The organism is Sphingosinicella humi (assembly GCF_003129465.1).
In the GTDB taxonomy this organism is placed as follows: Bacteria; Pseudomonadota; Alphaproteobacteria; order Sphingomonadales; family Sphingomonadaceae; genus Allosphingosinicella; species Allosphingosinicella humi.
On record NZ_QFFF01000002.1, the window covers coordinates 112788 to 169023 of the forward strand.

A 56236-nucleotide genomic window follows, 5' to 3' on the forward strand; every position below is an offset into this window, starting at 1 on the left:
CGACAAGGCTTTCTCAAGCGTGGAGATGCTGAGGCCGGCCTCATCTGCCAGCCATTGTCGAGATCGGCGCAGCCGGGCCAATTCCTCGCGCACCAGGGCGGCGATATCTTCGCTCGAGCGGTTGTCGAGGTGGCCATGCATGGACGCCGATCATATCATCAGTCGCGGGACGCTTCCTCACATTTCCGCACGAATGATCACGCAAGCGGACAAAGCCATACGCCGCGCCACCGCTGCGGACGAAGATTGCGGCTCTTTATCGTGGCGGGAATCGGGTCGCGAGATCAAAAGCCCGGCAACAGATCGGGGAGCAACCCATGTTCCGCATCGCCTCATTGCTGCCGCGGCCGCCAATCCTGGTCGGCCTGGTCATGCTCTGCCTTTACGCGTCGGTCCCGTCGTCGGCCGATGCGATGGCGCCTGCCATGGGCGTCGCGGCCGTCGCCTGGACGGATCTGGATCCGTCGCTCGCGCCGCTGGCGATATTGGCCGCGGCGCTCGGCAGCACCGGACTGGCCTTGCGCCTCCGCCAGCGCCGATCGAGCTGAGCCTAGTCCGTTCGGGAGCCGCCGAGCGGCGGGCTCGATCCCGCTGCGACCTGTCGCTTGCCGTCGATGACGATCGGCGAGGCGACGCCCGGTACGCCGTCCAGCTCCAGCTTCAGGCCGCGCGCGATCACCTGAGGGTCGTCGAAGACCTGGGCGACGGTGTTGATCGGCCCCGCCGGCACACCCGCCGCGGCCAAGGCGGAGAGCAGCTCGTCGCGGTGGCGCTGGAGCAGGGCAGGGGCGAGGGCGGCGGCGAGCGCCTCGCGATTGCGCACGCGATCGGCATTGGTGAGGAAGCGCGGGTCCTCGCCCAGCGCGGTCAGGCCCAACAGGTCGCAGAGCTTGCGAAACTGGCCGCCATTGCCGACGGCGATGATGACATGGCCGTCGGCGACGGCGAAGGTCTGGTAGGGCGCGATATTGGGATGGGCATTGCCGAGCCGGCGCGGCGGCTCGCCCGAGACCAGATAGTTCATCGCCTGGTTGGCGAGCACCGCCACCTGGGTGTCGAGGAGGGCCATGTCGATATGGCACCCCTTGCCGGTCGCCTCGCGGCCCCTGAGCGCCGCCAGGATCGCCGTCGAGGCATAGACGCCGGTAAAGATGTCCGCGAAGGCGACGCCGATCTTCTGCGGCTCGCCCTCCGGGTCGCCGGTCAGGTCCATGATCCCGCCCATGCCCTGGATCATGAAGTCGTAGCCGGCCCGCGGGGCGTAGGGGCCGTCCTGGCCGAAGCCGGTAATCGAACAGTAGATGAGGCGCGAGTTGATGGCGGAGAGGCTGGCATGATCGAGGCCGTATTTGGCGAGGCCGCCGACCTTGAAATTCTCGATCAGGATATCCGCATCCCGTGCCAGGACGCGGACCTGCTCCTGCCCCTCGGGCGTCTCGAAGTCGATCGCCACCGAGCGCTTGCCCCGGTTGCAGCTATGGAAATAGGCGGCGCTGCCGTCCTTCTCGACGAAGGGCGGCCCCCAGCCTCGCGTATCGTCGCCGACGCCGGGCCGCTCGACCTTCACCACCTCGGCGCCGAGATCGGCCAGCAACTGCCCCGCCCAGGGCCCGGCCAGTATGCGGGCCAGCTCGACAACCCTGATGCCTGCCAGCGGCTTATCCATGCCCGTCCCCGTCATTGCGAGCGCAGCGAAGCAATCCAGTGACTGGATCGCCGCGTCGCTGCGCTCCTCGCGATGACGAGACCCGAAATCAAAACGCCGCGATCCCGGTGATGGCGCGGCCGAGGATCAGGCCGTGGACGTCGTGCGTCCCCTCATAGGTGTTGACCGTCTCCAGGTTCGCGGCGTGGCGCATCACCTGGAATTCGGCTGAGATGCCGTTGCCGCCGTGCATGTCGCGGGCGGTGCGGGCGATATCGAGCGCCTTGCCGCAATTGTTGCGCTTGATGAGGCTGATCGTCTCGGGGATGAGCTCGCCTTCGTCCATCCGCCGGCCGACCCGAAGCGCCGCCTGGAGGCCGAGGGTGATCTCGGTCACCATATTGGCAAGCTTCAGCTGGACGAGCTGAGTGGCGGCGAGCGGCCGCCCGAACTGCTTCCGCTCGAGCGTGTAGGACCGGGCGGCATGATAGCAGGCCTCGGCCGCGCCCATCGAACCCCAGGCGATGCCGTAGCGGGCGCGATTGAGGCAGCCGAACGGGCCTTTGAGCCCTTCGACATCGGGAAGAAGATTCTCCTCCGGCACCTCGACCTCGTCCATGACGATCTCGCCGGTGATCGAGGCGCGCAAGCTGAGCTTCTCCCTCACCTTGGGCGCCGACAGGCCTTTCATGCCCTTCTCCAGCACGAAGCCCTTGATCTTGCCGTCATGGGCGTCGGACTTGGCCCAGACGACGAAGACGTCGGCGATCGGCGAATTGGTGATCCACATCTTGGCGCCGGAAAGACGATAGCCGCCGTCCACCTTCTTCGCCCGCGTGCGCATGGCTCCGGGGTCGGAGCCGGCATCGGGCTCGGTGAGGCCGAAGCAGCCGACCCATTCGCCGGTCGCGAGCTTGGGCAGATATTTCCGCTTCTGCGCCTCCGTGCCATAGGCATTGATCGGGTGCATGACGAGGCTGGACTGAACCGACATGGCCGAGCGGTAGCCCGAATCCACCCGCTCCACCTCGCGCGCCACCAGGCCGTAGCTCACATAATTGAGGCCGGCGCCGCCATATTCGGTCGGAATGGTCGCGCCGAGCAGGCCGAGCGCGCCCATCTCGGTCATGATAGCGCGGTCGAAATCTTCCTCCAGATAGGCGTGCTTCACCCGCGGCTGCAGCTTCTCCTGCGCATAGCCCCGCGCGGTATCGCGGACGAGCCGCTCCTCATCGCTCAGCTGATCGTCGAGGGCAAAAGCGTCCGCCCAGTCGAAGGGTGCAATTCTGGTCATGCTCGATCACTTTCCCGCTGTCGCACACGCGCCGGATTTCGCGCGGCGGTTCTCGCGATGCAGCTACTGGCGCGGGCGCCGCGGATCAAGCCGCTCGTGGCTCACTCACTCGGTCGAGCCGGCCTGTTCCGCGTCCCCGAAGTCGAACCCGACCCTCTCGTCGACAGGGCGGCGGTTCTTGGCGGCTTCGAGCAGTGTCTCCGCCGCAGCAACCGATTGGGGATGATGCACGCTGGCAGCGATCGGCGTCAGCACCGCTCGCGCAGCGTCATACTCCTCGCGAAGCAGCAGGATCTGTCCCGCTTGAATCCCGATCTCCGCCACCTGCGGCGCGAGGCTGCGGGCGAGCAGGAGAATGTTCGTCGTATTCTCCGAAAGATAATCTGGCTCAACTGACAGTGCTTCGGCATAGCGATACAAGGTCGGGAAATGGTTGGGGTCGACCTTGTGTGCCTTCACGAACCAACCTTTTGCCTCGGCGAAATAGGCCGCGCGCGCCGCTTCGTCTGCACGACCGGCGGTCAAGTAGCGCATGCCTTTCAGATAGAGCAGCTCGGCGTCGTCCGGGCTGGCTTGCAGCAGCTCACCCAGAAGGCGATCGGCGGCGGCGGCGTTGCCATAGAGCGCCTCGGCCTGGGCAAGGACCCTCCTGGCGAACGGATCTTCCTTCCCTCGCGCTTCGCGCCGGGTCCTTTCCAGCACCGCCTTGCGGGCCTTTTCGGGCACACCGACCCTCATTACCGCCTGCAGCAGCATCAGCTCGTCGGACGAGGTCGGGAGCGTGGTGATAACCGGATCCGCGACCGCATGGCCGCGAGGCGCGCGAGTATAGGCGATGCCGTCGCGGGCATAGGCGCGAATGCGCGCATCCAAGTCCGATGCCGGCATGCCGAAGGCGGACTGGAAGGCGGTCCTGGGTTCCTCTCCCGCGCTCAGTGCCGAAAGGTATGCGCGCGTTGCCGCCGCGCGGGCGGGGTCGCTCATCAGATAATGAACGAGGATCCAGCTCTGAGCGTAAAAGCGGGCGGAATCGCCCCATTGCGGCTTCCGATCTCCGCCGAACAGGACGTGTTCATAGGGTATCCAGCGCGACTTGTCAGACAGCCAGAGCGAGCGGTTGTCGTTGTAGCGACCGAATTCGAGTATGTCGGATCGGAAGTCCGCCGTCGCGACATATTCGGCGAAGCCTTCCACATACCAGGCGGGATAGCCCGCCGGAAAATATTGCAACATGAAGTGATGGGCATATTCGTGAAACAGCGTGTCGTTCGGCCCATAGCGGCCTACGTTGGTGCGCTGGTTTACGAACGCCCCGATACCATCGGGCGACGCCAGGTAGAAGCCGCCCACCCCATAGGACACGTCCCTAACGAGCCGCAGCCGATCGTGATTGTAAACAAGATAGACGGGCAGCTTGTTGGGCGGGGACGCCGCGTCGACGCCGGTCAGCAGCCGCAGCAGCCGATCGAATTCCTCGAGAACAATAGCCTGCTCGCGGAGGCGGCCCTCCTCAATTTCGCCGTATAGGATGAAATGATCCGTCTCTGCGCGCCGCCATGCCGCGTCCGCCGGCCCACTGGCCAAAAGCAGAACGGCCGACGCCATGCCGAGAATAGCGCGTTGAAATGCTGCCATCTTCCCCCTCCGCAGCCTTTATCCGGACTTTAGCCGGAGCGCGGAACGAAGCAAGCTGGCGGATGGGGTGGGATTCGAACCCACGGTGGGCGTGAACCCACGGCGGTTTTCAAGACCGCTGCCTTAAACCACTCGGCCACCCATCCTTGTCGACGACGCCTTAGGCGCCCAGCGCCATTTCGTGCAAGCGGCGCGAAGGAACCCGTGCGCGGCGCGGGCGCTTATGGCAATAGGCCGAGCGAGAAGGGGAGTGTTCATGCGTTTCGTTCACCAGATGATGGCTATGTTGCTCGCGGCTTTCCCGCCATGGAACTCGGGAGGCGCCGCCGCGATGGCGCAGACCGGCGGGCTCAACCAGGCCGGATTCGAAATGTATCTGCCGCAGCTCCGCGCGCAGGCTCTGGCCGCCGGGGTCACTCCCTCCACCATCGATCGCGTCTTTCCGACCTTGCAGTTCAGCTCCCGCACCATCGAACTGGATCGGGGTCAGCCTGGCGGCAGCGCGGGCAATCCCGCCATCCCGCCCTTCGCGCCCTATCGCGCCCGCCACGTGACGCCGAGCCTCATCAGCCGCGGCGAGGCACGCTATGCCTCCAATATCGGCCAGCTGAACGCGATCGGACGCCGCTACGGCGTCGAGCCCTCGGTGCTCGTCGCTATCTGGGGCCATGAGACCAGCTATGGCGCCGTCACCGGCGATTTCGACCTTTTGAACTCGCTCGCCAGCCTCGCTTATGAGGGCCGCCGCCGCGACCTCTTCTCGGAGGAATTCGTCGCCGCCCTGAAGATGGTCGACCGCGGCGTGCAGCGCAGCCAGCTCAAGGGCAGTTGGGCCGGCGCCACGGGCTATCCGCAATTCCTTCCTTCCGTCTATCTTCGCCTCGCGGTCGACGGCGACGGCGACGGAGACGCCGACATCTGGAACAGCCAGGCCGACGCGCTCGCGTCCATCGCCAACTATCTCAGCAATGCCGGCTGGAAGCCCAACGTTACCTGGGGCGTGCCGGTCAGCGTTCCGGCGGGGCTCGACCGGGCAGCGCTCGGCACGCGTCTCGTCGCGCCCCGTTGCCCACGCGTCCATGAGCGGCACAGCCGGTGGAAGACGATCGGCGAATGGCGGCGCCTGGGCATCGTCGCCCAGAATGGCCGCTGGCCCGCCGACCATGAGTTTGCGAGCCTGCTGGAGCCCGACGGCCCGGGACAGACCGCCTATCTGCTCACCAACAACTACCGCACTATCCTCGACTATAACTGCTCGAATTTCTACGCGCTGTCGGTCGGGATCCTTGCCGATGAAATCGCGCGCTGAGCACTGGCGAAGGCCGGAACGAGGCGTTAAGACTCGGGCCATGACCGCAAGCGGGTGCGGGTCCCGATACAAAGGAACGGTTCTTAAACATGAAGCCTAAGGCGCTGCTTTTCGGATTTTTCGCGACTGCTCTTACCTTGCCGGCCATCGCCGCCGCGCCGCCGTTCGAGACCGCCGCCCCGGTCGCCTTCATGAAGGACCTGTCCTCGGGCGCCATCCTCTACGCCAAGAATCCCGATCAGCGCATCCCGCCCGCTTCGATGGCCAAGATGATGACGACGCATCTCGCCTTCCGGCTCATCAGCGAAGGCGAGCTTTCGCTGGACAAGATGTGCACGGTCCGGCCGGAAACCTGGCGTCAATGGCATGGGCCCCAGGCCGGCTCCACCATGTTCCTGTCGCCCGGTCAGGAGGTCAGCGTCCGCAATCTCCTTCACGGCATCGTCACCGTGTCGGGCAACGACGCCAGCGTCGTCCTTGCCGAATGCATCGCCGGCACCGAGCCCGCCTTCGCGGCGCGGATGAACGCCGAAGCCAAGCGGCTCGGCATGAAGAACAGCAATTTCGGCAATTCCAACGGCTGGCCGGACGAGGGCGTGACCTACACGACCGCGCGCGACCTCGCTATACTCGCCCAGGCGTCGGTCGAGGAGACGCCGAAGCTCTACAAGGAGTTCTACGACCAGGCATCCTTCACCTGGGGCGAGACGATGAGCGGCAAACCCATCACCCAGCCCAACCGCAATCCGCTGCTCGGCAAGGTCGCGGGGGCGGATGGCCTCAAGACCGGTCACACCGAGGCCGCGGGCTATGGCTTCACCGGCTCGGCCGTGCAGAACGGCCGGCGTCTCATCATGGTCGTCGCGGGTCTCGACAGCAGTGGCCAGCGCATCGACGAGAGCACCAAGTTCATGAACTGGGGCTTCCGCGCCTGGCAGGCCCAGCCGCTCCTCGCCAAGGGCGAAAAGATTGCCGAGGCGAAGGTGCAACTCGGCGACAAGAATGTGGTGGGCCTCGTCGCGCCCCGCGACATCGCGGTAACGATCCCGGCCGCGACGCCCAAGAGCAACATCAGCGTCAAGGTGGTCTATGACGGCCCCGTCAAGGCGCCGATCAAGGCCGGCCAGCATATCGCCAACCTCGTCGTCACCACCGGCGACACCGAGCCGCAGACGATGCCGCTAGTCGCTGCGGAAGAGGTGGGCGAGGCGGGCTTCTTCGACCGGATCATGGCCGGCTTCAGCCACATTATCGGCTGAGGTGGCCGGACGGTTCATAAGCCTCGAAGGCGGGGAGGGGGTCGGCAAGTCGACCCAGATCAAGCGGCTGGCCGAAGCGCTGCGCGCCCGCGGCCATGAAGTTGTGGAGACGCGCGAGCCGGGCGGCAGTCCGGGCGCAGAGGCGATCCGCAAGCTGCTGCTGGAGGGGGAGGCGGAGCGCTGGACGGCCGAGACCGAGACTCTGCTCTTCGCCGCTGCGCGCGCCGACCATGTCGCCCGCACCATCCGGCCAGCGCTCGCTCGCGGAGCCTGGGTGCTGACCGATCGTTTCCTCGACAGCTCGCTCGCCTATCAGGGCGGCGCCGGCGGAGTAGGGGAGGCGGCGATCCGCCAGCTTCACGCCATCGGCAGCGGCGGGCTGCTGCCGGACCGGACATTGCTCCTTCGCCTCCCTGCCGAATCCGCCGCCGCGCGCGCCTCGACCCGCGACGGCGGCGCCGGCGACCGCATCGGCGGTCGGGATGCCTCCTATCACGCAAGGGTCGCGGCGGCCTTCGAAGCGCTCGCCGCCCAGGAGCCGGAACGTTTCCGCCCCGTGGACGCGAGCGGCCCGGCCGGCGACGTCACCGAGCGCATCTTGGCGGCGCTCGCCGACCTTCTGTGACCCCGCTGTTCGGCCATGACGCCGCCGTGGCGGCCTTTCGCGACGGAATGGCCAGCGGGCGGCTGCACCATGCCTGGCTGATCACCGGCCCTGTCGGCGTCGGCAAGGCCCTGTTCGCGGAAAAGGCGGCGCTGAGGGTGCTGGCGGAGGGGGCGGGGCCGCCGGTCAGCGCGCCGGGACTGGACGTGCCGGACGAGCATCCGATCGCCAAGCTGGTCGAGGCCGGAAGCCATCCGGACCTGATGCGCCTGGAGCGGCTGGCCAAGGCGAGCGGCGACGGATTGGCCCGCAGCATCACCATCGATCAGGTAAGGGGGCTGCAGCGTCTCTTCTCCACCACGCCTTCGCTCTCGCCCTGGCGGGCGGTCATCATCGATTCGGTCGACGATCTCGAACGCGGCGGCGCCAACGCCCTGCTCAAGAATCTCGAGGAGCCGCCACCCAACAGCCTTTTCCTGCTGGTCAGCCATGCCCCGGAACGGCTGCTGCCGACGATCCGCTCGCGTTGCCGTCAGCTGCGTCTCAACGCGCTTGACGATGCCGCCATGACGTCAGCCTTGCAGGCGGCGCTTCCGGACGCCGACGCCGCGGAGATCGCCGCCCTGCGCGAAATCGGGGAGGGTTCACCGGGGCGCGCCATCGCCTATCGCGGCCTCGACATCGGCGCGCTCGACAAGGCCATGCGCGAGATCGCCGCCCAGGGCGATCCCACCAACGCCCGGCGGAGCGCGCTCGCCCACAGCCTTTCGCTGAAGGCGGCCCAGCCCCGCTATGAGGCGTTTCTCGCCCGCGCCCCGTCGCTCATCGCAGAATCGGCGAAGTTGCGGCGGGGCGCGGCGCTCGCCGAGGCGCTCCGACTGTGGGAAAGGGCGTCTGCCCTCGCCGGCAGCGCGACGCGCCTCTCGCTCGATCCCCAGAGCGTCGTCTTCGAGCTGGCCGGAATGCTCGCGGCGCTTGCACCCGAAAAAGCCCGGCTCTGACCGTCATCCGGGCAAAAGCCGGGATCCAGGAACGCGCTACGAGCAGCATAGGCGATCAAATCATCGCTTCACCTGATTTCACCGGTGTTCTTGGGCCCGGCTTTCGCCGGGATGACGGGAAGGGGGCTTGAACGGCGGCCCCATAATGCGCCAGAGCCGGGGCGATGACCCAGCCCTTCTATATCACCACCGCCATCAACTATCCCAACGGACGCCCGCACATCGGCCATGCCTATGAGGCGATCGCGACCGACGTCGTTGCCCGCTTCCAGCGCCAGCGTGGGCGCGACGTCTTCTTCATGACCGGCACCGACGAGCATGGCCTGAAGATGGCCCAGACGGCGCGGGAGAAGGGCGTCACGCCGGCGGCGCTTGCCGAAGAGATGACGTCCTATTTCAAGGCGATGGACGAGCGTCTCAACATCTCCTGCGACCGCTTCATCCGCACCACCGAGCCCGACCATCACCGCGCCAGCCAGGCCCTGTGGCAGGCGATGGTCGACGCGGGCGACGTTTATCTCGGCCGCTACGAAGGCTGGTACTCGGTCCGCGACGAAGCCTATTATGACGAGAAGGAGCTGGTCACCGCGGAGACCGGCGAAAAGCTTTCCCCCCAGGGAACGCTCGTCGAATGGACGGTCGAGGAGAGCTGGTTCTTCCGCCTCTCCAAATATCAGGAGCCGCTGCTCCGCCATTATCGCGACAATCCGGGCTTCATCCGCCCGGAGACGCGCCGCAACGAAGTGATGCGCTTCGTCGAAGGCGGACTGTCGGACCTCTCCATTTCGCGCACCAGCTTCGATTGGGGGGTCAAGGTCCCCGGCGACGAGCGGCATGTGATGTATGTCTGGGTGGACGCCCTCACCAATTATCTGACCGGCCTCGGCTATCCCGAGCACACAGAAGCCTTCAAGCGTTTCTGGCCCGCCGATATCCACGTCATCGGCAAGGACATCGTCCGCTTCCACGCCGTCTACTGGCCCGCCTTTCTGATGTCGGCGGGTCTGCCCCTGCCCAAACAGGTGTTCGGCCATGGATTCCTCCTCCACCGCGGCGAGAAGATGTCGAAGTCGGTCGGCAACGTCGTCGATCCGCTCGATCTCGTGGAAGCCTTCGGCGTCGACCAACTCCGCTATTTCCTGCTACGCGAGATAACCTTCGGCCAGGATGGCAGCTACAGCGCCGAGGCGATCGTCAACCGAGTCAATGCCGATCTCGCGAACAGCTTCGGCAATCTCGCGCAGAGAACTTTGTCTTTCATTGCAAAGAATTGCGATGGTGTGTTACCGCTCGATGGAAAGAGCGATGCTGCCGACGCGGCGTTGCTCGCCCAAGTAAGGGAAGTGGTGAGCCGTGACATGCCCGCCCATTTCGAAGCGCTGGAACTGAGCCAAGGCATCGAAGGATGGCTGAAGGCCGTCTTCGCCTGCAATCAATATATCGATGCCCAGGCGCCCTGGACGCTCCGCAAGACCGATCCGGAGCGGATGACGGCCGTGCTGGCGACGCTCTACCGCGCGATCCGGGATCTCGCCATCGCGATCCGGCCGGTCATCCCTGACTCGGCCGACAATTTGCTCGATCAGATGGGCGTGCCGGAAGCGGAGCGGGACTATGCGGCGCTGGAGGACGGCGGCAGCTACGAGCGGCTGGCCGGTTCCGGCTTCAAGCTGGAGACGCCCAGGCCCATATTCCCCCGGCTGGAGATGCCGGCGGACGGCTGATCCTCTATGGAAGCTGAGCGATGTTCATCGATAGCCACTGCCACCTGAACTACAAAGGCCTGGTCGAGGACCAGCAGGGTGTGCTGGAGCGCGCGCGGGCGGCGGGCGTCGAGACGATGCTCAACATCTCCACCCGTGCGTCCGAATGGGACGAGGTGATCGGCCTGGCCGAGCGGGAAGGGGACGTCTGGGCCTCGGTAGGCATCCACCCCCACGAGGCGGATGTTCATCCCGACATCGAGACCGCGACGCTGGTCGAGCGCGCCCGGCATCCGCGGGTCGTCGGCATCGGCGAGAGCGGCCTCGACTTCTACTACGACCATTCCGACCGCGACCGGCAGCGCGAGAGCTTCCGCGCCCATATCGCTGCTGCGCGGGAAAGCGGCCTTCCCCTCATCGTCCATACCCGCGACGCCGAGGAAGACACCCACGCCATCCTCGCCGACGAGATGGGGAAGGGGGCCTTCACCGGCGTCATCCACTGCTTCACCGCCAGCGCAGACTTCGCCCGCAAGGCGCTGGATCTGGAGCTCTATATTTCCATCTCGGGCATCGTGACCTTCAAGAACGCCAAGGATCTCCAGGAAACGGCGAAGGGGCTGCCGCTCGACAAGCTGCTGATCGAGACGGACTCGCCCTTTCTCGCGCCTGTCCCGCACCGGGGAAAGCCGTGTGAGCCGGCCTATGTCGCCGACACGGCTCGCTTTCTGGCGGACCTGCGCGGAGAAACCATCGAGCAGTTGTCGGCCGCTACCAGCGCCAATTTCCGCACGCTGTTCGCCAAGGCGGCGGCGTGAAGCTCCGAATCCTCGGCTGCGGCACTTCCTCAGGCGTTCCCAGGATCGGCAATGATTGGGGCCGCTGCGACCCCAGGGAACCGAAGAACCGCCGCCGACGCGTCTCTATTCTGATCGAGCGGGCGGAAACGCGCATCCTCGTCGACACGAGCCCGGATCTGCGCGAACAACTGCTCGACGCCGACGTCGCCGATCTCGATGCGGTGATCTGGACCCACGATCATGCCGATCATTGTCACGGCATCGACGATCTGCGGCAGGTCTTCCATGCGCGAGGCGCGCCCATTCCCGGCTATGCCCGCGCCGATACGCTGGCGACGCTCGAAAACCGCTTCGGCTATGCGCTTGAAGGCAATGATGGTTATCCCTCGGTCGTCGATGCTGCGCTGCTTCCGGACGCGTTAGCGATCGGCGCCATACAAGTGCGGGTCGTGGACCAGCCGCACGGGTCGATCTCATCGGCAGGACTCCGCTTCGACGCCGGCGGGAGGTCGATTGGATATTCTACGGACTTCAATGTCTTAACCGGCGACATGGCCACGCTGTTCAAAGGCGTCGACGTGTGGATCGTCGATGCACTCCGCCGCCATCCGCACCCGACCCACCCGCATCTCCAGCAGGCGCTCGACTGGATCGATGCGGTTCAGCCGGGCCGCGCCATATTGACGCATATGGACAACAGCATGGACTATGCCGAGCTGATGGCGGAACTCCCGCAGGGTGTGGAGCCGGGCTATGACGGGCTCGAGGCGGAATTGTGAACGACGGAGATCAAGCCGCTAATTTCATTTATCTTCTGGGTGTGCTGGTACTTGTCGGCAGCGCCCTCATGGTGCGGCGCATCCCGATCCGACAGGGTCTCAAGATGGGCCTCGCATGGGTCCTCATCTTCCTGGCCATCTTCGTCGTCTTCGCGCTGCGGAGCGACTTCGCCGCTTTAGGCGACCGCCTCATGCAGTCGGCGCAGGGGCCGGCGACGCCGGTGCAGCAAGGCGAGACGCTGCGTGTCCGCCAGGCCATGGACGGCCATTTCTGGGTCGACGCCGAACTCAATGGCGAGACGGTCCGCTTCCTGGTCGACAGCGGCGCCACCACCACGAGCCTGTCCACGGCGACCGCGCGGCGAGCCGGCATCGAGCCCAGCGGCGGCTTTCCCGCCATCGTCCAGACCGCCAACGGCACCGTCGCCGTTCAGCGCGGCCGCGCCGATCGGATCCAGGTAGGCTCGATCGTCCGCGAAGGTCTGGCCGTCCACATCTCGGACGGCTTCGGCGACACCAATGTCCTCGGCATGAATTTCCTCTCGTCGCTTTCCGGCTGGGGCGTCGAGGACGGCTGGCTGATCTTGCGGCCATGAGCCGGGGGAGCGAAAGCCCATCTCCTTGGCTCTATCTGTATTTTACATAATGTATATTATCGGACTTAAAGATGACCCAGACTGAAGGGGCCCCACACGCCTCCCTCGACGATCTCGTCGCCGTCATGCGCCGGCTTCGCGACCCGGAGACCGGATGCGAATGGGACCGCGTCCAGACGTTCGAGACGATCGCTCCCTATACGATCGAGGAAGCCTATGAAGTCGCCGATGCGATCCGCCGTAGCGACATGGCGGACCTCAAGGACGAGCTTGGGGATCTCCAGCTCCAGGTCGTCTATCACGCCCGCATCGCCGAGGAACTCGGCGCCTTCGACATCGATGACGTCATGGCGTCGATCACCGCCAAGATGATCCGCCGCCACCCGCACATCTTCGGCGATCAGGCGGAAAGCCCCGGCTGGGAAGCCTTGAAGGCCGAGGAACGCGGCCGGCACGAGGACAAGAGCGCGCTCGCCCATGTCGCCCAGGCGTTGCCGGCGCTGAAGCGCGCCGACAAGCTTCAGAAGCGCGCCGCCCGCGTCGGCTTCGACTGGCCGGATGCCAGCGGCCCGCGCGCGAAGATCATCGAGGAGCTGGCGGAGATCGACGCCGCGACCTCAGACGAAGAACGCGCGGCGGAGGTGGGCGACCTTCTATTTTCCGTGGTCAATTATGCCCGGCATCTCGGCGTCGATCCCGAGACCGCCTTGCGCGAGGCCGCGAACCGCTTCGAAACGCGCTTCCGGAAAGTGGAAGAGATATCGGACAAGCCCTTGTCCGACATGGATATCGATGGGCTCGAAGCGCTCTGGCAGACGGCGAAGCGCGCGCTTTGATCAAACTGCGTCATTGCGAACGAAGCGAAGCAATCCAGCCCTGCGCAGACTGGATGGCTTCGTCGCCATGCTCCTCGCAATGATGGCAGGCTCTACAGCAGCGCCCGATGTTGCGCGCGGAAGCGTGCCCAGGCGGCATCGGAAATCCGCACTTCTAACTCCGTCTCAAGTCCTTCCGCACGCTGCTTGAGCACTTCGCCATTGGCGTGAAGCCAGGCAATGGCGTTGCCCGCCGATACGGGAAGGGTGACGCTATGGACGTGGGTTCCCTCGCGCAGACGGTCGGCGGCGCAGCGGACGAGGGCGTCCACCCCTTCCCCGCTGAGCGCCGAAAGGGTGACGACGTCCTCCTTCCGTGCTGCCTCCGCGCGCACGCGCTCAGCCTCCTCCTCGGCAAGGGCATCGATCTTGTTCCAGGCTTCGATCAGGGGCGCACTCCCCTCTCCTGCCGCACCGATCTCCTCCAGCACCCGCTCGACATCGACCCGCTGCGCTTCCGTGTCTGGATGGGAAATGTCACGGACGTGGATGATGAGGTCGGCCGAGACGACCTCCTCGAGCGTGGCCCGGAAAGCGGCGACGAGCTGGGTTGGCAGGTCGGAGATGAAGCCGACCGTATCCGAGAGGATGGCCTTTTCGATCCCCGGCATCGCCACCTCGCGCATGGTCGGATCGAGCGTGGCGAACAGCAGGTTTTCGGCCATGACGTCGGCGCGAGTCAGCCGGTTGAACAGGGTCGATTTGCCGGCATTGGTGTAGCCGACCAGCGCGATCACCGGCCACGGCGCCTTCTGCCGCCGCGCCCGGTGGAGCGCGCGGGTGCGGGTCACCTGGTCCAGATCCTTCCGGATTTTGGCCATGCGGTCGCGGATCATGCGCCTATCGGCTTCGATCTGGGTTTCACCGGGTCCGCCGAGGAAGCCGAAGCCGCCGCGCTGGCGCTCGAGATGGGTCCAGGACCGGACCAGGCGGCCCGCCTGATAGTCGAGATGGGCGAGCTCGACCTGGAGCCGTCCCTCGGCCGTGGCGGCACGCTCGCCGAAGATCTCGAGGATGAGGCCGGTGCGGTCGATCACCTTGGCCTTGGTCGCGCCTTCCAGATTCTTCTGCTGGATCGGCGTCACCGCCGCGTCGACGATGATCAGCTCCGCCTCGGCCTGCTCGGCGGCGTCGGCGATGGCCTGCACCTGGCCGGACCCGAACAGGGTGCCGGGCTTGGGCGCGCGCACCTTGAAGGCGAGCTTCTCGGCGACGACGACCCCGATGGCCTCGGCAAGGCCGGCGGCCTCCTCCAGGCGCGCGTCGGTGTCGCGCCCGCCACCGTCGCTCCCCAGCTGGGGAAGCGCGATGACGGCGCGTGCGCCGCGGGCTAGGTCGTCAGTATCGCGATCGAAAACGCTCAGGCGCCGGTCTCCTCCTCGTCAGCCTCTACAAAGCTCACGGGGTTCTCCGGTTGCACGGTCGAGATGGCATGTTTGTAGACGAGCTGCGACTGGCCCTCGCGCTGGAGCAGCATGCAGAACAGGTCGAAGGCCGCGATCTCGCCTTGGAGCATGACGCCGTTCACCAGGAACATGGTAACCGGCTCGCCCGAGCGGCGGACGGCGCCCAAAAAGACTTCCTGGAGGAGCGTCGGCTTCTTCTTCTCCATCTGCTCGGCAAAGGCGCGCTCGATGTCCGCGAGGTCGATCGGGTGCGACGGCATGATCGTCGAGATGGCATGCTTGTAGATGAGCTGCGCCTGCCCGTCGCGGCGGAGCAACACCGAGAAGTTATCGAACCAGGTGATGATGCCCTGGAGCTTCACGCCCTTGACCAGGAACATGGTGACCGGCGTCTTGGACCGCCTGAGGCTGTTCAGAAACATGTCCTGGAGGTTGTTGACCTTTTCGGCCATCGCCCGCTCTCCTTATTGGCATGCAAGCCGCACGCATGGCCGCAGCACCCCTAGTTAGAGGTGCGGCTCTGCTCTTCAATAGCATGGCCGCGAGAATCCCGCCATCGGCGCTATTCGCCGCCCTCGCCCCTGTCGCCGATGCCGAGCGCCTTCAATTTGCGGTGCAGTGCCGAGCGCTCCATGCCGATGAAGCTCGCCGTTCTCGAGATATTCCCCGAGAAGCGGCGGATCTGGACCCTCAGATACTCGCGCTCGAACGTCTCGCGCGCTTCCCGGAGCGGCGTGCCCATGATCGCCTTCACCGCCTCGCCCGGCGCCAGCGACGCCTGCTCGTTCAGGATCTCGGGCGGCAGCATGTCGATCTCGATGCAGCCGACCCGTGAACCGGGGGCGAGGATGATGGTGCGCTCGATGACGTTGCGCAGCTGGCGAACGTTGCCCGGCCAGTCATAGGCCTGGAGCGCGGCGATGGCATCGTCGGAAAGGCTCGGCGTCGCCAACCGCTGCTCGGCGGCATAGCGGGCGACGAAATGGGCGACGAGCTCGGGTATGTCCTCGCGCCGTTCCGATAGCGCCGGCAGGTGCACGGGAACGACGTTCAGCCGATAGAAGAGGTCCTCCCGGAAGCGGCCCTCGGCGATCTCGTCGGAAAGCTGGCGCGCCGTCGAAGAGACGACCCGCATGTCGACCTTCACCATGCGCTGCCCGCCGACGCGGGTGAAGCTCTGGTCGGTGAGGACGCGGAGGATCTTGGCCTGGGCCGGCATCGGCATGTCGGCGATCTCGTCGAGGAACAAGGTGCCGCCATGGGCCTGCTCCAGAAGGCCGGGCCGGGCCAGCTCGCCGCCCTCCTCGACGCCGAACAGCTCCTCCTCCACCCGTTCGGGCGTCATCCGCGCCGCGCTGACGACGATGAAGGGCGCGTTGGCCCGCGGGCTCCAATTGTGGAGCAGCCGTGCCGCCACTTCCTTGCCGACGCCGGCGGGGCCGGTGATCAGCACCCGGCTCCCGGTCCCCGCCACACGCTTCAGGGTAGCGCGCACCGAATTGATGGCGACGCTCGAGCCTGTGAGCTCCGTCTCCTGGCCGATCTGCGCGCGGAGCGTCTCGTTTTCGCGGCGAAGCCGCTCGGTCTCGGTGGCGCGCTCGACGAGGTGGAGAAGATGCCCGGCCTCAAACGGCTTTTCGATGAAGTCGACGGCACCTTGGCGAATGGCGGCCACGGCGGTGTCGAGATTGCCATGCCCGGAGATCATCAGCACCGGCAGGGTCGGGTCGCGCCGCTTGATCTCGTCGAGCAGCTGCAACCCGTCGAGCTTGGAACCCTGCAGCCAGACGTCGAGCAGCACCAGCGAGGGTCGCCGGTCGGCGAGAGCGGCCAGCGCCTCCGTGCTGTTGCCGGCGGTACGCGTCTCATAGCCTTCGTCCTCGAGCACTCCCGAGACGAGTTCGCGGATGTCCTGTTCGTCGTCGACGACGAGAATGTCTAACGCCATGTCCTCAACCGTTCACTGCCGTGTCTTCCGTGTGGATAGTGCCCCCTCCCCCTAGCCGAGCCAGCGTCTCGGCATCGAAGACCAGTCGCACCAGCGTGCCGCCCTGCGCCCGGTCCTCGAACTCGATCGAACCGAAATGCTCCTCGACGATCTTCTTGACGATGGCGAGACCGAGCCCGGTGCCCTTCGCCCGCGTCGTCATATAGGGTTCGGTGAGGCGCCCCCGGTCGGCCGGAAGACCGATGCCGGTGTCGCTGATATCGATGCAGACGCGCCCGTCTCCCTCGCGGATCGTCATGGCGATGCAGTCCGTGCCGCCATTGCCGCCTTCCTCATGTTTCTGCTGGATCGCCTCGACGCCGTTCTTGACGATATTGGTGAGCGCCTGGCCGAGCTGGCGGCGGTCGCAAGTGAGTATCGGCGACGGCTCGGGCGCCTCGAACGTGAAGCGGATGTCGGGATGCGCCACCTCGTGCAGGAACAACGCCTGCCGCGCCACGTCGACGATCGCTTCGTCGCGGAAGACCGGCTTGGGCATGCGCGCGAACGAGGAGAATTCGTCGACCATGCGCCGCAGGTCTCCGACCTGGCGCACGATCGTCCCCGTCAGTCGCTCGAAGGTCGACGCGTCCGACGTGACTTCGCCGCCATAACGCCGCTGCAGCCGCTCGGCGGCGAGCTGAATGGGCGTCAGCGGATTCTTGATTTCATGCGCGATGCGGCGCGCCACGTCAGACCAGGCCGCGCGCCGCTGGTCGAGAAGCTGCTCGGTGATGTCGTCGAAGGTGAGCACATGCCCGCCCTCCACCTTCACCCGCTTGACGGCGAGGGTGCGGGGTTCGCCGCCGGAGGAGAATTGGATGATGTCCTCGCGCTCTTCGCTGTCGAGCTGCCTGTCGAGCTCGGGCGCCAGGTCGGCCAGCTTCTGACCCACCGCGCCCTCGTTGCCCGTCTTGAGGAGTGCCTCGGCCGAGCTGTTGATGAGGCTCACCCGCCGTTCGCTATCGACCGAGATCACGCCCGCGGTGACTCCCGACAGCACCGCCTCGATAAAGGCGCGGCGATTGTCGAGCTGGCTGTTGGCGGAGACAAGCGCGCCGGTCTGCGCCTCGAGCCGCTCGGTCATGCGGTTGAAGGCGTTGCCGAGCGTCGAGACCTCGTCGTTCACCCGGGAGTTGGGGACCCGGGCCGAAAGGTCGCCTGCCGTCACTCGCCGCGCCGCGTTCACCAGCTGCCCAACCGGCCGCACCAGACGATCGGCCAGCGTGAGCGCGATCCAGATGGAAAGCGCGACGATCAGCAGCGAAACCAGCAGCAGCGCCGCATTGAATCGGAACTGGAGCGTGCGCGAACGCTCGAACAACGCATCATAATCCTGCAGCACCGCCCGGCTGCGATTGAGCTGCTCGACCATCTTGGGATCGAACACCCGCGCGGCGTAGAGATAGGTGTCGTTCCCGAGCGGAAAGCGCGTGACGGCGCCGATGCGATCATCGCCCCTCACAGCGACCGTATCTCCGCCCTGCCGGAGCTGCCGGAGAATCTCCGGCCTCACCGCCTCGTTGAGGGAACGCTCATAAGGGTTGACGAGGGCGAGGGTTTGGACGCCGCTCTCCTCCGACACGCGCATCAGCACCGCCTCGGAAAGATTGCGGTAGAAGACCTGGCCGACGAAATATTCGGCGAATTCGGGGCTGTCGATCGGCTGTTCGCTGAGGAACAGCGCGAGGTCCCCGCCCATGGTCCGGGTCTCGTTGCTGACGCGCTCGATTTCGCTGTCGTAGCCGGCCTGCGCGATCGCATAGGCGTTTTCGAGCATCCCTCGCGCGCGGTCGGAGAACCAGAATTCGGTTCCGCTCTGGAAAAGCAGAGATGCGAAGATGACGACGAGAAGCGTCGGCACGCTGGCGATGACCGAGAACAGCGCGACGAGGCGGACGTGGAGCCGCCCCCTGCCCCCCACCTGGGATCGCGCGGCGCGGCCCATCGCCACCCGACGCGCCACCAGCACCATCAGCGCCGTGGCCGGAACGAGGTTGGCGACGAGAAGCATCGCCACCATCGGCGGCGTGAGCAACGACTGGGGCGAGCCCTGCCGGGTGACGATGAAGTAGCTGGCCACGGCCATGACGATCAGCGCCAGAACGGTCGCGATCTCGATCAGCGGCACGAAGCGGCTGCGGCGCAGCGCCACGGAAAGATGCCGCCGCCAGCGCGGCCGAGTTTCGGGAGCTATCGACACTTCAGCGTTCACGTGGCGTGTCTACCACAAGATTGTGACCCAAAGAACACAGTTTCAACGTCGGCTTGGCGCGCCGGAGGGGGTATTCGGCTCAGGCGGCGGCCCTTGTCAGCCACGGCGCGTAAAAGTCGCGGAGCATCGCGGTCGCCCGCTTGGGATCGGGCTCCTTGTTGAACGCGTTGCGGAACTCGGCCGAACCCGGCAGGCCCTTGGTGTACCAGCCGATATGCTTGCGCGCGCAGTTGGCGCCGATCTCCGGACCATAATGATCCAGCATCGCCTCATACTGCTCCATGATGACGCAGAACTGCTCGTCGATGCTCGGGTCGGGCAGCCGCTCGCCGGTCTTCAGCCAGCGCATGACCTGGCCGAGCAGCCACGGCTTGCCATAGGCGCCGCGCCCGATCATCACGCCGTCGGCGCCGGACTGGTCGAGCGCCGTCTCGACATCGTCGATCGAGTTGATGTCGCCATTGACGATGACCGGCACCGACACCGCTTCCTTCACCTGGCGGACGAAGCGCCAATCGGCCGTACCCTTGTAGAGCTGGCAGCGGGTGCGGCCGTGGATGGTGATCATCCTGACGCCCAGATCCTCGGCGATCCGCGCGAGCTCCGGGGCGTTGAGACTGTCATGGTCCCAGCCCATCCGCATCTTGAGCGTCACCGGGACGGACACCGCTTTCACTGTCGCTTCAATGAGTTCAGCTGCGAGCTTTACATCGCGCATCAATGCGGATCCGGCCCAGCCATTGACAACCTTGCGGACCGGACAGCCCATATTGATGTCGATGATCGCGGCGCCGCGGTCTTCGTTGAGCTTGGCCGCCTCGCCCATTTCGCGCGGCGTGCAGCCGACAAGCTGCATCGACACCGGATCCTCGATCGGGTCCCAGGCGGCCTTCTGGATCGACTGGCGCGTCTCGCGGATCGCGGCCTGGCTCGCGATCATCTCCGTCACCGTCAGCCCCGCACCGTAGCGCTTGACGACCCGCCGGAACGGCCGGTCGGTGACGCCCGTCATCGGCGCCAGGATGACCGGCGCATCGACGCGGACGGGGCCGATCGAGATGGGTGCAAGACGGGACATTGGGGCCAAGCCCTTAGTGGTTAAGGCGCTGGCCGGCAAGGTTTCGCTGGGCTAGGGGGCGGCCATGAACATGGAGGGCAAGATTGCCGCGCTGGTCGTGGCGGCGGGGAGCGGCAGCCGGGTCGGCGGAGAGCTGCCGAAGCAATATCGCCGAGTCGCCGGGAGGTCCCTGCTCGCCCATGCGATCGATCGTCTCGGCGACGAACGCATAGACATGGTCCAGGTCGTCATCGGCGAGGGTCAGGAGGCGCTGTTCCGCGAGACGGTGGGGGACCGTTCCCTCTCCTCTCCGGTGCTCGGCGGCGCGACCCGCCAGCAGTCGGTGCGAAACGGCTTGGAAGCGCTCGCCGCGCGAGGCGATGTCGGGGCCGTGCTGATCCACGATGCCGCGCGCCCGTTTCTTCCGGCCGAGGTGATCGACCGTCTGATCGAAGCCCTCGACGCGGCCGATGGGGCGGTGCCGGTGCTTCCCGTGGTGGACAGCCTCGCCGAGAGGACGGAAATGTTGGGGGCCGCTGTGCCGCGTGAGGGCCTCGTGCGCGTCCAGACCCCGCAAGCCTTCCGCTTCGACGCAATCCTCGAGGCGCATCGGCAATGGCAGGGAGCATCGGATGCCACGGACGACGCCCAGGTGGCGCGGGCGGCAGGATTTGAGATTGCCGTGGTAGCGGGCAGTCGGAGCCTCGAAAAACTGACCTATGAAGAGGATTTCATGCGTGCAGAGCAACGCCTCTCCGCTACCCTGATAAGCCGCACGGGGCTCGGATTCGACGTCCATCGCTTCGACGAAGGCGAGGAGCTCTGGCTGGGCGGATTGCTGATACCGCACGACAAGGGCCTTTCCGGCCATAGCGACGCCGACGTGGTCCTCCATGCGCTCACCGACGCACTGCTCGGCGCGATCGGCGAAGGCGATATCGGCCAGCATTTTCCGCCGAGCGACCCGCAATGGCGCGGCGCCCCCTCGTCCCGCTTCCTGGATCATGCCCGCGCGCTGATCGACGGGCGCGGCGGCCGTATCGACCATGTCGACATCACCGTCATCTGCGAGCAGCCCAAGATCGGCCCGCATCGGGACGCCATGCGGCGGTCCGTCGCGGACTTGTTGCGGCTGCCCCTCGCGAGGGTTAGCATCAAGGCCACGACGACCGAGCGGCTCGGCTTCACCGGGCGCGGCGAAGGCATAGCAGCGCAGGCGGTCGCCACAGTAAGAGTTCCGGAGGAAGCATGACTCCACCCCCCGCCGATCAGCCCGCTGCCGCACCGCTGGCCACCCGAGAGTTCGTCCTGCCCGCCGAGCTCGTAGACGCCGCCCGCGCGGTGATCGATGCCAATCGCGCCAAGGGCAAGAAGATCGTCGTCGCGGAAAGCTGCACGGGCGGCCTGGTGACCGCAGCTCTGACGGAGATTCCGGGCTCATCCGACGTCTTCCAGGCCGGCTTCGTCACCTATTCGGACGAAGCTAAGATGGACATGCTGAGCGTCAGCCTCGACGTGCTCGAGACGTTCGGCGCCGTGTCCATCGCGGTCGCCTGGGCGATGGCCCAGGGAGCGCTGGAGCATTCCAGCGCCGATACCGCCGTGGCGATCACGGGCGTCGCAGGGCCGCAGGGCGGCAGCGACAGGAAGCCGGTCGGGACGGTGGTGTTCGCCAGGGCCCGGCGCGGCGCCGATCCGAAAGAGATCGTCGCGGATCTCAAGGAATTCGGCGATCTCGGCCGTGGCGGCGTGCGCCTTCAGGCCGCGCTCTGCGCCCTCGACCTGCTCATGCCGGTGGCGGACGACGCGTCGCCGTAAAGCGCGTGCGCGCGCTCCTCGAAGGCGGCGATCATCCGCCGCAGGGCGCGGTCGAACATTTGGCCGGCGATCGTCTCGAAGATGCGGGACTTGAAGGCGAAGTCGACGCAAAAGTCGATGTCCGTCCCGCCTTTGCCGTCGGGGGTGAACTCCCAGTCATTCTTCAGATATTTCAGCGGACCCTCGACGTAATCGACGGTGATGTGACGCGGCCGCTGCTTCTCGACGCGGGAGGTGAAGGTCTCCTTCAGCGAACGGAACCCGACGACGAGGTCGGCGATCATGAGCGTGTCGCTGTTCGAGCGGATCCGAGTCGCCGCGACCCAGGGAAGGAATTCCTGATAGCGGCCGACATCGGCCACGAGGTCGAACATTTCCTCCGGGCTGTAGGGCAGGTTCCGCTTCTCGCTGTGCCTCGGCATGTCAGGCTTTCGCCAGCCGCGCCTCACGCGCCGCGCGCATCTTCTGGAAGTCGTCGCCGGCATGGTAGCTGGAGCGGGTGAGAGGGCTCGCCGCCACCAGCAGGAAGCCCTTCGCCCGGGCGATCGCCGCATAGGCGTTGAACGTCTGCGGGGTGACGAACTCCGCCACCTTGGCATGGCGCGGCGTCGGCTGGAGATACTGGCCCATGGTGAGGAAATCGATGTCGGCCGAGCGCATGTCGTCCATCACCTGGTGGACCTCCAGCCGCTCCTCGCCGAGTCCGACCATGACACCGGACTTGGTGAAGATACGCGGATCGTGGCGCTTCACGCCCTCCAGCAGGCGCAGCGAGGCATAATAGCGCGCGCCGGGCCGGATCGTCGGATAGAGCCGCGGCACCGTCTCGAGGTTGTGGTTGTAGACGTCGGGGCCCGCTTCGATGATCGCCTCGACGGCCGCGTCCGCCTTGTTGCGGAAGTCGGGGGTCAGAATTTCGATCGTCGTCGACGGCGTATTCCGGCGCAGCGCCTGGATGACCTTCACGAACTGGCCGGCGCCGCCGTCGGGAAGGTCATCGCGGTCCACCGAGGTGACGACGATATGTTCGAGGCCCAGCTCTGCCGCGGCGACCGCCACATGCTCCGGCTCCAGCGGGTCCACCGGACGCGGCATGCCGGTCTTCACGTTGCAGAAGGCGCAGGCCCTCGTGCAGGTGTCGCCGAGGATCATCACCGTCGCGTGCTTCTTGGTCCAGCACTCACCGATATTCGGACAGGCCGCCTCCTCGCACACGGTGGCGAGGTTGAGCCGCCGCATCAATTTCTTGGTTTCGGCGAAGCCGGCGCTGGTCGGCGCCTTGACGCGAATCCAGTCGGGCTTGCGCTGTTTCGGGCTCGGTGTCGGGGCGAGGGCTTCGGTCATGCTGGCCAGATAGCGATGTCTCGGGTGACTTGCCACCCCTCCCCACTTGCGTTTAGGCGGCAGTCGATTGCATTTCATGGAGACGACCCGTGGCTCATTTTCCCGAAGCCCTTCTCACCGGCTATCATCGCTTTCGGGAGACGGGCTGGAAACATGAGCGAGGGCGCTGGGCGGAGCTCGCCGACGGGCAGAGCCCGAAGGTGATGGTGATCGCCTGCTCCGACAGCCGCGCCGATCCCGCAACAATCTTCGATACCGCGCCCGGCGAGATCTTCGCCGTGCGCAACGTCGCCAATCTCGTGCCGCCCCTGGAGCTGGGCGGCGGGCGCCATGGCGTCTCGGCCGCACTGGAATTCGCCGTCACCATCCTCGAGGTGGAGGAGATCGTCGTCATGGGCCACGGCCGCTGCGGCGGCTGCCACGCGGCGATCACCCAATCGTTCAAAGGCTGCGAGCCGGGCGCCGGCGGATTCATCGCCCACTGGATCGACTTGCTGGATGAGGCCCGCGAGCGAGTCGTCGCCGAACATGGCGAGGAGGACGAGCGCTCCATCCTTCGCGCCATGGAACATGAAACGGTGAAGGTGAGCCTCGCCAACCTGCGCACCTTCCCCTGCATCCGGGAGCGGGAGGCAAAGGGGCGCCTCACCTTGCACGGTGCCTGGTTCGCCATCGCCACCGGCGAGCTACACCTGCTCGACCAGGCGGCCGGCACTTTCGCTCCGGCCTGAAGCGCGAAGGAAGACCACCATGCCGAGTCGCGACGCCGCGCCCACCGCCAACATCGCCTTGCTGATCGACGCCGACAATGCGTCGCCCGACTCGCTCGATCCGGTGCTGACGGTGCTGGCCGAGCTCGGTACGGTGAATATCCGCCGCGCCTATGGCAACTGGCAGAAGGCCGGCCTCAAGGGCTGGGGCGGCATCGTCCACCGCCACGCGATCGAGCCGCAGCAGCAGTTCGACGTCACCAAGGGCAAGAGCGCCACCGACATGAAGATGACGATCGACGCCATGGACCTGCTCTATCGCGGCCATGTCGACGGCTTCGGGATCATGTCGAGCGACAGCGATTTCATGCCGCTCGCCATGCGCATCCGCCAGGACGGCCTCCCCGTCTATGGCTTCGGCACCGCCAAGACGCCTGAATCCTTCCGCCAGGCCTGCACCCGCTTCATCGACGTCGGCGCCTTGGTCGAGACGGACCGGGCCGGGCCCGAGGAAGCCCGCAAGGCGGTCGACGAGGACCTGCTGGAATTGCTGGTCGACGCCTATAATGCGGTGAAGCGGGACGAGCGCGGATTCGCCAGCCTCCGCGCCGTGGGCCAGCGGGCCGGCAACCGCTCCTCCTTCGACGCCCGCAATTACGGCTATTCGCGTCTGTCGGAGCTGATCGAGGCGGTGCCCAACTTCGTCACCGAGAAGCGCGAAGGGGGCGCCGTCTACATCAAGCGCGTGCGCTAGCCTCGGGGTTACGGGCTGACGGGCTGCTCGTCGTCGTTATCCGACGCGATGAGGACCACGTTGATCAGGGCCGCGGCGGCAATGGCGCCCAGCATGATGAAGATGTCCGATCGCATCCCGCCCTGGCCCGGCAGCCGGACGCCGGAGGTGGGAGCGCTTTCCGTCTGGGCGACGGCCGGAACGGTCTGAACCGCGAGGGCGGCGGCGGCCAGCAGGGCCGGGACTTTGGACAGCACGATACTCACCTCATCTTGAGCCTTTCCGGAGTCGGTGCACCGGAAGGCCGAACCAGTCAAGAAAGCGCCGCGCCGTTTCGGCGGAGCGGCGCCCCCGCCTATCGTGTCAGCTTCTTGTAGGTCATGCGGTGCGGGCGGTCGGCCTCGTCGCCGAGGCGGCGGCGCTTGTCTTCCTCATAGGCCTCGAAATTGCCCTCGAACCACTCGACATGACTGTCGCCCTCGAACGCCAGGATGTGGGTGGCGAGGCGATCGAGAAAGAAGCGGTCGTGGCTGATGACCACGGCGCAGCCGGCGAAATTCTCCAGCGCCTCTTCCAGCGCGCGCAACGTCTCGACGTCGAGGTCGTTGGTCGGCTCGTCGAGGAGCAGGACGTTGCCGCCCTCCTTCAGCATCTTGGCCATATGGACTCGGTTGCGCTCGCCGCCCGAAAGCTGGCCGACCTTCTTTTGCTGGTCGGGGCCCTTGAAGTTGAAGGCGCCGACATAGGCCCGCGTCGCCACTTCATGCTTGCCGAGTTTGAAGATATCGAGACCGCCCGAGACTTCCTCCCAGACATTCTTCTTCGCGTCGAGCGCGTCGCGGCTCTGGTCGACATAGCCGAGATGCACGGTGTCGCCGACCTCGATCGAGCCGGAGTCCGGCTGCTCCTGGCCTGTGATGAGCTTGAACAATGTCGTCTTGCCGGCGCCGTTGGGACCGATGACCCCAACGATGCCGCCCGGCGGGAGGCTGAAGGTGAGATCCTCGAACAGCAGCTTATCGCCATAGGCCTTGGTCAGCCCTTTGGCCTCGATCACCTTGCCGCCTAGGCGCTCCGGCACCTGGATGAGGATCTGCGCCTTGCCCGGAGTGCGATTCTCCTGCGCCTCGACCAGCTCGTCGAACGCCCTGATACGGGCCTTGGACTTGGCCTGGCGCGCCTTGGGCGAGCGCCGGATCCATTCGAGCTCGTCGGCGATCGCCTTCTGCTTGCCGGCCTCCTCGCGCTCCTCCTGCTCAAGGCGTTTCGCCTTCTTTTCCAGATAGGTGGAGTAGTTTCCTTCGTAGACGAAGTAACGTCCGCGATCCAATTCCAGGATCCAGTTGACGACATTGTCCAGGAAATAGCGGTCGTGGGTGACGAGGATGACGTTGCCCGGATAATCGACCAGATGCTTTTCCAGCCACTGCACGCTCTCCGCGTCGAGATGGTTGGTCGGTTCGTCGAGCAGCAGGATTTCGGGCTTCTCCAGCAGCAGACGGCAGAGCGCCACGCGCCGCCTTTCGCCGCCCGAGAGATTGTCGACGGGGCTGTCGCCCGGCGGACAGCGGAGCGCGTCCATCGCGATCTCGAGCTGGTTGTCGAGCGTCCAGCCATCGACCGCGTCGATCTTCTCCTGAAGCTCGCCCATCTCGGTCATCAGCGCATCGAAATCCGCATCGGCGGGCGGGTCGGCCATCAGCGTCGAGATCTCGTTGAAGCGATCGACAAGGTCCGCCACCGGGCGGACGCCGTCCATCACATTCTCCTTGACGGTCTTGGCGGGGTCGAGGTGCGGCTCCTGCTCCAGATAACCCACCCGGATGCCTTCGCCGGGCCAGGCTTCGCCCGAGAATTCCTTGTCGCGCCCGGCCATGATCTTCATCAAGGTCGATTTGCCCGAGCCGTTGGGGCCGACGATGCCGATCTTCGCATCCGGATAGAATTGCAGATGGATGTTGTTGAGGATGGGCTTGGGCGCGCCCGGGAACGACTTGGTCATGCCTTTCATGACGAAACTATACTGTGCAGCCATGGCGGCGCTTTCTCCGGATTCCTGTGTGGCGGGAAGTTGGCCGCTAGTTAGTGCGCGAGGCGCCGCTTGGCAAACGCCGCGTCACCGTTGCCGGCGGACCACGATAAGCGCCGCTTATGATGGCTCGATCCAATTCGTGCTTTCGCCTCCGTGACGATCTGGCTAGGCATGGCGCCCATGAAAACGTCTCTGCTTGCCGCCGCCGCCCTTCCTCTTCTCACCCTCTCAACCCCCCTCCCCGCCCTGGCCCAGATGGCGCCGGCAGAAGTGGAGCGCCTTCGGGACGCCGCGCTGAAGGACGACATCGCCTGGGATATCGCCGAGGGCCTCACCACGGAGATCGGCCCGCGCCTCGCCGGCACGGAGGCCGAAGCCCGCGCCCGGCAGTGGGCGGTGGCGAAGCTGAAGTCGCTCGGCTTCCAGAACGTCCGTATCGAAGAGTTCACCATGCCGACCTGGGTGCGCGGCGAGGAGCATGCCGAGATCGTCGGCCGCTTCGCCCAGCCGATGCATGTCGCGGCCTTGGGCGAGAGCGGCGCCACGCCGCCGGAAGGCATCACCGCCGAGGTCGTCGGGTTCGAGAGTGTCGACGCCCTCCGGGCCGCGCCCGCAGGCAGCCTCAAGGGCAAGATCGCCTTCATCAGCCATGACATGAAGCCGACGCAGGACGGCTCCGGCTACGGCTTCGCCGGCCCCGCCCGCTGGGTCGGCCCCTCGATCGCCGCCGAGAAGGGCGCGGTCGCCGCCGTGATCCGCTCGGTCGGCACCGACTATCACCGCAACCCCCATACCGGCGGCACCAACTGGGCCGAGGGCGTGAAGCCGATTCCGGCCGGGGCACTGTCCCTTCCCGACGCGGAGAATCTGGCGCGGATGCTGGAGCGAGGCGGGCCGATCACGATGAAGCTGGTGCTGACGCCGAAGTGGATCGGCGAGCAGACGTCCGGCAACGTAGTCGCGGAAGTCCCCGGCACCGATCCTGACGCGGGCGTGGTGGCGATCGGCGGCCATCTCGACAGCTGGGATCTCGCCACCGGCGCCTTCGACAATGCCGCCGGCGTTGCCATCACCGCCGCGGCCGCCAAGCGGATCATGGAAGCCGGCCCGCCCCGCCGCACCATCCGCCTCATCTGGTTCGGCGCCGAGGAAGTAGGCGTGCTGGGCGGCAGTGCCTATTTCGAGCGGCACAAGAATGACGGCGGTGTCGTCTTCGTCTCCGAATCCGATTTCGGGGCCGACCGCATCTGGAAGATGGATTGCACGATGGCCGAGACCGCCAAGGCGATCTGCGACCGCGTCGCCGGCTATGTAGCGCCGCTCGGTATCATGAAAGGCCGTGACCCCGCTGGCGCCGGCGCCGACCTTGGCGCCTGGGCCCGCGCCGGCACTGCCGCCATCGACCTCAATCAGGACGGCACCCGCTATTTCGCCTTCCACCACACGCCCGACGACACGCTCGACAAGATCGACCGCGAGCAGCTGCGGCAGAATGTCGCCGCCTGGACGGCGATGCTGGCGGTAGTCGCCAACGCGCCGGAGGCGATCGGTCCGGTGAAGAGGGAGGCTGCGCAATAAGCCTCGCTGGCTCAGCCTCTGAACAGGATCGTCCCCCGGACGACCCTAGTTCAGAGGCTGGTCGGGGAGACTGGATTCGAACCAGCGACCCTCTGCTCCCAAAGCAGATGCGCTACCAGGCTGCGCTACTCCCCGGCGTAGCGCGCACGGCGAATAGCGTGAGCTATTCGTGAGACGCGCAAGCCCGGCCGGCGCGCCCAGCGCGACCGACGGCGCGGCTTTGCCGCGACGGGGCCAATAACGCAAGGGTCTAGGGGCTTCAGAAGAAGTGGCGCCGCGGCCCTTCGACGCCGCATACGGCAGCGTTCAGGCTAAACTACGCCGCGTCGTCACTCGACGCTGCCGCGCCGCTGGCCGCGCGCGCTGCGCAGTCGATTTAGCGCCGCTAAATCGTGCTCGCCAAGGCGCGGAGGCTGGTGGGCCCGGAGGGATTCGAACCCCCAACCTAGCCGTTATGAGCGGCCGGCTCTACCGTTGAGCTACAGGCCCTTCACCTTGCGCCGCCGACGCCGATAGCTGAGCGCGAGGAGGATTGGCAAGCGAGACGCGGCCCCGATTGGGCGGAAGCCCTTAGGCCGTCGACCGCTCTGCTGCCTCCGCCGCCGGCAGGTAAAGCGAGAAGCGGTCCTGCCCGATCAGCAGAGCGCCGCCGGTCGCCTCGGCGAGGTTGCGCACCAGGCGCAGCGCGAAGCCGAGGCCCAGCGCCGGCGCCCCCGGCCAGTCACCCTCGGGACTGTAGCCCGGGTCGAGCAAGGCCTCCTCGTCCAGCCCGCCGATGGCCTGCGGCCTGTCGATCGACAGGCACAGCATGCGGCCGGCGCCCAGCTCGTCAAGCTCCAGGGTCGCGGCGATGGTTTCCCCTTCCCGGGCGAGGCCGATAGTCGCGGCGAGCAGGCGCGCGAACATGCGCTCGGCCGCACCGAGCTCCACCCGCGCCGGCGGCAGGTCCGCGGCGATCCGGATCGCGATGCGGGCGTGGCGCTGGCTCGCGACCTTTTCGTAGGCGTCGTGGAGGCGGCATAGCAGCGCGACCACATCGACCGCGCTTTCGTCCAGCGTCAGCCGGCGGGTTTCGATCCGCGCCGCGGTGTCGAGATCGTCCACCGCCGAGAGGAGCCGGCTTGCCTGCTCCATGATCTCGCCGGCGCGCGTTCGATAACTTGCCGCCGCCGGCCCCATATATTGGCCGTCGATCATCTCCGCGAACCCGACGATGGCATTGAGCGGGGTGCGAAGCTCATGGATCAGCTGGCGAAGCGAGTCCGCCGGCAGGTTGCTGCCGAACACGCCCCCCGCGCCTTCGCTCTCCGCACGGGCGACCTCGTCGAGCCGGGGCCGGCGAGCGTTGCCGCGATAGCCGAGGAAGCTGCCGCTGAGCGGATCGAAGAAGGGCACGCCCGAGATTCGCCAGTCGCCCGACGCCGGGCCGGCGCCGGCGACGCTGAAGCGGGCGTCGCGAAAGGGGGAGCGCTTCTCGAACGCGCCGGCGGCCTGACCATCGACCCCGAACTGACCCTGTTCGACGATGCTGGCGATCGATTGCCCGACCAGCGGGCCGCGCGGCGCGTCCTCGACCCAGATGATGACCCCGTCCGTGCCGGTCTCCCAGCGGAAGGCTTCCAGCGCGGCGCCCTCAGGCATTTCGCCGTGCGGCGCCGTCTCGCCGCGCGTCTTCCGAAAGGCCTCGATGCGAGCGACCAGGTCGCGGATCTGGGCCTCGCCTTCCTCGGCCGCCGGGTTGACGGGCGGTTCGTGCGTGGCGGCGACCGCGCCGGGGATGACGAAGTCGCTGGGACCGAAGCTGTTCAGCGCCCGCCCGATGTCCGGATGGAGATCGCGGCGATGACGCAGCAACGCCCGCGCCGTCGGCGTAAGCTGTGGCAAGAGGCCGAGCCATTGCTCCACTTCCAGCCTGGCGCCGGCGGCCAGCGGTGCCACCACCGACGCCTGATCCCGGGCGAAGAAGGCGAACAGGTCGGGCGCGATCCTGCGGCCGGCGAGCGCACGGGCGATGTCGCGGCGGGTGGCGGGGGCGATGGTGTCGCGATGGGCTTCGAGCCAGGCAAAGGCCGTGCTCGCCGAAGCGTCGCCTTCATCCGCTCGCCTCTGGGCGAGAAGATCGACGAGCTGGCGCCACTTGGCGTCGCGCGCGGCCGCCGTGGTCGCGGGAAGCTCCATCACGGTCGCGATCCTGTCGTCGAAGCGCACGCCTTCTTCCCCGATCCGCGCGAAGCCGGGCCTCTCCGGTGTCTCGCCATGACCAGAATAAGCGCAAGCGCCGAGGCGCGGAAGGCGGCAATCCGGGCCCGTCGCAATATGGGACGGCGGGCCCGCGACGAAAAAAGGGGCGCCGGCAATGCCGACGCCCCTTCCTTACCTTAAAACCTTGAGGATCAGGCCTTCTGACCGAGCCAGAGCAGCCAGTAACCCGCCAGGTCGGCGCGCGGCCCCGTCACCGCCTTGAACGCGGCTTCGGCCTCGGCCTTCTGGCCCGCCAGCCCCAGCGCCATGCCGAGGCGGGTGTTGGCGATATTGGCGTCGATGGAGCCCTTCTCGAGCGCGGCGCGATACAGCGCCGCCGCCTTGGCATAGTCGCCATAGCCATAATAGGCGTCGCCGGTGGCGAGGGCGAGCTTGCCGTCGGCACTGGCCATCGCCTTCTTCTCGAGGCCCGGCAGCGACGCACGATCCTGCTCAACCTTGCTCGAAGCGGAGGCAAGCAGGTCCTTGAACGCCGGCTGGGTGGCGTTGATCGCCTTGGCGGCGACGCCCGCGTCGATCACGGCCTTGGCTTCACCGGGCAGACCCTTGGTATTGGCGGCTTCGGCGAGCTCGTAATAGTCGCGCTCGCCGTTGAGCGCGTTGGCCGCGCGCATCAGGCGCATAAGGTCGAGATTGGCATCGCCCGTCGGGTTCCTCATCTCGCGGAAGATCATCAACCCGTCCCGCCAGTTCTGGGCCGTCGGATAGGCGGCGATGAGCTCGCGGGTGAGTTCGATGGCCTTGGGCGACTTCGCCTCATAGGCGAGCGCGAGCGCCTGCTTGTAGAGGCCTTCGGGCGGCGTCTCGCCGGCAGCCTCGGCGGCCTGCAGCCTCTGCTCGACCAGGGCCGCGGCTTCCGCCGGATTGCCCTGCTGCGACAGGGCGGCGGCGAGGTTGGTCATCGCATCCTTGTTGTCGGGCTGGAGCTGGAGGAGCTGCTTGAACGCCTGCGCGGCCTTGGCATAGTCGCCCTTGTTGTAGGCGATCGCGCCGAGGTTCGAATAGAGGGTCGGAAGCTCCGCCTGGGTCGCGCCGCCGCTCTGGATCATCGCCTCGATCGCCGCCAGCTTGCCGTCCTCATTGTTGGTCTGGATGGCGTTGTTCAGCTGGAACTGGGCGATGACGTAGCGGTCGTCATTGTTCTGGGCGGCGGCCTGCGCGGCCGCAAGCGCCGTCTGGAAAGCCGCCTGATCGCCGGCCTGCGCCGCCTTCTGAAGCTCGGCGAGCGACGGACGGGCCTTCTCGCTGAAGTTGAACTTGCGCTCCTTGGCCTCCTCCTGGGCGGCCTGGGCAGGCGCGGCAGCGATCGACACGCCGCCAAGGGCGAGCGCGATGCCGAGCGCGAGGGTGGAAGTGAATTTCATAGCTGTCGTCTCCTGTGGGATGCGTTTTCTTTAGCGAGGTCAGCCGCGCTGGGCGAGCCAGAGAAGCCAGAGGGCCGCCAAATCCGCCCGCGTGCCGGTGACGGCGCGTAGAGCGGTCTCGGCCTCCACCTTCTGGCCGGCGAGGCCGAGGGCCATGCCGAGCCTGGTATTGGCGACGTTCGGGTCGACGGAGCCTTTTTGCAGGGCGGCGCGATACAGGGCCGACGCCTTGGCATAATCACCATGGCCGAAATAGGCGTCCGCGGCGGTCATCGCGGCAGCGCCGGTGGCGGCCGACGTCGCCTTCGTTTCAAGTCCCGCCAGCGCCGAGGAAGCAGTCGTCGCCTTCTTGGCCGCGGCGAGCAGCTCCTTGGTCCTGGCTTCGGACGCGTCGACCATCTTCGCCGCCACGCCCTCGTCGAGCACGGCCTTCGCTTCCGCGCCGAAGCCGGCGGCGGTCAGCGCTTCGGCCAGCGCATAATAATCCCGCTCGCCGGCCAGCCCCTTGGTGTTGCGCAGCAGCCGCAACAGGTCGACGGTCGCGGCCGGGTCGAGCTGTCCCAAATCGCGGCGCACCAGCAGGACGTCGCGCCAGTTCTCAGGGGTCGGATAAGCGGCGATGAGGCCGCGGCTGAAGTCAAGGCTCTCGGCCACCATCCGCGCGTCGAAGGCGTGCTTCAACCCGCGCAGATACCAGGCTTCCGGCACCGGACGATTGGCCGCCTGCTGGAGCTTGATGGCATTGGCGATCAGCGGAATCGTCTCGGGCACCTTGTCGCGGGCCGTCTTGGCCTGGGCGAGTGCGAGGAAGGCTTCCGGATCGTTGGGCGCGGCCTGCGTCCAGCGCGCGAAGGAGGCTTCCGCATCCTCATATTCGCCGGCGCTCATCGCCAGCGCGCCCTGGCTCTTCAAGAGCTGCGGCAGCGATGCCGCCGGCGCCGCCCCGCTCCCGATCATCGCATCGATGGCGGTCTTCTGAAGGCCGTAATTCTTGGTTTCGAGACCGAGGCGAAGCTGAAGCGAGGAGGCAAGGTAGCGGCTGTAGCCGGAACGGGCGGCCTGCTGCGCCGTCGCCAGCGCGCTGGTCGCTGCGGCATAGTCCTTGGTTTCAAGCGCCGTCTTCAGCGCCTGGAGAGCTGTGCGCTCCTGTTCGTTGAGGACGATTTCCGCTTGTTCCTGGGCAAGGCCCGGCGAAGTAGCGGCGATCGCGCCTGCCAGAGCCAGCGCCAGGCCGAGCGCGGCCCCCGAAACCAATTTCATGGAAATCCTGACCCTCTTGTTGCGAGCCGTCTCGAGCGGCCGTTCTTTGCGGAAACGCGTGCTTCTATCGCCATTCACCCGCCCTTTCTAGCCAAGTTTCCGTGAACGGGGCTTGAACCGCAACTGACGGCACTCAAACGATAAATCCGCCGTGCCGACAGTGGTTTGACCGCCCCGCCCCGCCCGGCTAACGCCGCTGCCATGCTCGCCATCATATCACCGGCCAAATCGCTGGATTACAAGCGCCCTTTTCCTCCGATCGCCGCGACCCGCCCCGAATTCGAGGCGGACGCGGCTAGCCTGGCCCAGGCCGCGGCCAAGCTCTCGGCCAACAAGCTCCAGTCGCTGATGGGCATTTCCGACCAGCTCGCCAAGCTCAACGTCGATCGCTTCCGCGGATTTGGCGAGGCGCCGAGCCGGCCCGCCATTCACGCCTTCACCGGTGACGTCTATATGGGGTTTGAGGTGAAGAGCCTCGACGAGGCGGCGCTGTTTTTCGCCCAGGATCACCTGCGCATCCTCTCCGGCCTCTACGGCCTGCTCCGCCCGCTGGACGAGATTCGTCCCTACCGGCTGGAGATGGGCACGCGCTGGGCGCCGGGGCGGGCGAAGACCCTCTACGCCTGGTGGGGGAACCGGATCGCCCAGCGCCTCGATCGGGAACTGGAGGAAAGCGGCAGCCGCACGATCGTCAATCTCGCGAGCAAGGAATATTGGCACGCCGTCGACGGCCGGCTCCCCGCCGACACCCGGGTGATTGAGATCGATTTTCGCGAGCAGGGTCCGAACGGCCTCCGCTTCAACAGCTTCGCCGCCAAGCGCGCCCGCGGCATGATGGCCCGCTACATCTGCGAGCATCGCCTCTCCGATCCGGAAGCGCTGAAGAGCTTCGACAGCGACGGCTATGCCTATGATCCCGACAACAGCGACGCGCATCGCTGGCGCTTCAGCCGCGCCTGAGCCCTCGCGCGCGTGTGCGCGCACGCGCGGGGTGGCGCTGGCCCGATCCATCGGCTAGAGCGGTTCCACCTCCACTGCGCGTGAAGCGCGTCTATCGTCACAGACACAGGAATTGATAGTGGCCAGCGTACCGCCGTCCATCGAAAACAGCGACATCACCCCCGTCTCCATCGTCGAGGAGATGAAGACCAGCTACCTCGACTATGCCATGTCGGTGATCGTCGCCCGCGCCCTTCCCGACGTGCGCGACGGCCTGAAGCCGGTCCACCGCCGCATCCTCTACGCCGCCCAGGAAGCGGGCTTCGTCGCCGGCCGCCCCTATCGCAAATCGGCCCGCCTGGTCGGTGAAGTGATGGGTAAATATCACCCGCACGGCGACGCCTCGATCTACGATGCCTTGGCCCGCATGACCCAGGATTGGTCGATGCGCGTGCCGCTGATCGACGGCCAGGGCAATTTCGGATCGATGGACCCCGATCCGCCGGCGGCGATGCGTTACACCGAGGCCCGCCTCGCCCGCGTCGCCAACGCGCTGCTCGACGACATCGACAAGGACACGGTCGACTTCCAGCCGAACTATGACGCTTCGGAAAGCGAGCCGCAGGTCCTCCCTGCCCGCTTCCCCAACATCCTCGTCAACGGCGCCGGCGGCATCGCCGTCGGCATGGCGACCAACATCCCCCCGCACAATCTCGGCGAGGTTCTGGCGGCCTGCAAAGCGTATATCGAGAACCCCGCCATCACCGTCGACGAGCTGATCGAGATCGTCCCCGGCCCCGATTTCCCGACCGGCCCGCTCATCCTCGGCCAGGCCGGCGCGCGCAGCGCCTATCACACCGGCCGCGGCTCGATCATGATGCGCTCGCGCCATGTGATCGAGGAAGGCCGCGGCGACCGCCGATCGATCGTGCTGACCGCCATACCCTTCCAGGTCGGCAAGTCGGGTCTCGTCGAAAAGATCGCCGAGGCCGCCAAGGACAAGCGCATCGAGGGCGTCTCCGACATTCGCGACGAATCGAGCCGCGAGGGCGTCCGCGTCGTCATCGACCTGAAGCGCGACGCCACCCCCGAAGTGGTGCTGAACCAGCTCTGGCGCCACACGCCGGCCCAATCGAGCTTCCCGGCCAACATGCTCGCCATCCGCGGCGGCCGCCCGGAGACCTTGAACCTCCGCCACATCATCGAAGCCTTCGTCCGCTTCCGCGAGGAGGTCATCACCCGCCGCTCCAAGTTCGAGCTCGCCAAGGCCCGCGACCGCGCCCACATCTTGCTCGGCCTCGTCATCGCCGTCACCAACCTCGACGAAGTGGTGCGCCTCATCCGCGCTTCCGCCTCGCCGGCCGAGGCGCGCGCCTCCCTCCTCGCTCGCGAATGGCCGATCGCCGAGATCGCGCCCTATATCGCGTTGGTCGAGGCGGTCGAGCATGAGGTTGAAGGCACCAGCTACACGCTCAGCGACGCCCAGGTGCGCGCCATTCTCGAGCTCCGCCTCCACCGCCTGACCGCTCTCGGCCGCGACGAGATCGCCGGCGAGCTTCGCGAGCTCGCCACGTCGATCGGCGAGTTGCTCGACATTCTCGGCGACCGCGCCAAGCTCTATGGCGTGATGCGCGAGGAGTTCGACGAGATCGAGGCCGCCTACGCGACGCCGCGCCTTACCGAAATAGCGCCCGCGGCCGACGGCATTGACGACGAGGATCTGATCGAGCGCGAGGACATGGTCGTGACCGTGACCATGCAGGGCTATATCAAGCGCACCACCCTCGACACCTTCCGCGCCCAGGCGCGTGGCGGCAAGGGCCGCGCCGGCATGGCGACCAAGGAAGAGGACGCCGTTACCAACCTGTTCGTGACGAGCACCCACACGCCCGTCCTGTTCTTCTCCACCCATGGCAAGGTCTACCGCCTCAAGGTCTGGCGCCTGCCCGAGGGCGGCCCGGCGACGCGCGGGCGGCCGCTCGTCAACCTCCTGCCGCTGGCCGAAGGCGAGACCATCTCGACCGTCCTCCCCCTGCCGGAGGATGAGACCGAATGGGGCAAGCTCCACGTCATGTTCGCGACCGCCAAGGGCTCGGTCCGCCGCAACAGCATGGACGCCTTCACCAACGTGCCTTCGAACGGCAAGATCGCCATGAAGTTCGAAGGCGAGGACGAGGATGATTGCCTGATCGGCGTCGCCCTGCTCGGCGACGAGGACGACGTCCTCCTCGCCACCCGCCAGGGCAAGGCGATCCGCTTCGCCGGCGACGACGTCCGCGCGTTCCAGAGCCGCGCCTCCACCGGCGTGCGCGGTATTCGTCTTGCCACGGGCGACAAGGTGATCTCGCTCTCCATTCTCCATCGGGGCGGCATGCGGAACCAGGAGGAGCGCGAGGATTATCTGCGCTTCGCACCCTGGAAGGCCGAGAAGGAAGGCTCGCCGCAGATGACATCGGAACGCTTCGCCGAGCTGCAGGGCCGCGAGCAGTTTATCCTGACGGTCTGCGCCAACGGCTATGGCAAGCTCTCGTCGGCCTATGAATATCGCCGCACGGGGCGCGGCGGCCAGGGCATTACCAATATCGACAATATCGCCCGCAACGGACCCGTCGTGGCGAGCTTCCCCGCCATACCGGGCGATCAGCTCATGCTGGTCACCGATCAGGCCAAGCTCATCCGGATGGGTCTCGATTCGCTGCGCGTCATCGGCCGCAACAGCGCCGGCGTCCGCCTGTTCAACGTCGCCGACAACGAGCATGTCGTTTCCGCCGCCCGTATCGAGGAGAGCGACGAAGAGGCCGAAGCGGTGGTCGACGTCGAAGACGAGGCACTTCAGGCGAGCGATGCCGTGATCGGCACGGAGCCCGAGAATGGCGGGAGCGGCGAGGAGGCCTGACGCGCCCATGCTGATCCGCCGGGCAGCACCGGGCGACGAGGCCGCGCTCTGGGCGATCCTCGCGCCCGTCATCCGCGCCGGCGACACCTATGTCTTGCCGCGCGACATGGGCGAGATCGAAGCTCTGACCTATTGGTTGGGGCAGGATCGCGAGACCTTCGTCGCCGAGGCCGACGGCCGCATTCTCGGGACTTATTATCTTCGCGCCAACCAGCCCGGCGGCGGTGCCCATGTCGCCAATGCCGGCTACATGACAGCGCCGGAAGCCCGGGGACGCGGCATCGCCAGCGCGCTCTGCGCCCATTCCCTCGATCGGGCGCGGGAGCGGGGCTTCACCGCCATGCAATTCAATTTCGTGGTCGCGACCAACACGGGCGCCATCCGGCTGTGGAAACGGCACGGCTTCGAAGAGGTCGGCCGCCTTCCCGGCGCCTTCATCCACCCCACCGAAGGGCCGACCGACGCCCTCGTTCTGTTCCGGACATTGTGACCAACGCTCGCATCGCAGGCGGCGAGCCGCTATCTGGCCGGCCATGACGTATCAGGTTCACATCATTGGCGGCGGACTCGCAGGCTCCGAAGCCGCGTGGCAGCTCGCCCAGGCAGGCATGAAGGTTCGATTGTCCGAGATGCGGGGATCGGGCGAGATGACGCCGGCGCACCAGACGGACGGGCTGGCGGAGCTCGTCTGCTCGAACAGCTTCCGCTCCGACGACGCCGAGAACAACGCCGTCGGGCTGCTGCACGCGGAGATGCGGGCGCTGAATTCGCTGATCATGACGGCGGCCGATGCACACAAGGTGCCGGCGGGCTCGGCTTTGGCGGTCGACCGGGATCAGTTCTCGGCCCAGGTCACCGAGATACTGCGCAATCATCCCAACATCGAGATCGTGCGCGAGCGGATCGATACCCTCCCCGCCTCCGGGCTCGCCATCGTCGCCACCGGGCCGCTGACGGCGGCGAAGTTGGCCGAATCGATCGGCGCGGCGACGGGCAGCGACTCACTCGCCTTCTTCGATGCCATTGCCCCGATCGTGCACCGCGACAGCATCGACATGGACATCTGCTGGATGGCCTCGCGGTGGGACAAGGGCGACAAGGATTATATCAACTGCCCGATGAGCAAGGAGCAGTATCTCGCCTTCCACCAGGGCCTGCTTGACGGCGAGAAGACCGAATTCCGCGATTGGGAGAAGGACACGCCCTATTTCGAGGGCTGCATGCCGATCGAGGTGATGGCCGAGCGCGGCGTCGACACGCTCCGCTACGGCCCGATGAAGCCCGTAGGCCTCGATGACCCGAAGACGGGCCGCTGGCCCTATGCCGTCGTCCAGCTCCGCCAGGATAATGCGCTCGGTACCCTGTGGAACATGGTCGGTTTCCAGACCAAATTGAAATTTGCCGAGCAGGTGCGGCTGTTTCGCACCATTCCGGGTCTGGAGAATGCCGAGTTCGCGCGGTTGGGCGGGCTCCACCGCAACACCTTCATCAACTCGCCGCAGCTGCTCGACGGCCAGCTCCGTCTCAGGAAGGCGCCGCATATCCGCTTCGCCGGCCAGATCACCGGCTGCGAAGGCTATGTCGAATCCGCCGCCATCGGCCTCCTCGCCGGCCGCTTCGCCGCCGCCGAAGCGCAGGGCACCGCGATCGAGTCACCCCCGCCCACGACCGCTCTCGGCGCCCTCCTCGGCCACATCACCGGCGGCGCCGAGGCCGAGAACTATCAACCGATGAACGTCAATTTCGGCCTCTTCCCACCCATCGAGGGCAAGGTGAAGAAAAAGGACCGCAAGAGCGCTTATACCGGCCGTGCCCGCGAGGCACTGAGCGAGTGGATGGCGCAGTAATCCTCCGTACGCTGAAAGCGTGGGGAGGGCATCAGCACTCGCACTTCGGCCTGGGCTTGCTCTTTCTGCGTGTCGTCAGGAACTCGGCGGCATTGAGGGTTCCCGACTTGTCTGCATCCGCTTTGGCGAACTTCTCGGAGGTGGCGATCGCCCATTCGTCGAAATCGAGGCGATTGTCGCCGTTGGTGTCGAGCCGCTCCCAGGCGCTACGGCGGCTGTTCATCATTTCGGCGCGGGTGATGATGCCGTCTTCATTGTCGTCGTAGCGGGCGAAACGGCGTTCCTCGCGCGACTTTTCGGGCGCCGCGGGCGGGGTAGCGGGCTTTCGCGGGGGCGCCATCAGCAACGACGGTGCGGCGGGCGGTGGCGGTATGGGATCGTCGGCGTCGGCGGCGCCCGTCCAGGCGACTATGCCCGCGGTCACGAGTAGCAAGGCCGAAACGGCCCCGGCCACAAAGCGAAGCATCTCCCCTCCCCCTCGCCGTAGTGGAAGGGAAGCTAACCGAAAATCAGCGGCCCGTGAACCGGTGCCTCAGCATGCGCATCATCCGCCCCGGCGAGCCTTGCGGCTCAAGCCGACCACGGCCATGCTCGACGTCGCGGCGGGCGAGCGCCCAAAGCATGCCGAGGGGCCGCAACGCCGCCCGCCACCGATGATCGCTGACTTCAAGCCGTCCCGCCCTTTCGAGCGCGGCCGTCGCGTCCGGTTCTCCGCTGTGCCGGGCGAGATCCGCCAGGGCCCAGATCTCTCCGCTGCGCTCCACTGCCTCGTTCGCCAGCCCGCCCAGAAGCTCGGCGGAGTAGCGGAAGAGCACGCGCCCGCGCGCCGCGTAACGGTCGAGATCGGTCGGCGAAAGCGGATCCGGGCTGAGCAGCACAGCCCAACCTTGCTCCAGGTCCGAAAGCGCCGCTCCGGAAATGATCGGCACGACATGTTCGGCGAGGGTCTGCAGAACCGGCTCGGCGGGCGCCTTTTCCCGGTCGAGCTTCTCAAGCGCCTCGCGCCACCAGGCGAGCTTGATCTGGCTAATCAGCGGTTCCCGCCCCCCGGCGAGCACCGCCCCCAGCGCCGCGTCGAGCCGCCAAAGCGCCTCGACCGGCGCCCGGCGCTTGGCCGGGACATAGGACAGGGCAAGGGTGCGGTCCGGATCGAGCGGCGTCATGCCGTCACCACGCCGTGCCAACAACCGTCATCCGGGCGGGAGCCGGGATCCAAAAACCCGGCCTCGGCCATTTCGGTGACGACGTCATCGCCTCACCCATCCGCTCGGTGTTCTTGGCTCCCGGCTTTCGCCGGGATGACTTGATTTCAAAGGTCAGCGGTAGCAGACCTTCTTGGCCGCCGCGACGACGTCCTCCACTTTCACCAGCGCCAGCTTTTCCAGGTTCGCGGCATAGGGAAGCGGCACGTCGACATTCGTCACGCGCAGCACCGGCGCGTCGAGGTCGTCGAACCCCTCCTCCATGGCGATCGCCGCGATCTCGGCCGAGATGGAGCAGGTCGGCCAGCCTTCCTCGACGCAGACGATGCGGTTGGTCTTGGCGAGGCTCTTCAGCACCGTCTCCCGGTCGAGCGGGCGAAGCGTGCGCAGGTCCACGACCTCGGCCTCGATCCCTTCCTCGGCGAGCTTGCCGGCGGCATCCAGGGCGACGCCGACACCGATCGAATAGCTGACGAAGGTCACGTCCTTGCCCTCGCGCGCGATCCGAGCCTTGCCGATGGGAAGGACATAATCGTCGAGCTTCGGCACGTCGAAGCTCTGGCCGTACATCAGCTCATTCTCGAGGAAGACGACAGGGTCTTCGGAGCGGATAGCGGCCTTCATCAGGCCTTTGGCATCCGCGGCCGAATAAGGCGCGATCACCACCAACCCCGGCACGTGCGCGTACCAGGCGGCGAAATTCTGGCTGTGCTGGGCGGCGACGCGGGCGGCCGCACCATTGGGGCCGCGGAATACGATCGGGATCCGCATCTGGCCGCCGGACATATAGTTGGTCTTGGCGGCCGAATTGATGATGTGATCGATCGCCTGCATGGCAAAGTTGAAGGTCATGAACTCGACGATGGGCCTGAGCCCTCCCATCGCGGCCCCGGTGCCGACCCCGGCAAAGCCATATTCGGTGATCGGCGTGTCGATGACGCGGCGGTCGCCGAACTCTTCGAGCAAGCCCTGCGTGACCTTGTACGCGCCCTGATATTCGGCGACTTCCTCGCCCATCACGAAGACGCGGTCGTCCGTCCGCATTTCCTCCGCCATGGCGTCGCGGAGCGCCTCGCGGACGGTCATGCGCACCATTTCGGTGCCTTCCGGCACTTCGGGGTCGCGGATTTCAGCCTTCTCGACCGACGCGACGAGATTGCGAGCGCCGGTCTCCATTTTCGTGGGCTCGCCGGATTCGGGCGCGGGTGCCTCTTCCTGGACGGCCTTCGGCTCCGGCTTAGCCGGCGCCTCGGCCGCGGCAGAGGCGTCTTCGCCCTCGCCGGCGAGAACCGCGATCACGGTTCCGACCTTCACCTCGTCGGTCCCTTCGGGAATAAGGATCTTGGCGACCGTGCCTTCGTCCACCGCCTCGAACTCCATCGTCGCCTTGTCCGTCTCTATCTCGGCGAGAATGTCGCCGGAGGACACCGTGTCGCCCTCCTTCACCAGCCACTTGGCGAGGGTCCCCTCCTCCATCGTCGGGGAAAGGGCGGGCATCTTGATCTCAATGGTCATCAGTAGCTCTCGACCAGAACGTCAGTGTAAAGCTCGGAAGGATCGGGCTCGGGCGACTGCTCGGCGAAGTCGGCCGACTCGGCGACGATGGCGCGGATGTCCTTGTCGATGCTCTTGAGCTCGTCCTCGGACACGCCCGCTTTCTCCAGCTCGCGCTTCAGCGCCTCAATCGGATCGGACTTGTCGCGCACCGCCTGAACCTCCTCGCGCGAGCGATATTTGGCCGGGTCCGACATGGAGTGACCGCGATAGCGATAGGTCTTGAGCTCCAGCAGGATGGGTCCCTTGCCGCTGCGCACCCATTCGAGTGCCGTCGTGGCAGCGCCGCGCACTTCGAGCACGTCCATGCCGTCGACCTGCAGGCCTGGAATGCGGAAGGATTCGCCGCGCTTGTAGAGCTGGTCCTCGGCACTGGCGCGGTTGACGCTGGTGCCCATGGCATATTGGTTGTTTTCGATCACGAAGATGATCGGCAGGGCCCAGAGCGAAGCCATGTTGAACGCCTCGTAGACCTGGCCTTGGTTGGCTGCGCCGTCGCCGAAATAAGCCAGGCAGACGCCGCCATCGCCGGCATATTTATGCTTGAAGGCGAGGCCTGCCCCCAACGGCACCTGAGCGCCGACGATGCCGTGACCGCCGTAGAATTTATGCTCGACGCTGAACATGTGCATCGAGCCGCCCTTGCCCTTCGAAATGCCGGCCTCGCGCCCGGTGAGCTCGGCCATGATCACCTTGGGATCGATGCCGTAAGCGAGCATGTGACCATGGTCGCGATAGCCGGTGATTACCGAATCCTTGCTGAAATCCATGGCCGACTGGAGTCCGACGGCGACGGCCTCCTGGCCGATGTAGAGGTGGCAGAAGCCGCCGATGAGGCCGAGACCGTAAAGCTGCCCGGCGCGCTCCTCGAAGCGGCGGATGAGCAGCATCTGGCGGTAATATTCCAGCATCTCGGCCTTATCCGCCTTATGCCGCTTGGGCTCGGGCGGACGCGGCCGGTTGGGCGTGGGCGGCGGCGAGGCCGTAGCGTCCTTCTCCGGACTTGAGCGCTTCGACGATGCTGCCTTGGCCACTTCTTCGGCCCCTTTCCAAGCTGCTAATGACGTGACGCGGGCTCTATGGCCGCAAACGTTCAGGGGCGCAACATGGGGCCAACCCTGTCATGCCAATGACCCGTCGTCATTCCCGGCGAACGCCGGAATTCAGGACCATCGCCCGAGCCAAAGAAGGACAGCTCGGCTTCATGCGACCCCGGATCAAGTCCGAAGTGACAAAGCCTATTCCGGAATCTGGATGATGACTTCGTCGGGCCGGACGACGCCGAGCTGGCGCCGCACCATCTCGTCGGCGAGGTCGGGATCGGCGCTCTTGGGATCGAGCAGTTCCGCCCGATGGGCGAGCCGCGCCCGCTCCTCCTGGAGCCGGGCCAGGACGACGCTCTTCTCTTCCTTCACCCGGCGATAGTCGCCCCACGCGAGGACGCCGTTCGATCCGACCACGGCATAGCCGAGGAAGTTGGCGATGATGAGCACCGCCAGCGCCGGCAGCGCCGCCCGCTTGATCAATTCGATTGTGGTTCGCGTCCCCGTGCTCACAGGGTTAACAGAATCAGTAAAACGTCCCGGAATCAAGCGGATTTCGCTGCGAAGATGCTCCGACCTGCATATTTTGCGGCGGAACCCAGCTCCTCCTCGATTCGGATGAGCTGATTGTATTTGGCGAGGCGGTCGGAACGGGCGAGGCTGCCGGTCTTGATCTGTCCGCAATTGGTGGCCACGGCGAGATCGGCGATGGTCGTGTCCTCGGTCTCGCCGGAACGGTGCGACATGACGGCCGTGTAGCGGGCGCGGTGGGCCATGTTGACCGCGTCCAGCGTCTCGGTGAGCGTTCCGATCTGGTTGACCTTCACCAGCAGCGAATTGGCGAGGCCCTTGTCGATTCCCATGGCAAGGCGCTCGGGATTGGTGACGAACAGGTCGTCGCCCACCAGCTGGACCTTGTCGCCGATCTTGTCGGTGAGCGCCTTCCAGCCTTCGAAATCGTCCTCGGCCATGCCGTCCTCGATCGACAGGATCGGGTAGCGGCGGGTGAGGTCGGCGAGATAGTCGGCCATTTCGGCGGGCGAGAGGGTCTTCCCCTCCCCTTCCATCCGATAGGCGCCGTCCTTGAAGAACTCGGTCGAGGCACAATCAAGGGCCAGCACGACGTCGTCGCCGGGGGTGTAGCCGGCGCGCTCCACCGACTTCATGATGAAGTCGAGCGCGTCCGTGGTCGACGCCAGTGCCGGCGCGAAGCCGCCCTCGTCGCCCACAGCGGTCGAAAGCCCCGCTTCCGACAGGCCCTTCTTCAGGGTGTGGAAGATTTCGGCGCCGCAGCGCACCGCTTCCGCGATGCTGTCGGCGCCCACCGGCATGACCATGAACTCCTGGAAGTCGATCGGATTGTCGGCATGCTCGCCGCCGTTGATGATGTTCATCATCGGCACGGGAAGCAGGTTTGCCGACACGCCGCCGACATAGCGATAGAGCGGAAGGCCGCGCGCGTCCGCCGCCGCTTTGGCCACCGCGAGGCTGACGCCGAGAATCGCGTTGGCGCCGAGCCGCGACTTGTTCTCCGTCCCATCGAGGTCGATCAGCAGGGCGTCGATCTCCGCCTGGTCCTCGGCCTCCATGCCGACGATCGCGTCGGAGATCTCGCCGCGAACCGCGTCGACGGCCTGGCTCACGCCCTTGCCGAGCCAGCGGCCCTTGTCCCCGTCGCGTTTCTCGACCGCTTCATGGGCGCCGGTCGAGGCGCCGGACGGGACCGCCGCCCGCCCCATGCTGCCATCCTCCAGATAGACCTCCACCTCCACCGTCGGATTGCCGCGGCTGTCGAGAATCTGGCGCGCATGTACATCGAGAATGGCGGTCATTTATACGGCCCCTGTTTCGGTCTATGATGGCTGGCAGGCCGCGTCTATCGGCGCGACCCAGGAGAAGCAACTTTCGATCTCACCGGCGGAACGGAAGCCGGGCCGAGCGAGTTTTCGAGATCGAGGAACGGGCCCACCCCTTAAGTCTGGAGGAAACCAAATGCCCCCGCGCAACCCTGAACTTCCCGAAGGAACCGACCACATCATCAACGGCGCGATGGAAAGGGGCGCGGGCACCAGCGCGAGCACCGGATCCAGCGGCGGATTCGTCGGCAGCGGCCAGGCCGACGACACCGGCGGCACCACCGGCACCAAGCGCGATAAGGCCGTGGCCCAGATCAAGGAACGATCGGCCGCCCTTCGCGACCAGGCGAGCGGCAAGGCCCGAGAATATGCGGTGGACGGCAAGACCCGCGCCGCCGACGCGCTGGGCGAGTTCTCGCGGGCGGTGAGCGAATCCGCCCAGTCGATCGACGAGAGGCTTGGCGCCGAATATGGCGACTATGCCCGCCGCGCGGCCGACGCCGTTTCGGGCTTTGCCGATACGCTTCGCAGCAAGGATGTCGACGAGCTGATCGACGACGCCCGGGCCATCGTCCGCAAGAGCCCGGTGATCGCCATCGGCACCGCCGCCGCGGTGGGCTTCGCGCTGGCGCGGCTGATCAAGTCCGGCATGGCCGAGGGCCAGAGCGGCGAGACCACCACTCCGCCCGCCATCGGGCAGTCGCCGACCGGCACCACCAGCACGGGCACCACCAGCACGACAACGGCAGGTGACACGACCACGACCGACGGCGCGGGTATCTGATCTTGCACGGACGCATCGAACGACCTGACGACGATTCGCTCGGCGATCTGATCCAGCAGCTCGTCGAGGATGGGCGGAACGTAGCCGCGGCGGAAGTCAGGCTCTACAAGCAGATCGCGCTCTACCGGATCGGCAAGGCGCGGACCGGGGCGATCGCGCTCGCGGCCGGCGGCTTCCTCGCCTTTGCGGGCCTGATCGCCGCGCTGGTCGGTCTGGTGATGGGGCTCGCCGTCCTGATCGGCCCGGTGGCGGCCGGCCTCGTGGTCCTGGCGGCTACTGGCGCCATCGCTTTCCTGCTCGTCCGCTTCGGCCTCGGAAAGATGGCGGCGCTGTCGGGCGACGCCGAGGAGAAGGCGGCGATCAGCGCCGGGGAGCGCAACCCATGACGCCCGAGGCCAATCGGATCGAACAGGCCAAGCGTGCGGCGGAGCAGGCGCGGCGGCAATTTGCCTCCACGGCGGGCGCCGTCCAGCACCGGCTGAAACCGGCCAACCTGATGAGCAGCGCTTGGGACGGCGTGCGCGAGAAGGGCGGCGAAATGGCGGACGGAGCCATCGAGACGGTGAAGGGACGGCCGATCGCCGCGTCCGGCATCCTCGCCGGCATCGTCCTGTTCCTCGCCCGCGAGCCGCTCTGGCGCCTCGCCTCCGGCTTCTTCCGGCAGGACGAGGAAGAGGAGGCCGGCATCATCCGGGCCGATCTCGATCATCACGACCAGGAATATGACCTCACCGCCCCCCTGGTGAAAAGGTCCAAGAAGGAAGGAGTGACTGTATGACGACGACGGATATGGATCGCGATACCGACACCGGCAGGAACGGCCGCATGTCCGCCGCCAAGGACAGGGTGCGTGAAAGGACGAGCGCCGCCCGCGAGCGCGCCGGCGACGCCTATAGCAGCGCCCGCGAACGCGCCAGCCAGGCTTATGGCAGCGCTCGCGAGAACGCCTCCTATGCCCGCCAGCGCACTGCTCAGGGCATCGATGCCAATCCCGCTGCCGCGCTCATCGGCGGCCTCGCGCTGGGCGCCCTCATCGGCGCCATCCTGCCGAGAACGCGCCGCGAGGAGGAGCTGTTCGGCGACTATGGCCGGCGTGTGAACGAGCGGGCCCGTGAGGCGGCGCTGGCGGCACGCGATGCCGGCACCAGCAAGCTCGACGAGCTCGGTTTCAACCGCGAGACCGCCAAGCAGAAGCTGGACGAGCTCACCAGCAGCGCCGGCGAGGCCGCGCGCAGCTCGGCTACTGCCGCCAAGCAGACGCTGAAGCGGACGCCCACTCAATAAGGCGTCTCCAACCGCCCTCGCTCGTCCGGAAGTGATGGGATTTCCGGAACTTGCGGGGGCGTTTGCGCGTCGTTCGCGAAATCGCCGAACCTTTGGAGGAGAACCTGTCTTGATGCGTTCCGTTATCGTCGCCGCTATCCTCGCGGGCTCGTCCATCGCCGCCGTTCCCGCTACCGCCCAGGTGAGCAACCAGGATCCGGGCAAATTCGTCCAGAGCCTCGCGACGACCGGCTTCGGCGTCCTCAAGGGCGACAAGGGGACCGCCCGGGGCAAGTTCCGTTCGCTCCTCGCCCAGCATTTCGCCGTCGACGCGATCGGCGACCGGCTGATCCGCCGCTGGCGGCCCAAGATCAGCGATGTGCAGTACAAGGCCTATAAGACGGCCTTTCCCGACTTCATCGTCGGCACCTATGCCGATCGGCTCTACGATTATTCTGACGCCGACATAAAGGTCGTGCGCGTGCAGAACCAGGGCAACAGCGCCGCCGTCCTGACCCAGGTCACCCGCCCCGGTGCGCGGCCGGTGAACGCCATCTGGGCGCTTGCCAAGGTCGGTGGCGGCTACAAGGTCACGAACCTCACGGTGGGCGGGGTCAACATCGCCGTGGCGCAGGAAGCGGACTTCAACAGCTACGTCCAGCGCAACGGCTTCGATGCGCTGGTCAACTTCATGGAGAAGCGGGGCTGACGACCGTCCGCTCGGGTGAACACATCTGAGGTGAACTTCATTCGTTCGTCCCGAGCGAAGTCGAGGGGCGTTGGCACGGAGTCATCACGTACGCCCCTCGACTACGCTCGGGACGAACGATCGGGCAGGTGGCAATCGCCCCTCTTGCTTCAGCGCCTTGGCGTGTTAGGCGGACGCCAACTTTCACGTTCGAGGTAACCTCATGAGCAAGCTCCATCTCGTCTTCGGCGGCCGCGTCAAGGACCCGCAGGGTCTCGACTTCGTCGACCTCCCCTCGGTGCACCTGGTCGGCCTCTTCCCCGACTATGCCAGCGCCCTCGACGCCTGGCGCGCCAATGCGCAGCGCACCGTCGACGATGCCGAGATGAAATATGTCGTCGTCCACCTCCACCGCCTGATGGAGCCGGAGCTCGACCAGAAGAAGGCCTAGGCGCCGGTCGCGTCATTGCGAGCGCCGCGAGGCAATCCAGCGGCGCGGGGCTGGATTGCCGCGTCGCTCCGCTCCTCGCAATGACGGCTATGCGCCCCGATACCTCAGCAGCAAAAGCGGCTTCGCCAGCAGCAGCCCGGCGATGAAGCCGCCGATATGGGCGGCGATGGCGATGCGGGCGCCGGCGGTTTCGAAGGTGAAGCCGATGATCAGTTGCAGCCCCACCCAGGCCACCGCCAGCCACAGCGCATTGAGCCACAGCGCCAAGGTCGGGTTGGCCACCTTCACCCGATTGCGGCCGAACATCATCGAATAGGCGCCGAGCACCGCCGAGATCGCCCCGCTGGCGCCGACCATCGGCGTCCGGTCGAAGGGATCCACCGCATAATGCGCCGCCGCCGCCGCATAGGCGCCGACGACATAGAGAATGGCGAGCTGCCGCCCGCCGATGATCGTCTCGACCGAGCGGCCGCAGAAGAGGTGGATAAGGAGGTTGAAGCCGAGATGGATGATCCCGGCATGGACCAGCGTCGCCGTCAGCGGCGTCAGGAAGACCGGGGTCAGCCCCTCATCGCCGGTGACGCCGGTCACGCGTACCGGGATGAAGCCGCCCCAGATCGCCGCGAGGTCGCCGGCGCCGGTCAGCGTCGCCGCCAGCCAGGCAAAGGCCGTCACGGCCGCGATGGCGAGCGTGACCCTCGCTAGTTGCCAGCTTTCCGGCGGTCGCACCGTCAGATGAACTCGATCTTCTCGATCTCGTAATATTTGTCGCCCGACGGGGTCGTCACTTCGACCTCGTCGCCGACCTGGCGGCCGATGAGCGCGCGGCCCAGGGGCGAGGAATAGCTGATGCGGCCGACCTTCGCGTCCGCCTCGGTCTGGCCGACGATCTGGTATTTCACCGGCTTGTCGTTTTCATCGACGAGGTGAACGGTCGCGCCGAACACGACCTTGTCGCCGGAAAGCGTCGTGGGATCGATCACCATCGCGCGGCTGAGGCGGTCCTCGATATCGGCGATGGTCGCCTCGATCTGGCCCTGCCGCTCCTTGGCCGCATGGTATTCCGCATTTTCCGACAAGTCGCCGTGGGCGCGCGCCTCCTCGATCGCGTCGATGATCGCCGGCCGCTCGACCAATTTCAGGTGACGCACCTCGGTCTGAAGCTTTTCATAACCTTCGGCCAGCATCGGCATCTTGTCGACGGTCGCCATAACAACGCCTTTCGTAAAACTGGTTTCAGCCGTCTTTTCTTGAAAAGACCGCCTGACTTTAACGCAAATTGTCAGGATCAAGCTTGGGAAACGGAATAATAGTCCTGGAGTGAGCGCACTTCAAGGTGGTGGTCGCGCTGGGCGGCGATCGCCTTCACCACCGCGGCGCTCGAAGCGGCGGTGGTGAAATAGGGCACCTTAGCCATCAGCGCCGAGGCGCGGATCGACGCGGAATCCTTGTGGCTCTGCCAGCCTTCGGTGGTGTTGAAGATGAGGTCGACCTCGCCGTCCTTGATCTTGTCGACGATATGCGGCCGCCCCTGCGCCACCTTGTTGACCTGCGCGACCTCCAGCCCCTGCTCAAACAGATATTCGGCCGTGCCCTGGGTGGCGATCACCTTGAAGCCGAGGTCGATGATCGCGCGGACCGCCGGCACGATGGCCGACTTGTCGCTGTCCTTCACCGACACGAACAATGTGCCCTCGCCCGGCAGATGGACGCCGCCGCCGACCTGGGACTTCAGGAATGCGATAGCAAAATCGTCCGATATTCCCATCACTTCGCCGGTAGACTTCATTTCCGGTGACAGCACGGGATCGATGCCGGGGAAGCGCGCGAACGGGAACACCGCCTCCTTGACGGCGATATGGGCGACGTCGCGCTTGATCGGCAGGAAGCTCATCAGCGGCTCGCCCGCCATCACCCGCGCCGCGATCTTGGCGATGGGCGCACCGATCGCCTTGGCGACAAAGGGCACGGTCCGGCTGGCGCGCGGATTGACCTCGATCAGATAAACCTGGTCTCTGGGTTGTTCGGCCTCGCGGCCGCTGGCCTTGACCGCGAACTGCACGTTCATCAGCCCGACGACGCCCAGCGCCAAGGCCAGCGCCCGCGCCTGCCGCTCGATCTCGGCGACGATGTCGGGCGACAGGCTGTAGGGCGGCAGCGAGCACGCGCTGTCGCCCGAATGGACGCCCGCCTCCTCGATATGCTGCATGACGCCGGCGATGGCGACGTCCTTCCCGTCCGAGATGGCGTCGACGTCGACCTCGATCGCGTCGCGCAGATACTGGTCGATCAGCACCGGGCTGTCGCCGGAGACCTGGACGGCGGTCACGATATAGTCGTCGAGCTGGGCCGGCCCGTCGACCACCTCCATCGCCCGCCCGCCGAGCACGTAGCTCGGCCGCGTCAGCACCGGGTAGCCGATCCGCTCGGCCACCGCGAGCGCCTCGTCCCGGCTGCGGGCGATGCCGTTGCGCGGCTGCTTCAAACCGAGCTTGTCGACCAGCATCGCGAACCGCTCGCGATCTTCGGCGAGATCGATGGCGTCGGGCGAAGTGCCGAGGATCGGAATCCCCGCCTTCTCCAGCGCCGCCGCCAGCTTCAGCGGCGTCTGCCCGCCGAACTGGACGATGACGCCGACCAGCTCGCCGCGCGATTGCTCGACATGCAGGATCTCGAGCACGTCCTCGGCCGTCAGCGGCTCGAAATAGAGCCGGTCCGACGTGTCATAGTCGGTCGAGACCGTCTCCGGATTGCAGTTGACCATGATGGTCTCGAACCCGGCTTCCTTCAGGGCATAGGCAGCGTGGACGCAGCAATAGTCGAACTCGATGCCCTGCCCGATCCGGTTCGGCCCGCCGCCGAGGATCACCACCTTGCGCCGGTCTGACGGCTGGCTCTCATCCTCCGGCGCGCCGAAGCTCGGCGCCTCGTAGGTCGAATACATGTAGGGCGTCTTCGCCTCGAACTCCGCCGCGCAGGTGTCGATGCGCTTGAACACGGGCCGAACGCCGAGCCGGTGGCGCAGCCGCCGCACCTCCGCTTCGGTGGTCGCCCCCGTCAGGGCCTTGACCGCATCGTGGATGAGCCCGTGCCCGCGCGCCAGCGTCTTGCCGACGCCATGCGGGATATGGGCCGACTTGATCGCCAGCTCGGCCAGCCTCTTGTCGGAAAAGCCCATCGCCTTGAGGCGCCTCAGCTGCGCCGCGTCGTTGGGAATGCCGTCCCGGCAGACGCCCTCCTCCGCGTCGACGATTTCCTTCAGCCGCTCCAGGAACCAGGGATCATATTTGGCGATGGCGTGGACTTCCGCCACGGTCAGGCCCTCGCGCAGCGCCTGCGCCGCGACCAGCAGCCGGTCCGGGGTCGGCCGCGCCAGCGCCGCCTCGATCTCGACCTTCGGCGCCCCGTAGAGCGCCTTGACGCCGTCGAGCCCGATCAGCCCCGTCTCCAGCCCCCGCAGCGCCTTCTGCAGGCTCTCGTGGAAATTCCGCCCGATCGCCATCACTTCGCCGACGGACTTCATCGCGGTCGAGAGCAGAGGCTCCGATCCCTTGAACTTCTCGAAGGCGAAGCGCGGGATCTTGGTGACGACATAGTCGATCGTCGGCTCGAAGCTCGCCGGCGTCGCGCCGGTGATGTCGTTGTCGATTTCGTCGAGCGTGTAGCCCACCGCCAGCTTCGCAGCGACCTTGGCGATCGGAAAGCCCGTCGCCTTGGAGGCCAGCGCCGAGGAACGGCTGACGCGCGGGTTCATCTCGATGACGACCAGCCGCCCATCCTTCGGATTCACCGCGAACTGGACGTTGGAACCCCCTGTTTCGACGCCGATTTCACGCAGCACCGCGATGCTCGCGTTGCGCATGATCTGATATTCCTTGTCGGTCAGGGTCAGCGCCGGCGCGACGGTGATGGAATCGCCGGTATGGACGCCCATCGGATCGACATTCTCGATCGAGCAGATGATGATGGCGTTGTCGGCGCGGTCGCGCACCACCTCCATCTCATATTCCTTCCACCCGAGCACCGATTCCTCGATCAGCACCTCGTTGGTGGGCGAGGCCTCCAGCCCGCCGGTCACGATCTGGACGAAATCCTCGCGGTTATAGGCGATGCCGCCGCCGGTGCCGCCCAGCGTAAAGCTCGGCCGGATGATCGCCGGAAGGCCGGTATGCTCCAATGCCTTCATGGCGTCATCGAGGCTGTGCGCGATCGCCGAGCGCGGGCTTTCCAGCCCGATCCGGTCCATCGCCTCGCGGAACTTGAGGCGATCCTCGGCCATCTCGATGGCGTCGGCATCGGCGCCGATCATCTTGACGCCATATTTGTCGAGCGTTCCGTCCTTGAACAGCGCCAGCGCCGTGTTGAGCGCCGTCTGTCCGCCCATGGTCGGTAGCACCGCGTCCGGCCGCTCCTTCTCGATGATCCGCGCCACCAGCTCCGGCGTGATCGGCTCGACATAGGTCGCATCGGCCAGCTCCGGATCGGTCATGATCGTCGCCGGATTGGAGTTGACCAGGATGATCCGATAGCCCTCGGCCTTCAGCGCCTTGGCCGCCTGAGTCCCCGAATAATCGAACTCCGCCGCCTGGCCGATAACGATCGGGCCCGCGCCGATGATGAGGATGGAGGAGATGTCAGTGCGTTTGGGCATTATTGAATGGCCTCATTGCCAACAAAGCCCAACTCAAAGCCGGCATCGCCAACCTTACCGATGAAGCAATCGATTTTTTGATAGGCGGCATCAGGGGTCGGCCGTATCCCGACCGTCTGTTTGTCAAACATTTGCCAAGTCATCTCATTGCGGGCGAGCCCGCATTCCTCCCTTGCCTTAACGAGAAAAGCTTGTGAATCGATCGGAATCGACGGCTTACCGCAGCTTACTAGAACGACTGAGGCTGTCAGGCTCAACGCGCTCGCCACGAAGTGCCTAGGTTCGATTTGCCCCATCATTTTCTGAGCTGCTTCACAAACTTCTCGAACAAATACGCGCTATCCTGCGGCCCCGGGCTCGCCTCCGGGTGATATTGCACCGAAAACGCCGGCCGGTCCGTCAGTTCCAGCCCCGCGAGGCTCCCGTCGAACAGCGAGATATGCGTCGGCCGCGCATTGTCCGGCAGGCTTTCGGTCTCCACCGCGAAGCCGTGATTCATGCTGGTGATCTCCACCCGCCCGTCCGACAGCCGCTTCACCGGATGGTTGGCGCCGCGATGGCCCTGGTGCATCTTGGACGTCCTGGCGCCGACGGCGAGGCCGAGCATCTGGTGGCCGAGGCAGATGCCGAAGAGCGGCTTTCCGGTCTCCAGCATCTGCCGGATCACCGGCACCGCATATTCGCCCGTCGCGGCCGGATCGCCGGGACCGTTCGAGAGGAAGAAGCCGTCCGGCTCGTGCGCCATCACCTCCTCAAAGGTGGCGGTGGCGGGAAGCACCGTCACCCGCGCTCCGGCGTTGGCCAGATTGCGGAAGATGTTGCGCTTGGAGCCATAATCGATCGCGACAACGTGGGGGCGGGGGTCGTGATCGTCTGGATCGACGCTCGTGGTACGCTCCTCGACTTCGCTCGGGACGAACGGAGTCTTTTGACCTCCATCGGCCTCACCTCGGCCAGCTTGGCTTCCACCCACCTCGTTCGTCCCGAGCGAAGTCGAGGGGCGCTCCTCATACCCCTGCCCCAAGCGCCACAGTCGCTGGGACCAGCGATACATCTGCCGGCACGAAACCTCCTTGGCGAGGTCCATCCCCTCCAGCCCCGGCCATTCGCGCGCCCTTTGCAGCAACGCCTCGACATCGAACTCGCCCGCAGCATTATGCGCGATCACCCCGTTCGGCGCTCCGCCCACGCGTATCTTCCGCGTCAGCGCCCGCGTATCGACGCCCGACAGCCCGATCCGCCCGTTCGCCTTCATCCAGGCGTCGAAACCCTGCACCGCCCGGAAATTGCTAGACGCCGTCACGTCCTCGCGCACCACGCAGCCCAGGGCGAAGGGATTGTCCGCCTCCAGATCCTCGTAGTTGGCGCCGACATTGCCGATATGCGGGAAAGTGAAGGTGACGATCTGCGCCGCATAGGACGGATCGGTCATGATCTCCTGATAGCCGGTCATCGCGGTGTTGAAGCACACCTCGCCGACGGCCTCGCCTTCGGCGCCGAAACCGTGGCCCCAGATGACGCTTCCATCGGCTAACACCAATACGCCCGTCGCTCCTGAGGGCGTGGGCGTGTGTTTGGCGTCGGCCATCTGGCGGGCACTCCTTGGGGTTTGATCTGGCGATGTTGCTAAGTCTCACCCGCTAGAGGCCGGGGCGGTGAGCGTCAATCTATTAAAACGGAAAGCCGGGCGCTATCGTGCACCCTTTCCGGTGAAATCCGAAAAGAGAGTGACATGATTCGCGATCGTCTGAAGGCGGCGCTGGTGACGGCCATGAAGGCCGGCGACAAGCCCCGCACCGCCACAATCCGCCTCATCCAGTCGGCCCTCAAGAACCGCGACATCGAGCTTCGCGGCAGCGACACGGCGCCCGACGACGACGCGCTAGTGACGGAAGTGCTGCAGAAGATGATCAAGCAGCGGCGCGAATCGATCACCATGTACGAACAAGGCGGACGACCGGAGCTGGCCGAGGCCGAGACGGCGGAAGTGGCGGTCATCGAGGAATTCCTCCCCGCCCAGATGAGCGACGAGGAAGCGAACGCCGCCATCGACACGATCATCGCCGAAACCGGCGCCGGATCGGTCAAGGACATGGGCAAGGTCATGGCCGTCCTCAAGGAACGCCACGCCAGCGAGCTGGACATGAGCAAGGCCAGCGGCATGGTGAAGGCGCGGCTGCAGGGATAGGTTGCAGAGGTAATCTCAGGGACCTCGTTCGTCCCGAGCGAAGGCTCTCCTGAGCGAAGCCGAAGGGTCGAGGGGCACGGGCACGGCATCGATGCAGTTCTGGGTCTATATCCTCCGCTGCCGCGATGGCTCCTATTACACCGGCCACACGGACGACCTGGAGAAGCGTCTCTGGGAGCATCGGGAAGGCCTGGCATCGGACTGGACGAAGCGGAGGCGACCGGTGGAGCTCGTCTGGTGCGACTGGACCGGCGAGCGTTACGACGCTCTGGCGTTCGAGCGGCGGGTGAAGAACTGGTCCCGAGCCAAGAAGCAAGCGCTAATCGCCGGTGACTGGGAGCGGGTCGGATATTTTGCCCGACCGCCTCACGAGCGCCCCTCGACGACGCTCGGGACGAACGGATTGGATGTCTCGCGCATAGGTCCCTCAACGTCTGAGCCAGCACCAACCTCGTTCGTGCCGAGCGAAGTCGAGGCGCGCCCCTCAGCGTCCGTCAAGAACACACCATGAGCCTCTCCCCTGCCTTCCTCGACGAGCTGCGCGCCCGAACCCACCTCTCGTCCCTCATCCAGAAGCAGCTGAAGCTCACCCGCGCCGGCCGCGAGTTCAAGGCGTGCTGCCCCTTCCACAACGAGAAGACCCCCAGCTTCTACGTCAATGACGAGAAGGGCTTCTATCACTGCTTCGGTTGCCAGGCCCATGGCGACGCCATTTCCTGGCTGACCGATGCCCAGGGCCTCACCTTCATGGACGCCGTGAAGGAGCTGGCCGACGCGGCGGGCATGGAAGTGCCCGCGCCCGACCCGCGTGCCCAGGCGAAGGCGGAGCGTGCGGCCGGGCTCTACGAGGTGATGGAGGCGGCCGCCCGCTGGTTCACCGAACAGCTGGAGGGCGTCGAAGGTGGTCCGGCCCGCGCCTATCTCGACCAGCGCGGCATCGACGCGGCGACGCGGCGCAAATTCGGCTTCGGCTTTGCGCCCGACGCGCGCCTCCGGCTGAAAGGCGCGCTCAAGGCCTTCGGCAACGACAAGCTGGTCGAGGCCGGCCTGCTGATCGCCCCGGACGAGGGCAAGGAGCCCTACGATCGCTTCAGGGGCCGACTCACCTTCCCGATCCGCGACGCCCGCGGCCGCTGCATCGCCTTCAGCGCCCGCATTCTCGGCCCCGGCGAGCCCAAATATCTGAACTCGCCCGACACACCGCTGTTCGACAAGGGCCGCACCCTCTTCAACATCGACAAGGCCGGCCCCGCGAGCCGGTCCGCCGGCCGCGTTATCGTCGTCGAAGGCCAGATGGACGTGATAGCCCTCGATCGGGCCGGGATTGGCGAGAGCATCGCTCCCCTCGGCACTGCCCTAACAGAAGCGCAGCTCGGCCTCCTCTGGCGCCTCAGCCCCTCTCCCATCCTCTGCTTCGACGGCGATGCGGCGGGGCAAAAGGCGTCGGTGCGTGCCGCCCTTCGTGCCCTGCCCCATGTCGGCCCGGGCCGCTCCCTAGGCTTCGTCACCATGCCCGCCGGACAGGACCCGGACGACCTGCTCCGCGCCAAGGGCCGTACGGCGCTGGAAGAGCTGCTCGAAAAGCCCGAATCCCTGGTCGACCGGCTC

The 56236-nt window shown here is 66.3% G+C and carries 55 protein-coding genes and 3 tRNA genes (2 of these 58 only partly in view); 28 read left to right on the top strand and 30 right to left on the bottom strand.

Annotated elements, in window-relative coordinates:
* On the bottom strand, positions 1-141 hold the 5' end (the start) of the coding sequence (locus DF286_RS13850; protein ID WP_109272277.1) for a helix-turn-helix domain-containing protein. It extends 606 nt beyond the left edge of the window; the window shows 141 of its 747 coding nt (coding positions 1-141); the start codon lies at positions 139-141; its stop codon lies beyond the left edge, outside the window.
* A gap of 176 nt (positions 142-317) precedes the next feature.
* Between DF286_RS13850 and DF286_RS13855 the strand changes: the two genes are divergently transcribed.
* The gene (locus DF286_RS13855; RefSeq protein ID WP_109272278.1) at positions 318-548 is read left to right on the top strand and encodes a hypothetical protein; all 231 of its coding nucleotides are present in this window, start codon (positions 318-320) and stop codon (positions 546-548) included.
* Between the two features lie 2 nt (positions 549-550).
* On the opposite strand, the gene DF286_RS13860 is transcribed toward DF286_RS13855, so the two are convergent.
* From DF286_RS13860 to DF286_RS13875, 4 genes are all read right to left on the bottom strand, one after another.
* Complete coding sequence (locus DF286_RS13860) at positions 551-1666, bottom strand: CaiB/BaiF CoA transferase family protein (protein WP_109272279.1); 1116 nt, start codon at positions 1664-1666, stop codon at positions 551-553.
* 88 nt (positions 1667-1754) lie between these two features.
* Positions 1755-2939: an acyl-CoA dehydrogenase gene (locus DF286_RS13865; RefSeq protein ID WP_109272280.1), complete on the bottom strand. Its 1185-nt coding sequence runs from the start codon at positions 2937-2939 to the stop codon at positions 1755-1757.
* A 105-nt stretch (positions 2940-3044) separates the two neighbouring features.
* Entirely contained in the window at positions 3045-4574 is a 1530-nt protein-coding gene (locus DF286_RS13870) for a tetratricopeptide repeat protein (protein ID WP_146193639.1), read from the bottom strand.
* A 56-nt stretch (positions 4575-4630) separates the two neighbouring features.
* Positions 4631-4720: transfer RNA gene (locus DF286_RS13875), tRNA-Ser, on the bottom strand.
* A gap of 128 nt (positions 4721-4848) precedes the next feature.
* Between DF286_RS13875 and DF286_RS13880 the strand changes: the two genes are divergently transcribed.
* From DF286_RS13880 to mazG, 9 genes are all read left to right on the top strand, one after another.
* On the top strand, positions 4849-5883 hold the full coding sequence (locus DF286_RS13880; protein WP_109272479.1) for a lytic murein transglycosylase: 1035 nt from the start codon (positions 4849-4851) through the stop codon (positions 5881-5883).
* A gap of 89 nt (positions 5884-5972) precedes the next feature.
* On the top strand, positions 5973-7142 hold the full coding sequence (locus DF286_RS13885) for a D-alanyl-D-alanine carboxypeptidase family protein (RefSeq protein WP_109272282.1): 1170 nt from the start codon (positions 5973-5975) through the stop codon (positions 7140-7142).
* A 1-nt stretch (position 7143) separates the two neighbouring features.
* A complete protein-coding gene (tmk, locus tag DF286_RS13890) occupies positions 7144-7767 on the top strand; it encodes a dTMP kinase (RefSeq protein WP_109272283.1) in 624 nt (207 codons plus the stop codon).
* Positions 7764-8747 (top strand): DNA polymerase III subunit delta', encoded by a 984-nt coding sequence (locus DF286_RS13895; RefSeq protein WP_109272284.1) that lies wholly within the window; start codon positions 7764-7766, stop codon positions 8745-8747. Before tmk ends, DF286_RS13895 begins: the two co-directional genes overlap by 4 nt.
* Positions 8748-8911: 164 nt before the next feature.
* Complete coding sequence (metG, locus tag DF286_RS13900; RefSeq protein WP_109272285.1) at positions 8912-10471, top strand: methionine--tRNA ligase; 1560 nt, start codon at positions 8912-8914, stop codon at positions 10469-10471.
* A 20-nt stretch (positions 10472-10491) separates the two neighbouring features.
* Entirely contained in the window at positions 10492-11268 is a 777-nt protein-coding gene (locus tag DF286_RS13905) for a TatD family hydrolase (protein WP_109272286.1), read from the top strand.
* Positions 11265-12029: an MBL fold metallo-hydrolase gene (locus DF286_RS13910; protein WP_109272287.1), complete on the top strand. Its 765-nt coding sequence runs from the start codon at positions 11265-11267 to the stop codon at positions 12027-12029. Before DF286_RS13905 ends, DF286_RS13910 begins: the two co-directional genes overlap by 4 nt.
* On the top strand, positions 12026-12625 hold the full coding sequence (locus DF286_RS13915; protein WP_243444891.1) for a retropepsin-like aspartic protease family protein: 600 nt from the start codon (positions 12026-12028) through the stop codon (positions 12623-12625). Before DF286_RS13910 ends, DF286_RS13915 begins: the two co-directional genes overlap by 4 nt.
* Positions 12626-12696: 71 nt before the next feature.
* Entirely contained in the window at positions 12697-13461 is a 765-nt protein-coding gene (gene mazG / locus DF286_RS13920; protein ID WP_109272288.1) for a nucleoside triphosphate pyrophosphohydrolase, read from the top strand.
* A gap of 92 nt (positions 13462-13553) precedes the next feature.
* Here the strand turns inward: mazG and hflX are convergent, their stop codons facing one another.
* From hflX to dusB, 5 genes are all read right to left on the bottom strand, one after another.
* Positions 13554-14864 (bottom strand): GTPase HflX, encoded by a 1311-nt coding sequence (gene hflX, locus DF286_RS13925; RefSeq protein WP_109272289.1) that lies wholly within the window; start codon positions 14862-14864, stop codon positions 13554-13556.
* Complete coding sequence (gene hfq / locus DF286_RS13930; RefSeq protein ID WP_109272290.1) at positions 14861-15358, bottom strand: RNA chaperone Hfq; 498 nt, start codon at positions 15356-15358, stop codon at positions 14861-14863. The genes hflX and hfq overlap by 4 nt, the downstream gene beginning before the upstream one ends.
* Positions 15359-15468: 110 nt before the next feature.
* Positions 15469-16854, bottom strand: a complete 1386-nt coding sequence (gene ntrX / locus DF286_RS13935; protein WP_109272291.1) for a nitrogen assimilation response regulator NtrX — start codon at positions 16852-16854, stop codon at positions 15469-15471.
* Between the two features lie 4 nt (positions 16855-16858).
* Positions 16859-19096, bottom strand: coding sequence for a sensor histidine kinase (locus DF286_RS13940; protein ID WP_243444892.1), 2238 nt, complete (start codon positions 19094-19096; stop codon positions 16859-16861).
* Positions 19097-19187: 91 nt separating this feature from the next.
* On the bottom strand, positions 19188-20186 hold the full coding sequence (gene dusB / locus DF286_RS13945) for a tRNA dihydrouridine synthase DusB (protein ID WP_109272292.1): 999 nt from the start codon (positions 20184-20186) through the stop codon (positions 19188-19190).
* A 70-nt stretch (positions 20187-20256) separates the two neighbouring features.
* Here dusB and DF286_RS13950 point away from each other — a divergent pair, with 70 nt between their 5' ends.
* Positions 20257-21417: a bifunctional 2-C-methyl-D-erythritol 4-phosphate cytidylyltransferase/2-C-methyl-D-erythritol 2,4-cyclodiphosphate synthase gene (locus DF286_RS13950; protein ID WP_109272293.1), complete on the top strand. Its 1161-nt coding sequence runs from the start codon at positions 20257-20259 to the stop codon at positions 21415-21417.
* The gene (locus tag DF286_RS13955; RefSeq protein WP_109272294.1) at positions 21414-21983 is read left to right on the top strand and encodes a CinA family protein; all 570 of its coding nucleotides are present in this window, start codon (positions 21414-21416) and stop codon (positions 21981-21983) included. Before DF286_RS13950 ends, DF286_RS13955 begins: the two co-directional genes overlap by 4 nt.
* On the opposite strand, the gene DF286_RS13960 is transcribed toward DF286_RS13955, so the two are convergent.
* Both DF286_RS13960 and lipA read right to left on the bottom strand, forming a co-directional pair.
* Positions 21923-22405, bottom strand: coding sequence for a type II toxin-antitoxin system RatA family toxin (locus DF286_RS13960; protein WP_109272295.1), 483 nt, complete (start codon positions 22403-22405; stop codon positions 21923-21925). The genes DF286_RS13955 and DF286_RS13960 overlap by 61 nt on opposite strands.
* A gap of 1 nt (position 22406) precedes the next feature.
* Complete coding sequence (lipA, locus tag DF286_RS13965) at positions 22407-23327, bottom strand: lipoyl synthase (protein WP_109272296.1); 921 nt, start codon at positions 23325-23327, stop codon at positions 22407-22409.
* 89 nt (positions 23328-23416) lie between these two features.
* Between lipA and DF286_RS13970 the strand changes: the two genes are divergently transcribed.
* A complete protein-coding gene (locus DF286_RS13970) occupies positions 23417-24058 on the top strand; it encodes a carbonic anhydrase (protein WP_109272297.1) in 642 nt (213 codons plus the stop codon).
* Positions 24059-24077: 19 nt separating this feature from the next.
* Positions 24078-24791 (top strand): NYN domain-containing protein, encoded by a 714-nt coding sequence (locus DF286_RS13975; protein WP_109272298.1) that lies wholly within the window; start codon positions 24078-24080, stop codon positions 24789-24791.
* Positions 24792-24799: 8 nt separating this feature from the next.
* On the opposite strand, the gene DF286_RS13980 is transcribed toward DF286_RS13975, so the two are convergent.
* Positions 24800-25027, bottom strand: coding sequence for a hypothetical protein (locus tag DF286_RS13980; protein WP_109272299.1), 228 nt, complete (start codon positions 25025-25027; stop codon positions 24800-24802).
* A 98-nt stretch (positions 25028-25125) separates the two neighbouring features.
* The gene (gene ettA, locus DF286_RS13985) at positions 25126-26805 is read right to left on the bottom strand and encodes an energy-dependent translational throttle protein EttA (protein WP_109272300.1); all 1680 of its coding nucleotides are present in this window, start codon (positions 26803-26805) and stop codon (positions 25126-25128) included.
* A gap of 177 nt (positions 26806-26982) precedes the next feature.
* Between ettA and DF286_RS13990 the strand changes: the two genes are divergently transcribed.
* Positions 26983-28380 (top strand): M20/M25/M40 family metallo-hydrolase, encoded by a 1398-nt coding sequence (locus DF286_RS13990; RefSeq protein ID WP_243444893.1) that lies wholly within the window; start codon positions 26983-26985, stop codon positions 28378-28380.
* Between the two features lie 58 nt (positions 28381-28438).
* On the opposite strand, the gene DF286_RS13995 is transcribed toward DF286_RS13990, so the two are convergent.
* The 5 genes from DF286_RS13995 to DF286_RS14015 all read right to left on the bottom strand — a co-directional run bounded on the left by DF286_RS13995 (position 28439) and on the right by DF286_RS14015 (position 33266).
* A tRNA-Pro gene (locus DF286_RS13995) sits at positions 28439-28515 on the bottom strand.
* Between the two features lie 279 nt (positions 28516-28794).
* Positions 28795-28869, bottom strand: a tRNA-Ile gene (locus tag DF286_RS14000).
* Between the two features lie 81 nt (positions 28870-28950).
* Positions 28951-30588: a sensor histidine kinase gene (locus DF286_RS14005; protein WP_109272302.1), complete on the bottom strand. Its 1638-nt coding sequence runs from the start codon at positions 30586-30588 to the stop codon at positions 28951-28953.
* 185 nt (positions 30589-30773) lie between these two features.
* A complete protein-coding gene (locus DF286_RS14010; RefSeq protein ID WP_109272303.1) occupies positions 30774-32006 on the bottom strand; it encodes a tetratricopeptide repeat protein in 1233 nt (410 codons plus the stop codon).
* A gap of 39 nt (positions 32007-32045) precedes the next feature.
* A complete protein-coding gene (locus DF286_RS14015; RefSeq protein WP_109272304.1) occupies positions 32046-33266 on the bottom strand; it encodes a tetratricopeptide repeat protein in 1221 nt (406 codons plus the stop codon).
* A 201-nt stretch (positions 33267-33467) separates the two neighbouring features.
* Here DF286_RS14015 and yaaA point away from each other — a divergent pair, with 201 nt between their 5' ends.
* From yaaA to trmFO, 4 genes are all read left to right on the top strand, one after another.
* The gene (yaaA, locus tag DF286_RS14020) at positions 33468-34226 is read left to right on the top strand and encodes a peroxide stress protein YaaA (RefSeq protein ID WP_109272305.1); all 759 of its coding nucleotides are present in this window, start codon (positions 33468-33470) and stop codon (positions 34224-34226) included.
* 118 nt (positions 34227-34344) lie between these two features.
* Positions 34345-37101: a DNA gyrase subunit A gene (gene gyrA, locus DF286_RS14025; RefSeq protein WP_243444894.1), complete on the top strand. Its 2757-nt coding sequence runs from the start codon at positions 34345-34347 to the stop codon at positions 37099-37101.
* Entirely contained in the window at positions 37076-37591 is a 516-nt protein-coding gene (locus tag DF286_RS14030) for a GNAT family N-acetyltransferase (RefSeq protein ID WP_243444895.1), read from the top strand. The genes gyrA and DF286_RS14030 overlap by 26 nt, the downstream gene beginning before the upstream one ends.
* Before the next feature lie 43 nt (positions 37592-37634).
* Positions 37635-38948: a methylenetetrahydrofolate--tRNA-(uracil(54)-C(5))-methyltransferase (FADH(2)-oxidizing) TrmFO gene (gene trmFO / locus DF286_RS14035; RefSeq protein WP_109272307.1), complete on the top strand. Its 1314-nt coding sequence runs from the start codon at positions 37635-37637 to the stop codon at positions 38946-38948.
* A 31-nt stretch (positions 38949-38979) separates the two neighbouring features.
* On the opposite strand, the gene DF286_RS14040 is transcribed toward trmFO, so the two are convergent.
* The 6 genes from DF286_RS14040 to eno form a co-directional block, all read right to left on the bottom strand.
* Positions 38980-39414 (bottom strand): EF-hand domain-containing protein, encoded by a 435-nt coding sequence (locus tag DF286_RS14040; protein WP_109272308.1) that lies wholly within the window; start codon positions 39412-39414, stop codon positions 38980-38982.
* 43 nt (positions 39415-39457) lie between these two features.
* The gene (locus DF286_RS14045; RefSeq protein WP_146193640.1) at positions 39458-40132 is read right to left on the bottom strand and encodes a squalene/phytoene synthase family protein; all 675 of its coding nucleotides are present in this window, start codon (positions 40130-40132) and stop codon (positions 39458-39460) included.
* Positions 40133-40264: 132 nt separating this feature from the next.
* Complete coding sequence (locus tag DF286_RS14050; RefSeq protein WP_109272310.1) at positions 40265-41665, bottom strand: pyruvate dehydrogenase complex E1 component subunit beta; 1401 nt, start codon at positions 41663-41665, stop codon at positions 40265-40267.
* Entirely contained in the window at positions 41665-42738 is a 1074-nt protein-coding gene (gene pdhA, locus DF286_RS14055; RefSeq protein WP_109272311.1) for a pyruvate dehydrogenase (acetyl-transferring) E1 component subunit alpha, read from the bottom strand. The genes DF286_RS14050 and pdhA overlap by 1 nt, the downstream gene beginning before the upstream one ends.
* A 204-nt stretch (positions 42739-42942) precedes the next feature.
* Positions 42943-43230 carry an FtsB family cell division protein gene (locus DF286_RS14060; protein WP_341533246.1) on the bottom strand — a complete coding sequence of 96 codons (288 nt, stop codon included), beginning with the start codon at positions 43228-43230 and terminating at the stop codon, positions 42943-42945.
* A 62-nt stretch (positions 43231-43292) separates the two neighbouring features.
* Complete coding sequence (gene eno, locus DF286_RS14065; protein WP_109272312.1) at positions 43293-44579, bottom strand: phosphopyruvate hydratase; 1287 nt, start codon at positions 44577-44579, stop codon at positions 43293-43295.
* A 160-nt stretch (positions 44580-44739) separates the two neighbouring features.
* Between eno and DF286_RS14070 the strand changes: the two genes are divergently transcribed.
* The 6 genes from DF286_RS14070 (at position 44740) to DF286_RS14095 (ending at position 47789) form a co-directional block, all read left to right on the top strand.
* On the top strand, positions 44740-45387 hold the full coding sequence (locus DF286_RS14070) for a hypothetical protein (protein ID WP_109272313.1): 648 nt from the start codon (positions 44740-44742) through the stop codon (positions 45385-45387).
* A gap of 2 nt (positions 45388-45389) precedes the next feature.
* Positions 45390-45773, top strand: coding sequence for a phage holin family protein (locus tag DF286_RS14075; RefSeq protein ID WP_158274703.1), 384 nt, complete (start codon positions 45390-45392; stop codon positions 45771-45773).
* The gene (locus DF286_RS14080; RefSeq protein ID WP_109272315.1) at positions 45770-46165 is read left to right on the top strand and encodes a DUF3618 domain-containing protein; all 396 of its coding nucleotides are present in this window, start codon (positions 45770-45772) and stop codon (positions 46163-46165) included. The genes DF286_RS14075 and DF286_RS14080 overlap by 4 nt, the downstream gene beginning before the upstream one ends.
* Positions 46162-46671 carry a hypothetical protein gene (locus DF286_RS14085; protein ID WP_109272316.1) on the top strand — a complete coding sequence of 170 codons (510 nt, stop codon included), beginning with the start codon at positions 46162-46164 and terminating at the stop codon, positions 46669-46671. The genes DF286_RS14080 and DF286_RS14085 overlap by 4 nt, the downstream gene beginning before the upstream one ends.
* Before the next feature lie 112 nt (positions 46672-46783).
* On the top strand, positions 46784-47359 hold the full coding sequence (locus tag DF286_RS14090) for an MlaC/ttg2D family ABC transporter substrate-binding protein (RefSeq protein WP_109272317.1): 576 nt from the start codon (positions 46784-46786) through the stop codon (positions 47357-47359).
* A gap of 202 nt (positions 47360-47561) precedes the next feature.
* Positions 47562-47789 carry a DUF4170 domain-containing protein gene (locus DF286_RS14095; protein ID WP_109272318.1) on the top strand — a complete coding sequence of 76 codons (228 nt, stop codon included), beginning with the start codon at positions 47562-47564 and terminating at the stop codon, positions 47787-47789.
* A gap of 87 nt (positions 47790-47876) precedes the next feature.
* Here DF286_RS14095 and DF286_RS14100 read toward each other — a convergent pair whose 3' ends face one another.
* The 5 genes from DF286_RS14100 to carA all read right to left on the bottom strand — a co-directional run bounded on the left by DF286_RS14100 (position 47877) and on the right by carA (position 54028).
* Positions 47877-48518 (bottom strand): rhomboid family intramembrane serine protease, encoded by a 642-nt coding sequence (locus DF286_RS14100; protein ID WP_109272319.1) that lies wholly within the window; start codon positions 48516-48518, stop codon positions 47877-47879.
* Positions 48519-48520: 2 nt separating this feature from the next.
* Entirely contained in the window at positions 48521-49000 is a 480-nt protein-coding gene (greA, locus tag DF286_RS14105; protein WP_109272320.1) for a transcription elongation factor GreA, read from the bottom strand.
* A 77-nt stretch (positions 49001-49077) separates the two neighbouring features.
* Positions 49078-52440: a carbamoyl-phosphate synthase large subunit gene (gene carB, locus DF286_RS14110; protein ID WP_109272321.1), complete on the bottom strand. Its 3363-nt coding sequence runs from the start codon at positions 52438-52440 to the stop codon at positions 49078-49080.
* Positions 52440-52739 (bottom strand): hypothetical protein, encoded by a 300-nt coding sequence (locus tag DF286_RS14115; RefSeq protein ID WP_109272322.1) that lies wholly within the window; start codon positions 52737-52739, stop codon positions 52440-52442. Before DF286_RS14115 ends, carB begins: the two co-directional genes overlap by 1 nt.
* The gene (gene carA / locus DF286_RS14120; RefSeq protein ID WP_109272323.1) at positions 52736-54028 is read right to left on the bottom strand and encodes a glutamine-hydrolyzing carbamoyl-phosphate synthase small subunit; all 1293 of its coding nucleotides are present in this window, start codon (positions 54026-54028) and stop codon (positions 52736-52738) included. The genes DF286_RS14115 and carA overlap by 4 nt, the downstream gene beginning before the upstream one ends.
* Before the next feature lie 144 nt (positions 54029-54172).
* Between carA and DF286_RS14125 the strand changes: the two genes are divergently transcribed.
* The 3 genes from DF286_RS14125 to dnaG form a co-directional block, all read left to right on the top strand.
* Positions 54173-54628: a GatB/YqeY domain-containing protein gene (locus DF286_RS14125; protein ID WP_109272324.1), complete on the top strand. Its 456-nt coding sequence runs from the start codon at positions 54173-54175 to the stop codon at positions 54626-54628.
* Positions 54629-54719: 91 nt separating this feature from the next.
* Entirely contained in the window at positions 54720-55139 is a 420-nt protein-coding gene (locus DF286_RS14130; protein WP_109272325.1) for a GIY-YIG nuclease family protein, read from the top strand.
* Positions 55136-56236, top strand: partial view of a DNA primase gene (dnaG, locus tag DF286_RS14135; RefSeq protein WP_109272326.1) — the 5' portion only. 747 nt of this gene lie beyond the right edge of the window; the window shows 1101 of its 1848 coding nt (coding positions 1-1101); it begins with the start codon at positions 55136-55138; its stop codon lies beyond the right edge, outside the window. Before DF286_RS14130 ends, dnaG begins: the two co-directional genes overlap by 4 nt.

What these genes read in the sequence shown, in the direction of transcription:
- DF286_RS13855 (WP_109272278.1), top strand. Translation starts at nt 318, where the DNA reads ATGTTCCGCATCGCCTCATTGCTGCCGCGGCCGCCAATCCTGGTCGGC.
- DF286_RS13860 (WP_109272279.1), bottom strand. Translation starts at nt 1,666, where the DNA reads ATGGATAAGCCGCTGGCAGGCATCAGGGTTGTCGAGCTGGCCCGCATA.
- DF286_RS13865 (WP_109272280.1), bottom strand. Translation starts at nt 2,939, where the DNA reads ATGACCAGAATTGCACCCTTCGACTGGGCGGACGCTTTTGCCCTCGAC.
- DF286_RS13870 (WP_146193639.1), bottom strand. Translation starts at nt 4,574, where the DNA reads ATGGCAGCATTTCAACGCGCTATTCTCGGCATGGCGTCGGCCGTTCTG.
- DF286_RS13880 (WP_109272479.1), top strand. Translation starts at nt 4,849, where the DNA reads ATGATGGCTATGTTGCTCGCGGCTTTCCCGCCATGGAACTCGGGAGGC.
- DF286_RS13885 (WP_109272282.1), top strand. Translation starts at nt 5,973, where the DNA reads ATGAAGCCTAAGGCGCTGCTTTTCGGATTTTTCGCGACTGCTCTTACC.
- metG (WP_109272285.1), top strand. Translation starts at nt 8,912, where the DNA reads ATGACCCAGCCCTTCTATATCACCACCGCCATCAACTATCCCAACGGA.
- DF286_RS13905 (WP_109272286.1), top strand. Translation starts at nt 10,492, where the DNA reads ATGTTCATCGATAGCCACTGCCACCTGAACTACAAAGGCCTGGTCGAG.
- mazG (WP_109272288.1), top strand. Translation starts at nt 12,697, where the DNA reads ATGACCCAGACTGAAGGGGCCCCACACGCCTCCCTCGACGATCTCGTC.
- hfq (WP_109272290.1), bottom strand. Translation starts at nt 15,358, where the DNA reads ATGGCCGAAAAGGTCAACAACCTCCAGGACATGTTTCTGAACAGCCTC.
- ntrX (WP_109272291.1), bottom strand. Translation starts at nt 16,854, where the DNA reads ATGGCGTTAGACATTCTCGTCGTCGACGACGAACAGGACATCCGCGAA.
- dusB (WP_109272292.1), bottom strand. Translation starts at nt 20,186, where the DNA reads ATGTCCCGTCTTGCACCCATCTCGATCGGCCCCGTCCGCGTCGATGCG.
- DF286_RS13950 (WP_109272293.1), top strand. Translation starts at nt 20,257, where the DNA reads ATGGAGGGCAAGATTGCCGCGCTGGTCGTGGCGGCGGGGAGCGGCAGC.
- DF286_RS13955 (WP_109272294.1), top strand. Translation starts at nt 21,414, where the DNA reads ATGACTCCACCCCCCGCCGATCAGCCCGCTGCCGCACCGCTGGCCACC.
- DF286_RS13960 (WP_109272295.1), bottom strand. Translation starts at nt 22,405, where the DNA reads ATGCCGAGGCACAGCGAGAAGCGGAACCTGCCCTACAGCCCGGAGGAA.
- lipA (WP_109272296.1), bottom strand. Translation starts at nt 23,327, where the DNA reads ATGACCGAAGCCCTCGCCCCGACACCGAGCCCGAAACAGCGCAAGCCC.
- DF286_RS13975 (WP_109272298.1), top strand. Translation starts at nt 24,078, where the DNA reads ATGCCGAGTCGCGACGCCGCGCCCACCGCCAACATCGCCTTGCTGATC.
- ettA (WP_109272300.1), bottom strand. Translation starts at nt 26,805, where the DNA reads ATGGCTGCACAGTATAGTTTCGTCATGAAAGGCATGACCAAGTCGTTC.
- DF286_RS13990 (WP_243444893.1), top strand. Translation starts at nt 26,983, where the DNA reads ATGAAAACGTCTCTGCTTGCCGCCGCCGCCCTTCCTCTTCTCACCCTC.
- DF286_RS14010 (WP_109272303.1), bottom strand. Translation starts at nt 32,006, where the DNA reads ATGAAATTCACTTCCACCCTCGCGCTCGGCATCGCGCTCGCCCTTGGC.
- DF286_RS14015 (WP_109272304.1), bottom strand. Translation starts at nt 33,266, where the DNA reads ATGAAATTGGTTTCGGGGGCCGCGCTCGGCCTGGCGCTGGCTCTGGCA.
- yaaA (WP_109272305.1), top strand. Translation starts at nt 33,468, where the DNA reads ATGCTCGCCATCATATCACCGGCCAAATCGCTGGATTACAAGCGCCCT.
- DF286_RS14030 (WP_243444895.1), top strand. Translation starts at nt 37,076, where the DNA reads ATGGCGGGAGCGGCGAGGAGGCCTGACGCGCCCATGCTGATCCGCCGG.
- trmFO (WP_109272307.1), top strand. Translation starts at nt 37,635, where the DNA reads ATGACGTATCAGGTTCACATCATTGGCGGCGGACTCGCAGGCTCCGAA.
- DF286_RS14040 (WP_109272308.1), bottom strand. Translation starts at nt 39,414, where the DNA reads ATGCTTCGCTTTGTGGCCGGGGCCGTTTCGGCCTTGCTACTCGTGACC.
- DF286_RS14050 (WP_109272310.1), bottom strand. Translation starts at nt 41,665, where the DNA reads ATGACCATTGAGATCAAGATGCCCGCCCTTTCCCCGACGATGGAGGAG.
- eno (WP_109272312.1), bottom strand. Translation starts at nt 44,579, where the DNA reads ATGACCGCCATTCTCGATGTACATGCGCGCCAGATTCTCGACAGCCGC.
- DF286_RS14070 (WP_109272313.1), top strand. Translation starts at nt 44,740, where the DNA reads ATGCCCCCGCGCAACCCTGAACTTCCCGAAGGAACCGACCACATCATC.
- DF286_RS14080 (WP_109272315.1), top strand. Translation starts at nt 45,770, where the DNA reads ATGACGCCCGAGGCCAATCGGATCGAACAGGCCAAGCGTGCGGCGGAG.
- DF286_RS14085 (WP_109272316.1), top strand. Translation starts at nt 46,162, where the DNA reads ATGACGACGACGGATATGGATCGCGATACCGACACCGGCAGGAACGGC.
- DF286_RS14090 (WP_109272317.1), top strand. Translation starts at nt 46,784, where the DNA reads ATGCGTTCCGTTATCGTCGCCGCTATCCTCGCGGGCTCGTCCATCGCC.
- DF286_RS14095 (WP_109272318.1), top strand. Translation starts at nt 47,562, where the DNA reads ATGAGCAAGCTCCATCTCGTCTTCGGCGGCCGCGTCAAGGACCCGCAG.
- greA (WP_109272320.1), bottom strand. Translation starts at nt 49,000, where the DNA reads ATGGCGACCGTCGACAAGATGCCGATGCTGGCCGAAGGTTATGAAAAG.
- carB (WP_109272321.1), bottom strand. Translation starts at nt 52,440, where the DNA reads ATGCCCAAACGCACTGACATCTCCTCCATCCTCATCATCGGCGCGGGC.
- DF286_RS14115 (WP_109272322.1), bottom strand. Translation starts at nt 52,739, where the DNA reads ATGATGGGGCAAATCGAACCTAGGCACTTCGTGGCGAGCGCGTTGAGC.
- carA (WP_109272323.1), bottom strand. Translation starts at nt 54,028, where the DNA reads ATGGCCGACGCCAAACACACGCCCACGCCCTCAGGAGCGACGGGCGTA.
- DF286_RS14125 (WP_109272324.1), top strand. Translation starts at nt 54,173, where the DNA reads ATGATTCGCGATCGTCTGAAGGCGGCGCTGGTGACGGCCATGAAGGCC.
- DF286_RS14130 (WP_109272325.1), top strand. Translation starts at nt 54,720, where the DNA reads ATGCAGTTCTGGGTCTATATCCTCCGCTGCCGCGATGGCTCCTATTAC.